Source organism: Candidatus Eisenbacteria bacterium (genome assembly GCA_035712145.1).
In the GTDB taxonomy this organism is placed as follows: domain Bacteria; phylum Eisenbacteria; class RBG-16-71-46; order RBG-16-71-46; family RBG-16-71-46; genus DASTBI01.
The window spans coordinates 1-56,645 of record DASTBI010000143.1; the positions used below are offsets into that span (position 1 = coordinate 1).

At 68.1% G+C, this 56,645-nt stretch carries 57 protein-coding genes and 1 tRNA gene (1 of these 58 running past the window's edge); 13 read left to right on the forward strand and 45 right to left on the reverse strand.

The features are described from left to right. Nucleotides 1-148: 148 nt before the first annotated feature. Entirely contained in the window at nt 149-541 is a 393-nt protein-coding gene (locus VFQ05_08840) for a hypothetical protein (protein HET9326863.1), read from the reverse strand. Between the two features lie 73 nt (nt 542-614). Between VFQ05_08840 and VFQ05_08845 the strand changes: the two genes are divergently transcribed. Beyond that, nucleotides 615-1,340, forward strand: a complete 726-nt coding sequence (locus VFQ05_08845) for an ROK family protein (GenBank protein HET9326864.1) — start codon at nt 615-617, stop codon at nt 1,338-1,340. Here the strand turns inward: VFQ05_08845 and VFQ05_08850 are convergent. Then, nucleotides 1,337-1,837, reverse strand: coding sequence for an FKBP-type peptidyl-prolyl cis-trans isomerase (locus tag VFQ05_08850; GenBank protein HET9326865.1), 501 nt, complete (start codon nt 1,835-1,837; stop codon nt 1,337-1,339). The genes VFQ05_08845 and VFQ05_08850 overlap by 4 nt on opposite strands. Nucleotides 1,838-1,975: 138 nt before the next feature. On the opposite strand from VFQ05_08850, the gene VFQ05_08855 reads away from it, so the two are divergent. The 6 genes from VFQ05_08855 (at nt 1,976) to VFQ05_08880 (ending at nt 6,614) form a co-directional block, all read left to right on the forward strand. Next, nucleotides 1,976-3,994 (forward strand): YjbH domain-containing protein, encoded by a 2,019-nt coding sequence (locus tag VFQ05_08855; GenBank protein HET9326866.1) that lies wholly within the window; start codon nt 1,976-1,978, stop codon nt 3,992-3,994. Between the two features lie 109 nt (nt 3,995-4,103). Further along, nucleotides 4,104-4,478 carry a hypothetical protein gene (locus tag VFQ05_08860; protein ID HET9326867.1) on the forward strand — a complete coding sequence of 125 codons (375 nt, stop codon included), beginning with the start codon at nt 4,104-4,106 and terminating at the stop codon, nt 4,476-4,478. Between the two features lie 145 nt (nt 4,479-4,623). Continuing rightward, nucleotides 4,624-4,980, forward strand: coding sequence for a hypothetical protein (locus tag VFQ05_08865; protein HET9326868.1), 357 nt, complete (start codon nt 4,624-4,626; stop codon nt 4,978-4,980). 129 nt (nt 4,981-5,109) lie between these two features. Beyond that, nucleotides 5,110-5,466 (forward strand): hypothetical protein, encoded by a 357-nt coding sequence (locus tag VFQ05_08870; GenBank protein HET9326869.1) that lies wholly within the window; start codon nt 5,110-5,112, stop codon nt 5,464-5,466. Between the two features lie 182 nt (nt 5,467-5,648). Beyond that, the gene (locus VFQ05_08875) at nt 5,649-6,014 is read left to right on the forward strand and encodes a hypothetical protein (protein HET9326870.1); all 366 of its coding nucleotides are present in this window, start codon (nt 5,649-5,651) and stop codon (nt 6,012-6,014) included. A gap of 150 nt (nt 6,015-6,164) precedes the next feature. Next, complete coding sequence (locus VFQ05_08880; protein HET9326871.1) at nt 6,165-6,614, forward strand: hypothetical protein; 450 nt, start codon at nt 6,165-6,167, stop codon at nt 6,612-6,614. Between the two features lie 229 nt (nt 6,615-6,843). On the opposite strand, the gene VFQ05_08885 is transcribed toward VFQ05_08880, so the two are convergent. Beyond that, the gene (locus tag VFQ05_08885; protein ID HET9326872.1) at nt 6,844-7,572 is read right to left on the reverse strand and encodes a hypothetical protein; all 729 of its coding nucleotides are present in this window, start codon (nt 7,570-7,572) and stop codon (nt 6,844-6,846) included. A 179-nt stretch (nt 7,573-7,751) separates the two neighbouring features. Here VFQ05_08885 and VFQ05_08890 point away from each other — a divergent pair, with 179 nt between their 5' ends. Then, nucleotides 7,752-8,870, forward strand: coding sequence for an aminopeptidase (locus VFQ05_08890; protein ID HET9326873.1), 1,119 nt, complete (start codon nt 7,752-7,754; stop codon nt 8,868-8,870). A gap of 9 nt (nt 8,871-8,879) precedes the next feature. Beyond that, nucleotides 8,880-10,790, forward strand: a complete 1,911-nt coding sequence (locus VFQ05_08895; GenBank protein ID HET9326874.1) for an ABC-F family ATP-binding cassette domain-containing protein — start codon at nt 8,880-8,882, stop codon at nt 10,788-10,790. Here the strand turns inward: VFQ05_08895 and VFQ05_08900 are convergent. The 3 genes from VFQ05_08900 to VFQ05_08910 form a co-directional block, all read right to left on the reverse strand. Beyond that, nucleotides 10,787-11,659 (reverse strand): alpha/beta fold hydrolase, encoded by an 873-nt coding sequence (locus VFQ05_08900; GenBank protein ID HET9326875.1) that lies wholly within the window; start codon nt 11,657-11,659, stop codon nt 10,787-10,789. The two genes, VFQ05_08895 and VFQ05_08900, sit on opposite strands and share 4 nt — an antisense overlap. A 19-nt stretch (nt 11,660-11,678) precedes the next feature. Then, nucleotides 11,679-12,821: a citrate synthase/methylcitrate synthase gene (locus VFQ05_08905; GenBank protein HET9326876.1), complete on the reverse strand. Its 1,143-nt coding sequence runs from the start codon at nt 12,819-12,821 to the stop codon at nt 11,679-11,681. Between the two features lie 83 nt (nt 12,822-12,904). Beyond that, nucleotides 12,905-13,426 (reverse strand): hypothetical protein, encoded by a 522-nt coding sequence (locus VFQ05_08910; protein ID HET9326877.1) that lies wholly within the window; start codon nt 13,424-13,426, stop codon nt 12,905-12,907. Nucleotides 13,427-13,741: 315 nt separating this feature from the next. On the opposite strand from VFQ05_08910, the gene VFQ05_08915 reads away from it, so the two are divergent. Further along, a complete protein-coding gene (locus tag VFQ05_08915) occupies nt 13,742-16,198 on the forward strand; it encodes a fused MFS/spermidine synthase (protein HET9326878.1) in 2,457 nt (818 codons plus the stop codon). On the opposite strand, the gene VFQ05_08920 is transcribed toward VFQ05_08915, so the two are convergent. The 13 genes from VFQ05_08920 to murJ all read right to left on the reverse strand — a co-directional run bounded on the left by VFQ05_08920 (nt 16,185) and on the right by murJ (nt 30,915). Further along, a complete protein-coding gene (locus VFQ05_08920; GenBank protein ID HET9326879.1) occupies nt 16,185-16,850 on the reverse strand; it encodes a hypothetical protein in 666 nt (221 codons plus the stop codon). The genes VFQ05_08915 and VFQ05_08920 overlap by 14 nt on opposite strands. A gap of 33 nt (nt 16,851-16,883) precedes the next feature. Further along, nucleotides 16,884-17,804, reverse strand: a complete 921-nt coding sequence (locus VFQ05_08925) for a TIGR01777 family oxidoreductase (GenBank protein ID HET9326880.1) — start codon at nt 17,802-17,804, stop codon at nt 16,884-16,886. Continuing rightward, nucleotides 17,801-18,574: a slipin family protein gene (locus tag VFQ05_08930; GenBank protein ID HET9326881.1), complete on the reverse strand. Its 774-nt coding sequence runs from the start codon at nt 18,572-18,574 to the stop codon at nt 17,801-17,803. The genes VFQ05_08925 and VFQ05_08930 overlap by 4 nt, the downstream gene beginning before the upstream one ends. Then, nucleotides 18,568-19,899: a nodulation protein NfeD gene (locus tag VFQ05_08935; GenBank protein ID HET9326882.1), complete on the reverse strand. Its 1,332-nt coding sequence runs from the start codon at nt 19,897-19,899 to the stop codon at nt 18,568-18,570. Before VFQ05_08935 ends, VFQ05_08930 begins: the two co-directional genes overlap by 7 nt. Beyond that, nucleotides 19,896-21,116, reverse strand: a complete 1,221-nt coding sequence (locus VFQ05_08940) for a threonine synthase (GenBank protein ID HET9326883.1) — start codon at nt 21,114-21,116, stop codon at nt 19,896-19,898. Before VFQ05_08940 ends, VFQ05_08935 begins: the two co-directional genes overlap by 4 nt. Then, nucleotides 21,113-22,090, reverse strand: coding sequence for a ribosome small subunit-dependent GTPase A (gene rsgA / locus VFQ05_08945; GenBank protein HET9326884.1), 978 nt, complete (start codon nt 22,088-22,090; stop codon nt 21,113-21,115). The genes VFQ05_08940 and rsgA overlap by 4 nt, the downstream gene beginning before the upstream one ends. Nucleotides 22,091-22,097: 7 nt before the next feature. Next, nucleotides 22,098-23,525 (reverse strand): ATP-binding protein, encoded by a 1,428-nt coding sequence (locus tag VFQ05_08950; GenBank protein HET9326885.1) that lies wholly within the window; start codon nt 23,523-23,525, stop codon nt 22,098-22,100. Further along, nucleotides 23,522-24,547 (reverse strand): dipeptide epimerase, encoded by a 1,026-nt coding sequence (locus tag VFQ05_08955; GenBank protein HET9326886.1) that lies wholly within the window; start codon nt 24,545-24,547, stop codon nt 23,522-23,524. The genes VFQ05_08950 and VFQ05_08955 overlap by 4 nt, the downstream gene beginning before the upstream one ends. Beyond that, nucleotides 24,531-25,631 carry a DUF1611 domain-containing protein gene (locus VFQ05_08960; GenBank protein HET9326887.1) on the reverse strand — a complete coding sequence of 367 codons (1,101 nt, stop codon included), beginning with the start codon at nt 25,629-25,631 and terminating at the stop codon, nt 24,531-24,533. The genes VFQ05_08955 and VFQ05_08960 overlap by 17 nt, the downstream gene beginning before the upstream one ends. A gap of 4 nt (nt 25,632-25,635) precedes the next feature. Further along, complete coding sequence (gene bshA, locus VFQ05_08965) at nt 25,636-26,820, reverse strand: N-acetyl-alpha-D-glucosaminyl L-malate synthase BshA (protein HET9326888.1); 1,185 nt, start codon at nt 26,818-26,820, stop codon at nt 25,636-25,638. Next, a complete protein-coding gene (gene bshB1 / locus VFQ05_08970; GenBank protein ID HET9326889.1) occupies nt 26,817-27,545 on the reverse strand; it encodes a bacillithiol biosynthesis deacetylase BshB1 in 729 nt (242 codons plus the stop codon). Before bshB1 ends, bshA begins: the two co-directional genes overlap by 4 nt. Beyond that, on the reverse strand, nt 27,542-29,050 hold the full coding sequence (gene bshC / locus VFQ05_08975) for a bacillithiol biosynthesis BshC (GenBank protein ID HET9326890.1): 1,509 nt from the start codon (nt 29,048-29,050) through the stop codon (nt 27,542-27,544). Before bshC ends, bshB1 begins: the two co-directional genes overlap by 4 nt. A 245-nt stretch (nt 29,051-29,295) precedes the next feature. After that, nucleotides 29,296-30,915: a murein biosynthesis integral membrane protein MurJ gene (gene murJ, locus VFQ05_08980; GenBank protein ID HET9326891.1), complete on the reverse strand. Its 1,620-nt coding sequence runs from the start codon at nt 30,913-30,915 to the stop codon at nt 29,296-29,298. Between the two features lie 54 nt (nt 30,916-30,969). Here murJ and VFQ05_08985 point away from each other — a divergent pair, with 54 nt between their 5' ends. After that, entirely contained in the window at nt 30,970-31,773 is an 804-nt protein-coding gene (locus VFQ05_08985) for an undecaprenyl-diphosphate phosphatase (GenBank protein ID HET9326892.1), read from the forward strand. On the opposite strand, the gene VFQ05_08990 is transcribed toward VFQ05_08985, so the two are convergent. Genes VFQ05_08990 through VFQ05_09000 form a run of 3 tightly spaced genes read right to left on the reverse strand, consistent with a single transcriptional unit; the run spans nt 31,757 to nt 34,796 of the window. Beyond that, complete coding sequence (locus tag VFQ05_08990; GenBank protein ID HET9326893.1) at nt 31,757-32,383, reverse strand: sigma-70 family RNA polymerase sigma factor; 627 nt, start codon at nt 32,381-32,383, stop codon at nt 31,757-31,759. The two genes, VFQ05_08985 and VFQ05_08990, sit on opposite strands and share 17 nt — an antisense overlap. Then, on the reverse strand, nt 32,380-33,999 hold the full coding sequence (locus tag VFQ05_08995) for an amidohydrolase (GenBank protein ID HET9326894.1): 1,620 nt from the start codon (nt 33,997-33,999) through the stop codon (nt 32,380-32,382). Before VFQ05_08995 ends, VFQ05_08990 begins: the two co-directional genes overlap by 4 nt. Beyond that, nucleotides 33,999-34,796: a fumarylacetoacetate hydrolase family protein gene (locus VFQ05_09000; GenBank protein HET9326895.1), complete on the reverse strand. Its 798-nt coding sequence runs from the start codon at nt 34,794-34,796 to the stop codon at nt 33,999-34,001. The genes VFQ05_08995 and VFQ05_09000 overlap by 1 nt, the downstream gene beginning before the upstream one ends. 306 nt (nt 34,797-35,102) lie before the next feature. Between VFQ05_09000 and VFQ05_09005 the strand changes: the two genes are divergently transcribed. Further along, nucleotides 35,103-36,437, forward strand: a complete 1,335-nt coding sequence (locus tag VFQ05_09005) for a nucleotide sugar dehydrogenase (GenBank protein HET9326896.1) — start codon at nt 35,103-35,105, stop codon at nt 36,435-36,437. A gap of 54 nt (nt 36,438-36,491) precedes the next feature. Here the strand turns inward: VFQ05_09005 and dnaK are convergent, their stop codons facing one another. The 17 genes from dnaK to VFQ05_09090 form a co-directional block, all read right to left on the reverse strand. Continuing rightward, a complete protein-coding gene (gene dnaK / locus VFQ05_09010; GenBank protein ID HET9326897.1) occupies nt 36,492-38,375 on the reverse strand; it encodes a molecular chaperone DnaK in 1,884 nt (627 codons plus the stop codon). 75 nt (nt 38,376-38,450) lie between these two features. Next, nucleotides 38,451-38,897, reverse strand: coding sequence for an Hsp20/alpha crystallin family protein (locus VFQ05_09015; protein HET9326898.1), 447 nt, complete (start codon nt 38,895-38,897; stop codon nt 38,451-38,453). A 223-nt stretch (nt 38,898-39,120) separates the two neighbouring features. After that, the gene (nuoI, locus tag VFQ05_09020; GenBank protein HET9326899.1) at nt 39,121-39,759 is read right to left on the reverse strand and encodes an NADH-quinone oxidoreductase subunit NuoI; all 639 of its coding nucleotides are present in this window, start codon (nt 39,757-39,759) and stop codon (nt 39,121-39,123) included. Beyond that, nucleotides 39,663-40,079, reverse strand: coding sequence for a DUF1801 domain-containing protein (locus tag VFQ05_09025; protein HET9326900.1), 417 nt, complete (start codon nt 40,077-40,079; stop codon nt 39,663-39,665). Before VFQ05_09025 ends, nuoI begins: the two co-directional genes overlap by 97 nt. 54 nt (nt 40,080-40,133) lie before the next feature. Then, nucleotides 40,134-40,688: a dCTP deaminase gene (gene dcd, locus VFQ05_09030; GenBank protein HET9326901.1), complete on the reverse strand. Its 555-nt coding sequence runs from the start codon at nt 40,686-40,688 to the stop codon at nt 40,134-40,136. Nucleotides 40,689-40,691: 3 nt separating this feature from the next. Then, entirely contained in the window at nt 40,692-41,228 is a 537-nt protein-coding gene (locus VFQ05_09035; GenBank protein ID HET9326902.1) for a MogA/MoaB family molybdenum cofactor biosynthesis protein, read from the reverse strand. Beyond that, the gene (locus tag VFQ05_09040; protein ID HET9326903.1) at nt 41,219-41,857 is read right to left on the reverse strand and encodes a hypothetical protein; all 639 of its coding nucleotides are present in this window, start codon (nt 41,855-41,857) and stop codon (nt 41,219-41,221) included. Before VFQ05_09040 ends, VFQ05_09035 begins: the two co-directional genes overlap by 10 nt. Further along, a complete protein-coding gene (locus VFQ05_09045; GenBank protein ID HET9326904.1) occupies nt 41,854-42,828 on the reverse strand; it encodes a gamma carbonic anhydrase family protein in 975 nt (324 codons plus the stop codon). Before VFQ05_09045 ends, VFQ05_09040 begins: the two co-directional genes overlap by 4 nt. Next, on the reverse strand, nt 42,825-43,469 hold the full coding sequence (locus VFQ05_09050) for an MBL fold metallo-hydrolase (protein HET9326905.1): 645 nt from the start codon (nt 43,467-43,469) through the stop codon (nt 42,825-42,827). Before VFQ05_09050 ends, VFQ05_09045 begins: the two co-directional genes overlap by 4 nt. A 1-nt stretch (nt 43,470) precedes the next feature. Then, nucleotides 43,471-44,631, reverse strand: a complete 1,161-nt coding sequence (locus VFQ05_09055) for an FAD-binding oxidoreductase (GenBank protein HET9326906.1) — start codon at nt 44,629-44,631, stop codon at nt 43,471-43,473. A 102-nt stretch (nt 44,632-44,733) separates the two neighbouring features. Next, entirely contained in the window at nt 44,734-46,374 is a 1,641-nt protein-coding gene (locus tag VFQ05_09060; protein ID HET9326907.1) for a hypothetical protein, read from the reverse strand. After that, entirely contained in the window at nt 46,343-47,107 is a 765-nt protein-coding gene (ybgF, locus tag VFQ05_09065; GenBank protein HET9326908.1) for a tol-pal system protein YbgF, read from the reverse strand. Before ybgF ends, VFQ05_09060 begins: the two co-directional genes overlap by 32 nt. Further along, nucleotides 47,107-47,628, reverse strand: coding sequence for a peptidoglycan-associated lipoprotein Pal (gene pal, locus VFQ05_09070; protein HET9326909.1), 522 nt, complete (start codon nt 47,626-47,628; stop codon nt 47,107-47,109). Before pal ends, ybgF begins: the two co-directional genes overlap by 1 nt. After that, complete coding sequence (locus VFQ05_09075) at nt 47,625-48,938, reverse strand: Tol-Pal system beta propeller repeat protein TolB (GenBank protein HET9326910.1); 1,314 nt, start codon at nt 48,936-48,938, stop codon at nt 47,625-47,627. The genes pal and VFQ05_09075 overlap by 4 nt, the downstream gene beginning before the upstream one ends. Continuing rightward, a complete protein-coding gene (locus VFQ05_09080) occupies nt 48,935-49,585 on the reverse strand; it encodes an energy transducer TonB (GenBank protein ID HET9326911.1) in 651 nt (216 codons plus the stop codon). Before VFQ05_09080 ends, VFQ05_09075 begins: the two co-directional genes overlap by 4 nt. 1 nt (nt 49,586) lies before the next feature. Beyond that, on the reverse strand, nt 49,587-49,994 hold the full coding sequence (locus VFQ05_09085; GenBank protein ID HET9326912.1) for a biopolymer transporter ExbD: 408 nt from the start codon (nt 49,992-49,994) through the stop codon (nt 49,587-49,589). Beyond that, on the reverse strand, nt 49,991-50,707 hold the full coding sequence (locus VFQ05_09090; protein HET9326913.1) for a MotA/TolQ/ExbB proton channel family protein: 717 nt from the start codon (nt 50,705-50,707) through the stop codon (nt 49,991-49,993). Before VFQ05_09090 ends, VFQ05_09085 begins: the two co-directional genes overlap by 4 nt. 300 nt (nt 50,708-51,007) lie before the next feature. Here VFQ05_09090 and VFQ05_09095 point away from each other — a divergent pair, with 300 nt between their 5' ends. Further along, nucleotides 51,008-51,496, forward strand: coding sequence for a TlpA disulfide reductase family protein (locus VFQ05_09095; GenBank protein HET9326914.1), 489 nt, complete (start codon nt 51,008-51,010; stop codon nt 51,494-51,496). 64 nt (nt 51,497-51,560) lie between these two features. Here the strand turns inward: VFQ05_09095 and VFQ05_09100 are convergent. From VFQ05_09100 to VFQ05_09125, 6 genes are all read right to left on the reverse strand, one after another. Next, a tRNA-Leu gene (locus VFQ05_09100) sits at nt 51,561-51,645 on the reverse strand. Nucleotides 51,646-51,679: 34 nt separating this feature from the next. Beyond that, on the reverse strand, nt 51,680-52,114 hold the full coding sequence (secG, locus tag VFQ05_09105; protein ID HET9326915.1) for a preprotein translocase subunit SecG: 435 nt from the start codon (nt 52,112-52,114) through the stop codon (nt 51,680-51,682). Nucleotides 52,115-52,190: 76 nt separating this feature from the next. Continuing rightward, complete coding sequence (gene tpiA, locus VFQ05_09110) at nt 52,191-52,982, reverse strand: triose-phosphate isomerase (protein ID HET9326916.1); 792 nt, start codon at nt 52,980-52,982, stop codon at nt 52,191-52,193. Then, nucleotides 52,979-54,169, reverse strand: coding sequence for a phosphoglycerate kinase (locus tag VFQ05_09115; protein ID HET9326917.1), 1,191 nt, complete (start codon nt 54,167-54,169; stop codon nt 52,979-52,981). Before VFQ05_09115 ends, tpiA begins: the two co-directional genes overlap by 4 nt. A gap of 19 nt (nt 54,170-54,188) precedes the next feature. Continuing rightward, nucleotides 54,189-55,187: a type I glyceraldehyde-3-phosphate dehydrogenase gene (gene gap / locus VFQ05_09120; protein HET9326918.1), complete on the reverse strand. Its 999-nt coding sequence runs from the start codon at nt 55,185-55,187 to the stop codon at nt 54,189-54,191. A gap of 134 nt (nt 55,188-55,321) precedes the next feature. Next, a protein-coding gene (locus VFQ05_09125; protein HET9326919.1) for a GWxTD domain-containing protein crosses the window boundary here: on the reverse strand, nt 55,322-56,645 show its 3' portion. 32 nt of this gene lie beyond the right edge of the window; the window shows 1,324 of its 1,356 coding nt (coding positions 33-1,356); the start codon falls outside the window, past its right edge — the gene reads right to left on this strand; the stop codon is at nt 55,322-55,324.

Genomic DNA, 56,645 nt, shown 5'->3' on the forward strand with positions numbered 1-56,645 from the left:
CCTGCAAGATGCCGTGGACGCGGTGGTCGCGGGGAAGGCGGTGGCCACGCAGGAGACCAAGGCCCTCGGCTGCTCGATCAAGTTCCGCTCGCGCAGCTGAGCAAGGCGACCAAGGGGTGCGCGGCCATGCCGCGCGCCCCACGGCTTCCTAGTAGGAGGGCGGGCTCCAGCGTTCGTGAGTGGTCGCGCCGGTCGGCTCGAGCGGCTCGATCAACTTAGCGGCGATCAATCGGTCCAGGACTCCGCGCGCTTCCCTGAGGCTGAGGTCACAGGCCTCGAGCGTCGGCTGGAGCTCGGCCAGGCTGAGGGCGCCCCCCGCCATGTCTTCGAGCAGGATGCCGTCGCCGGAGCGGACGTTGAGGCTCGCGGCCCACTCCTGCTTCGCTCGGTCCAAAGCCGTGCGGGCGTCCGGGGCTTGCTGCGCGGCGGCCATCATTTCGCGATAACGGCTGGCGGCCTGGACTCCAGCCTCCGTGGTGCGGAAGCGATGACGCGGCTTCCATGGCGCAACGCGCTCGGGGTTTCTCCAGTCGTGACTCACGGCCGAACCAACCTACCAGGAGTGCCGTGAGAACCCTAGCGCCAGGCGAAGCGCTTCACTAGTCTCTCGCCCCATGTCCAAGGCCGCCTCGCCCGTGACGTTGTCGATCGACATCGGCGGCACCGGCATCAAGGCCATGCTGCTCGATCGGCGCGGGCACCCAGTCAGCGAACGCGAGCGGGAGAAGACTCCGCGTCCCGCCACCCCCCATCGCGTGCTCGACGTCGTGGCGATCCTCGCGCAGCGGCTCGCGGGATTCGACCGAGTCTCCGTCGGATTCCCGGGCGTGCTGACCGAGGGCCAGGTCCGGACCGCCGCCAATCTGCATCCGTCCTGGATCGGCCGCCGACCCGCGCCGCTCCTGCGCCAGGCTCTGCGAAAGCCGGTTCGCGTGGCCAACGACGCGGACATGCAGGGTCTCGGAATCGTGGACGGCCGGGGCGTGGAGCTGCTGGTGACGATGGGCACCGGCATCGGATCGGCGCTCTTCCTCGAGGGCCGGCTGATTCCCAACCTCGAGCTCGGGCACCATCCGTTCCGCCGCGGACAGACCTACGAGCAACAGCTGGGCGACAAGACCATGTTGCGGATCGGAAGGAGACGCTGGAACCGCCGTGTGAGCAAGGCCGTGGAGCTGTGGCGTCAGACCTTCAACCCACGCCGCCTCTACCTGGGCGGCGGGAACGCGCGGCTCATCTCCATTCGGTTACCGGCGGACGTGCGCGTCACCAGCAACGTGGCGGGCCTGCTGGGCGGGATCAGGCTGTGGAACGAGCCCGACCCCGCCCTCCGCCGTTAGCGGACTCCGAGTAGCTCGACCTCGAAGATCAGCGTCGCGTTCGGCGGTATCGGACCGCCCGGCGTGCCTTGCGCGCCGTAACCGAGATCCGGGGGGATGGTGAGCTTGCGCTTGCCGCCCACCTTCATGCCCGCGACGCCTTCGTCCCAGCCTTTGATGACGCCACCTTGGCCGAGCACGAATTCGAACGGCTGCCCGCGATCGAGCGAGCTGTCGAACTTCGTGTTGTCGGTGAGCCAGCCGGTGTAGTGCACCGAGACCGTCTTGCCCTTCTCGGCCGTGGCGCCGGTGCCGATCACCATCTCCTCCATTCGCAGACCGGAGGCCGTGGTGACCGGTGCGCCACCCGCGGTGGGAGTCGACGACGTGGCCGCCGGGGGCGCGGAGCTCACCGCTTCGGTCGACGTCGTCGTTGTGGTTTCGGTGGTCGAGCTCTGCTGACAGCTGGTCGCCGCCAGCACGAGTAGGACGGCGAGAGAACGGTACGCGAACGGCATCGAAGCGCTCCTTGCGTGGGATGTCGAAGGGGGGAGTGAGGAGTGAGAACGAAGGACGCTCCCACAATCATCCCCGGCCTTCAAGCCGCTCGTTATGGTATTGTTCTGGGCCTTGTTTTCGCGCGCGCGACCCCCGACATGACCGACCCATCCCGCTTCGCTTCAGCCCGGATCCCGCCAGCGCTCATCGGTATCCTGCTGTTAGGCGCCCTGACCTCGCTTCCGCGACAAGGCCGGGCGCAGTCTGCCGACTCGATCCAGGTCTCTCCGGCCGCCACGGACTCCAGCGCGCTCTCGCCGACCGCCGCTTCCGACTCGATTTCCACCGCCACCGGCGCCGCGGCGGCCGAAGCCTTGACCGGCCTCGGCTACGAGAACGTGACCGTGGCCGCGGAGCCGGACAGTGCGGGCACGCAGCGGGTGGCGTACGAGAACCGGCGCTACCGGCACCTCGCCGCGGAGCTTGGCCATACTTCGCGCGCCATCGCCACGCCGGCGCGGGTCTTCGAGCGTCGGCTCGGCATGGCTTCGGCCGCCATCGACATCTCCGCCGACGGCAGCCTTCCCTCCCACGTGGTCTATCCGAGCGAGGGAGGATTCCCTGCCACCCCCGCGGGTCCTCTGCTGCGGCCGACGCGCAAGACCCTCGATCTCCTCGTCGGGCCGCTCTTCGCTTACGAGCTTCCGCGGTTCTTCACCGAGACCCAGGTGCGGATCGAGCTGCAGCCCGAGCTGCGCTTCAATCCCTGGCCCGGAGGCCGTGGCCGGCTGGCGATGGTGATTCCGATTCGGAACGACTTCGAGCCCGACAGCCTCCACCCCGACATCGATCGGGTTCGCCCTGGTCCCATGTTGTTCGAGCAGTACGGATGGGCTCGGGGCGCGGCGCTGGTCTCGGCGTGCGGCGGGATCTTCGGCTTCAACCGCTACGGGCTCTCGTTCGGAGTCGCGCGGCCTTTGCGCGGAGGAGAGATCCTCCTCGACAGCCAGGCCGACGTGACCGGTTTCATCGCCGCCTCGGACAGCGGCCTCACCTACTCCACGCTCGGTCGCTGGACGGGCTACCTGGGCGTGGCGTATCGGCCCCCCAGGCTCGGCCTGAACGTGCGATTGCGAGCCTCGCGGTTCCTCGAGGGAGACCAGGGATTCGAGGTCGAAGCCTCGAGACTGATGGGCGATTTCGAAGTGAGCTTCACCCTCCAGACGGTCCGCGTCGAGGGCTCCGACGGCATCCCGTCCAGCACGGTGAGGAACGGCGTGGTGAAGTTGACCGTTCCCATCCCCCCCATGGAGCGTCCCACCGGCCAGACCATCCGCATCCTGCCGGTCGATCGCTACACGTTCAGCTACCGCGAGGAGTCGCTGCCGGTAGGGATCCCGGTGGCCAACGTGGCTTCCCGCGAGGAGTTCCTCAGGCAGCTGGACCGGTCGGCGATGAACTCCGAGCCTGACCGGTGGGAGGCGGCCAGGGCGGGCCGGAAGTACTCGCGCCCTCAGAACGTGGGAAGGTCCTGGGTGTCGATGGTCGGCATGAGCGGCTTCATCAACACCCCTTGGGCGGGCGTACTCCCAGACAAGGCCGTCGAGTTCGGATACAACAAGATCCCCAAGGAGGCCGCCTACAGCTACCGGGACCAGCACACGAATGAGGTCTACTACGGGGCTCTAGGGTTCCTTCCACACTTCGAGGTGGGTCTGCGGTGGACCGTGATTCCTGGGTCGAGGCCCTTCGAGGACATCCTCCCCGAATCCGACTACACCGATCGTGACCGCATGTTCAGCGCCCGGCTCGAAATCCTCGAGGCGAAGCGAAATCGGCCGGGCCTCGCGGTCGGGGTCGAGGACTTCCACGGGACCCGGCGTTTCCACTCTTCCTACGCCGTGATTGGAATGCCTTTGGAGATTTACCGTTTGCAAAACCGTGTCACATTGGGCTATGCTCCATACGTCTTTAGGACGCAGGGCAGGACCCTCGATGGCTTGTTCGGAGCTTGTGAGGTGTCCTTCAAAGGCCGCGTCGTCGCCGCGATCGAGTACGACTCCGAGAAACCCAACGCTTCTCTGGGTATGGACCTCGGGTGGGGATTCAAGGCGCGAGCTGCACTGTTCGACCTGAAGCACGTAGGTGTAGGCGCAGGCTGGTACAGAGCGCTTTGATTCGGAGGTTGTCGGCAGGTCACGGACGTGCCTGCCACAGCGAACCAGGGATGGAGAGCGCGGCGCAGATGGACTCCCCTTCTGCACCTCGCGCGTAAGGAGGAAGCCCATGCAGCATGCTCGACCCAACCGACTTCGCCGCGCTGTTGCTTATGCTGCGCTTGCGGCGATGCTCGGCCTCGTCGCTCTCACCCTGTCCCAGTGCACGTTGGTGGGCGACAGCCTTACGGGTATGGAACTCAATGGCGTCGGTCCGACTTCGTGCGTGAAGCAGTGCAACGATTTCTATGCGATCGCTTACAAGCGTGAGCAGAAGATCCACGACACGAACAACGACATCTGCCAGGCGCTGCCGATGCCGCAGAAGGCCGAGTGTCTCGACAACGAGACGGCTCGCCACGAAGCTGCGAAGGCTGCGCTTGCTGCCGGCAAGACCGATTGTCAGAACGGCTGCCACCGTCAGGGAGCCGGTTCTGCCGGTTGAGCTTCAAGTGTCGCGCCGGTTGTGACGAACGGCCGGCGCGACAATCCAAGTCGTCCGAGTCGTTACCAACCCAGGAACTGCATCGGGCGAGCGTATTGACGTTGTAGAGCCTGCTAAACCACCCCTTCGTTTGGAGGCCATCGTCATGAAGCAAGCTCTCGCGCCCAAGGTTGCTTGGGTTCTAGGAGCGGTCGTTCTCCTTGGATTGTTTGCGCTCGCCGGCTGCACGCTGATCGGTGACAACGTCACCGGTGTCAAGGCCGGAGCTGGACCGACCACGTGCGTCAAGCAGTGCAACGACCTCTACAAGGTGCTGTACAACGAGGAGCAGAAGACGCATCAGACGAACCAGGAAGCTTGCCAGGCGCTCGCTCAGCCCGACAAGGCGACGTGCTTGGACAGCGAGACGGCTCGTCATGAAGCGGCCAAGGCTTCGCTCGCCGCGGGCAAGACCGAGTGCCAGAACAACTGCCACCGGCAGGGTTCTGGATCCGCCGGCTAGTCCTCGTGAGCCAAAGGCGTCGCGTTCGGATCTCGGCGGACGCGACGCCTTCCAGCCCGGGCAGTCGCCCGGGTGATCGAAGCAGAAATAGCAGAGCCTGCTAATCACCAACTCAGTATGGAGGTCACCATGAAGCATGCTCGACTCTCGAAGTCCCTCTGGGCTCTGGGCGCGGTCGCGATCGTGGCCATGATCGCGTTTGCCGGCTGTACCTTCGTCGGTGACAACATCACCGGTGTCAAGGCCGGCGCTGGCCCGACCAGCTGCGTGAAGCAGTGCAACGACCTGTACAAGACGCTGTACGACCAGGAGCAGAAGACGCATCAGACGAACGTCGAGACTTGCCAGGCCCAGTCACAGCCGGACAGGGGCGAGTGCTTGGCGGCTGAGGATGCTCGGCACACCTCCGCGCAGGCGTCTCTGGGCGCCGGCAAGATCGAGTGCCAGAACAACTGCCACCGCCAGGGCGCTGGCTCGGCAGGCTAGTCGACAATCCGTGACCGCTGCCTTCATGGGCAGCGGGTATCGAGCACCGCCGCGCCCCTCCCACGGGAAGGGCGCGGCGTTTGATTCCAGGCCGCAGTGGTACGCCACATGCTGGACGACCGGGTGTAGACGTGCTGCGGGTACGTGGAGCTTGCAACTGCCCCTTCGGAATGGAGGTCACCATGAAGCACGCTCGACTCTCGCGGACCAGCGCCCCTCGGGTGTTCGCTGCGGTCGCGGCCCTTGTCCTCCTGAGCGCCCTCGCCGCTTGTACGATGGTCGGGGAAAGGATGACCGGGGTTAGGCTCGATGACGGTCCGACGAGCTGTGTCAAGGACTGCAACGATTTCTACAAAGGCGAGTACGATCGGGAGCAAAAGCTTCATCTGAGCAACGTCGAGGCCTGTCAAGTCCTCGAGCAGCCCGCCAAGGTCGAGTGTCTCGAGAGCGAGGCGGCTCGCCACGAGGCTGCCATGGTCTCTCTGAGCGCCGGCAAGACCGAGTGTCAGAACACCTGCCACCGGCAAGGGGCGGGCACGGCAGGCTAGGTTCTCGACCGCCTACGCTGTGGACGAATGGGAGGACGGGTGCTTACCCCGTCCTCTCTTTCTTTGGCTCCGGATCGAGGGTGCTGCGTTGACAGCCACGGGCCATTGCTTTAGACCTCCCCGGACTCGTCCCCCAAGGAGGGATGCCGCATGGGCGAAGCCACTCGCGTCGTCGCGCGCTTCGGCGACGGCAAGGTTCTGAAGGGCACCACGCAGGACTTCTTTCCCAACCGGCCGAGCTTCCATCTCCTTCCGGCCGACGGCGGCGCGAGCATCGAGATCCGCTGCAAGCAGCTCAAGGCCCTGTTCTTCGTCAAGACCTTCGAAGGAGACCGCCAACGCAAGGACGTGCGGGGGTTCGTCACCGCCCCCGCCGAGACGGCGCAGGGCAAGAAGATCGCCGTTCGCTTCAAGGATGCCGAGGTGATCTGCGGCTATTCGCTCTCCTACACGCCGGACCGCGAGGGCTTCTTCATCTTTCCGGCCGACGGCGGCAGCAACAACCTGCGGATCTACGTGGTCACCGCCTCCACGACCGAGGTGAAGGCCGGGCCCGCGGCCGAGGCGATGGCGCAGCGGCTGCTCGGTGCGGACGCATGATTCACGGCTCGCTCGACGGGTTCGCCTTGCGGCTTTCACGCGCGCTCGTTATGTTCGCCGCCCTTCCACCTGAATGCTGACTCGTCCAATGGAACTCTCATGACCGCATACAAGCACCGCCTGCGTCGCAAGCGTGCCAAGCTGACCGCCCGCAAGAAGAAGGCGAAGGCCAAGGCCGCTCGCAAGCCGCGCCGCTGATCGGCGCGCGCTGGGGCAAGACCTCCTCGATCTAGCTGATGTCGAGGTAACGCAGATCCAGGGGCCCGAAGAGCCCACCGCCCTGGCCGCCGAACAGCTCTTTCCCGCGCCGCAGGCTGTCCGAGGAAACGTCGAGGATGGGAGACGTGACGTCTTCGACCGCCGCCAGTCGCGAGGTGGTTGGAAGCGAGTAGCGCTCGCTCGCCAGGTAGTCCTCGAACTCGTCCAGCGTCCAGGCGAACAGCGCGTCGACCTCCCACACCAGGCGCACCTCCTTGCCGCGAGTCAGATCGGGAGGATCGTCGGGCCGGGTGGGGACGAGCACCCCGACCGCGCAGCAGTCGCAGCCGAACCAGAAATCCAGCTCCTTCGCGAGTTTCAGATTGGCCGCCACGCGCGCCTCGGTGGGCGCGTCCTTCCACACGTTGGTGAGCAGCTCGCTGATCGCGAACAGGAACCTGAGGAGCGCCATCGGATCGTCGCTCGAAGCGCCGCGCAGACCGGTCCCGAGCACGCGGATGTTACGGATCGCTTCGAGCCGGACCCACGGTGAGCGCCGATTGACCAGGGCGCCGAGGTTCATGAGGCTGCCTTCCAGGCGTTCGCGCGCCACCGCCAGGACTTCGTCGAACGTACCCTGGCCTTTTTCGAGAAAGTCGACCGTCCGCCGCATGGCCTGATTGAGAGGGAGATACGAGGAGCGCAGCGTGCCCCAGTCCTCCGTCAGCCGTTGCTTGGCGATGACGTCCCAATCGGCCATCCGAGGTTCTCCTTGTCGTGAAGTCGAAGCGGCGCGACAGCCGCAGTATAGCCAGCGTCCCTGAAGGGTCCAAACGCTGGTCCATATCACGTGCCGAGGGTGGTGTCGGAATCGCGAGACTGGCCGCTGTGCTATCGTCGGCGGCCTTCTCGAGGCCCTCCCCCCGCTCAGGAGCCGTGATGCCCGACCCTCGTTCCAAGCGTCTCGCCGATCTGATCGTGACTCACTCGCTCGAGCTTCGGGCGGGCGAAGCGGTGCTGATCGAGGCGTTCGACGTCGCCGACGGATTGGTCCTCGATCTGATCGAGTCGATGCACGCCGTGGGCGCCCTGCCTCTGGTGTCGATCCGCTCCAACTCGATCATTCGCGCTCAGCTCCGTGGCGCCAGCGAAGCCTTCGTGCAGCGCATGGCGGCGGTCGAGCTGTCGCAGATGGAACAGGTCCAGGCCTACGTCGGCATCCGGGGCATGCCCAACGTCTCCGAGCTCGCGGATGTTCCCGGCGACCGCATGGACCTCTACCTCAAGAACGTGGTGAAGCCGGTGCATCTCGAGTACCGGGTCGAGAAGACGCGTTGGGTGGTCCTGCGTTATCCAAACCCGAGCATGGCGCAGCTCGCGGGCATGAGCACCCGTGCCTTCGAGGACTTCTTCTATCAGGTGTGCACGCTCGACTACGGCCGGATGGCCGAGGCCATGGAACCCCTGAAGCGGCGAATGGAGAGCACCGACCGCGTCCGCATCAAGGGGCCGGGCACCGATCTTCAGTTCAGCATCCGCGGGATGCCGGCGGTCAAGTGCGAAGGCCGCCGGAATCTCCCGGACGGCGAGTGCTATACGGCTCCGGTGAAGGACTCGGTGCACGGCACGATCGCCTACAACACGCCGTCGCTCTACATGGGAACGACGTTCGAGGGCGTGCGCTTCACCTTCGAAGGTGGCCGCATCGTCGAAGCGCACGGCACGCCGCCCCGGCGGCTCGAGGAGATCCTGGGCAGCGACGACGGGGCGCGCTACGTCGGCGAGTTCTCGCTCGGCTTCCACCCGTACATCACCCGGCCCATGAAGGACACGCTCTTCGACGAGAAGATCGCGGGCTCGCTCCACCTCACGCCGGGAAACGCCTACTCGATTGCCGACAACGGCAATCGCTCGCGCATCCACTGGGACCTGGTATTGATCCAGACGCCCGAGTTCGGCGGCGGCGAGGTGTGGTTCGACGACGAGTGCGTTCGCCGGCACGGCCGCTTCGTGGTCCCGGAGCTCGAGGAGCTCAATCCCGAGCGCCTCGGCGCCTGAACGCTCGCGGTGATCCACCTCCAGGGCTGTGCCTGCTCCTTCGGGCCGCGCGTGCTGTTCGAAGGCGTCGACTGGACCATCGGCCCAGGCGACCGCATGGCGCTCGTCGGTCCCAACGGCGCGGGCAAGACCACGCTTCTGCGCCTCACGATCGGTGAGCTGACGCCGGACCGCGGCACCCGCGTGATGGCCAAAGGGTCGCGCATCGGCTACCTGCCCCAGGAAGCGGCCGAGCGTTTCGAAGGCACGGTGCTCGAGCGCGCGCTCGAGGCTCGCCGCGACGTCCAGCGGCTGCGCGAAGAGCTGGATGCTCTGCATCAGAAGCTGTCCGAATCGGGTCCGGATGACCCCGATCTGGCGCGCACGCTCGATCGCGCCGGCGAGCTGCAGCATCGACTGGAGCATCTGGCCGAGCACGCCATCGAGCCCGAAGCGCGCGCGATCCTCTCCGGGTTGGGGTTTGCCACCGCCGACCAGGAGCGTGCGCTATCAGAGTTCTCGGGAGGCTGGCGCATGCGCGCCGCGCTCGCGGCGCTGCTTCTCTCCGATCCCACCGTGCTGCTGCTCGACGAGCCCACCAATCACCTGGACCTGCCGGCCATGGAATGGCTCGAGGACTACCTCGAAGACTTCCTCGGTGGCCTCGTGGTGGTCTCCCATGACCGCGTCTTCCTGGACCGGGTGGCGACGGAGATCTGCGAGCTCGAGGGCGGGCGCTGGACGATCTACCCTTCCTCGAGCTTCACCCGGTACCTGGAGGAGAAGGAACGGCGCGAGGAGCAGCTCGAATCGCACAATCAACAGCTCGACCGCAAGATCGCCCAGCTCAACCGTTTCGTCGAGCGCTTCGGCGCCAAGAACACGAAGGCGACGCAGGCGCAGAGCAAGCGCAAGATGATCTCGCGCCTCGAGGCCGAGCGCGTCGTCATTCCGCGTCGCGCCAAGACCGTGCGGTTCCACTTCCCGGCGCCGCCTCACGCCGGAAGGAGCCTGCTCGAGCTGAAGGGCGCGGCGTTCAGCTACGGCCTGGGGGATGTCTTCCGCGACGCCGACGTGCGGATCGAGCGCGGCGAAAAGGTGGCCATCGTGGGCGCCAACGGCGCGGGAAAGACCACGCTGCTGCGCGTCCTGGCCGGGCAGCTCGATCCGAGGCTCGGCACGCGTGACGTCCCGCCGCTCACCCGCGCCGCGTACTTCGCGCAGCATGCCGCCGAGACGCTCGATCCGGACGCCACGGTGCTCGAGTCCCTGGAGCGCCAGGCTACCGCCGAGTGGCGTCCGCGGCTGCGTTCCCACCTCGGGCAGTTCCTGATGTCGGGAGACGATGTGTTCAAGCGCTGCCGCGTGCTGTCGGGCGGCGAGCGTCAGCGAGTCGCGCTGGCTCTCATTCTCCTGTCCCCGGCCAACCTGCTGCTCCTGGACGAGCCCACGCACCACCTCGACCTGGCCAGCAAGGAGGTGCTCGAAGAGGCGCTGGTCCAGTACCCGGGAGGCGTGGTGGTGGTCACCCACGATCGCTCGCTGATGGTTCGGGTGGCCACGCGGGTGATCGAGATCCGGGACGGCCGCGTGATCCCCTATCCCGGTGGCTATGCCGACTACGAGGCCGCGCGGCTCATGCGGGGGGCGGAAGCGAGCGCCAAGACCGAGGTCGCGGCGCCAAAATCGCCCGCCCGTCGTCCGCAGCCGGCTCCACGCAAGCCATCACCCGGAAAACGTGACGCCGGCCGCCGCGAGCGCGACGTGAAGCGCCTGGAGGCCGAGATCATGCAGCGCGAGTCGCGCATTCACGAGCTCGAGGCATCCCTGGCCGATCCCGAGATCTATCGGGACGGCGCCAGGGCTCGCGAGCTGCTGGCCGAGTACGAGCGACTGCGCAGCGAGAACGAGTCGCTGTGGCAGCGGCTCGAAGACCTCTAGGCCGCGGGATCTCCCGCCAGGAAGTCCAGGACCCGACGCTCGTACTCCTCGCGCTGCGCGATCCACGCACGGTTGTGCCGCGCATTGGGCACGCGCCACAGCGGATGACGACCGCCCGCCGCCTCCCACAGACGCTCCGAATGCCGCGGCGCGACCCGCTCGTCCTCCTCCGAATGAATGAAGAGCACGCGGCGCTCGCGCAACCGCGACGCGCACTCCACGACGTCGGTGGCGCACGGATCATGGCCGCTGGCGAGAATGCCCAGGCGGCGGACCATGGGAACGAAGGGCCAGCGAGGAAGGCGAAGGAAGCGGACGAGCATGTCGTCGACCGCCCCGCTGCCGGTGGCGAATGGGCAGTCGACGACGACCATCTCGGCATCCGGATGGTCGGCGGCGAGCATGAGCGCCACCGAGCCTCCGAGGGACTCCCCCATCACGCCCAGCCGGTCATTCGGCACGCGCCGCTTGAGCCAGCGCCACGCGGCCTCGACGTCCTCCCGCTCGTGGTGGCCGAGCGTCGTGGGCAGCCGCCGTCCGCGCCGCGACGAGCGGAAGTCGATGGCCAGCGCGCCGTACCCTGCCGCGCGCAGAAAACCGGCGTAGCGCCACATCCGGTGATGGGTGCGCCCGTAGCCGTGGAGCAGAAGCAGCGTGACGCCACGATTCCCGGGCAGATACCAGCCGGACAGTGCGTCATCGTCGGCGAGCGGGATGGTGACTTTTTCCGCCTCGTCGTCGAGATCGCGCGCGCCGCCGAGATCGCGCGGCACGGGGGGGTAGAGCGCCAGCCATGCCGCCGCGGCCGCCGCTCCGCCCACGAGCGTCGGAGCTCCGACCATGGTCATGGAGATCAGCAGCGGTTCCACGTCGCCTCCTCGCGCCGCCTCAGCGCTCGACCGAAAGCCCGCGCCGTCCGACGTACTCCGACTGCGGGCGGATCAGATGGTCCTCGGCGTGCTGCTCGATGACGTGAGCGCACCATCCCGCGACCCGTCCGCACGCGAACAGCGCGACGAAGGACTTGGGCGAGAGCCCCAGGGACTGCAGGACCAGCGCGGTATAGAACTCGACGTTGGTGCGGAGATTCCGGCCGGGCTTCTTTTCGTCCAGCAGCCGCAGGGCGACCTGCTCGACGCCGCGCGCGAGATCGAAGAGCCGCCGGTCCTCGAGCTGCGCGCCGGCCATCTGCTCGGCGACCCGGCTCAGCACCTCGGCGCGAGGGTCGCGCACCTTGTAGACCCGGTGGCCGAATCCCATGATGCGGCGCCCGGCCTCCAGCTCCTGGCGCAGCCAGCGCTCGGCGTTCTCGAGCGTCCCGATCTCTACCAGCATGTCGAGCACCGGTCCGGGAGCGCCGCCGTGGAGCGGTCCCTTGAGCGCACCGATCGCGCCGGTCACGGCGCTCACCATGTCGGAGCGCGTGCTGGCGATCACACGGCCGGCGAAGGTCGAGGCGTTCATGCCGTGATCGATCACGGTCACCCAGTAGGTGTCCAGCGCCTTGGCCGCCACCGAGTCGGGCTCCTTGCCCAGCACCATGTGGAGGAAGTTGGCGGCGTGCGACAGATCTTCGCGCGGTGGAATGGGCTCGAGACCCGCGGAGAGCCTGAGGTGGGCCGCGACCATGGTGGGGAATCGAGCGGTCACCATCTTGGCGGCGGCCAGATCCCCGGGCGGGGTGATGTCATCGGGATCGGCGAGATCCAGAGAGAGCGTGGCGCACGCCATGCGGAGCGCGTCGATCGGGGCGGCCGCGACCGCGGCCCTGAGCACCGACATGGTCTGCGGTGGCAGCTTCCGCGAGATCGCCATCTCGCGCTCGAGCATCCCCAGCTCGTCGCGGCTCGGCAGCGAGCCGCGCCAGAGGAGATACGCGGCTTCCTCGAAGCTGACGCGGCCGGCCAGCTCCTTGAGCTCGTAGCCGCCGATCACCAGCTGGCCCGCGCTGCCGTCGACGTGGGAAAGCCGCGTCCGGGCCGCGACCACCCCGTCCAGACCGCGAGGCACGGGGGTGCTGATGCTCGACATCCAGGCTCCTTTCACCGGGGAGGACGAACGACTATGGCATCGAGATCGGTCCGGTGGCAAACGGCGAAGGGAAGGCGTGCGGCTCAGGCGGCCGCGGCGAACCCATCGGAAGCGGCGCGACCGAGCGCGGCCCCCACCGCCTCGGAGACTTGCACGCTGGCGATCGCACTGGCGTTGACCAGGTGCACCGCGACCGGCGTGAGCAGTGCGAAGAACGCTCCACCTCCATTCATGAAGTCGGAGATGCGCTGGGACTCGCGCTCGAGCGGCATCCAGATGCGGCCGGCGAGCATGGTGCCGTCGCTCAGGAGCAGCTCCGCCGGCTCCTCTCGCCATGGCTTGAAGCCGCGAGCGAAGACGTCGCTCTGAACCACCTGTCGTCCGGCCGTCACCCGTGTGACGCGCTGCTTGTTGACGAGGTGGATGCGCCCTTCGGGCCCGACCGCGACCGGAAGGAAGCGCGCCGACTCGTTGAGCTTCTCGAGCAGCGTCTGGTGCTGGTTCCCGGCCGCGTCGAGATCGAGAAAGATCGACCCCAAAAGGCCAGCCAGGTCGCTCGACCAGAGCGTGACCGGAATGCGACGTTTGGGAATGTAGTGGTCCATGGCCTCCTCGCGAGGCGCGGCATCGTGCAAGCCGCGTGCCCTGGAGGACGCGGGCCTGGGCGTGCCGCCGGACTGGGACACCGTCGCGCTTCGTTGCGAACTGCATGATCGCCTCGGCCGCCGAAGCGCGTTTCGCGCTGGCCTGCGCGGAGATGCCCGTCCGGCTATACTCCGCCGCTCCTCGGCCTCCGCGGCCGATCCCTTCCACCCTCGCGCCGAATCGTGCACGACGACCCGTCCACAGACCCGGACACGACCGCAGTGCCCGCTCCCCTTCCTTCGTCGCAACCCGGCCTGGTGAGGGGAGCCTTCTTCGTGTCCGGCGCCGTCAGTCTCGTCTATCAGGTGTTGTGGATGCGCGAGCTCGGCCTGCTCTTCGGCAACACGGCTCAAGCCGGCGCGACCACCTTGACCGCGTTCTTCCTGGGCTTGGCACTGGGAGGCTTCGCCGCGGGCAAGATCGCGCCTCGACTCGGGAACCCGCTGCGCGCCTACGGCTGGATCGAGATCGGCGTCGCCGTCACCGCGGTTGCGTACTTCGGACTCATGAGCCTCTACGGCGCCATCGTGCCGGCCCTGTTCCGAAGTCTAGGCAGCAGGCCGGAGCTGTTCCTGCTCGCCAAGTTCGGACTCGGCATACTGGTGCTCCTTCCGCCCTCGTGCCTGATCGGTGCCACGCTCCCGCTCGTCGGCGAGCACATCGTGCGCGGGCGAGATACGCTGGGACGCGGTGGCACGATCCTCTATGCCCTCAATACGCTGGGCGCGGCCCTCGGGGCACTCGCCGCGGGGTTCTTCCTGCCGCTCGCGCTCGGCTTCCGCGGCGCGTATGCCGTCGCGATCGCTTCGAACCTGGTTCTCGGCATCGTGCTCATCGTGGCGGCCCGGACCTCGGGCCCGCCGGCCGACGCCTCGGCCGCGGCTCACACGCCCCACTCACAGCTCACGTCGATCTCCTGGACGCGGGTGCGCGTGCTCGCCTTTCTCAGCGGGCTCGTGACGCTGGCGCTCGAGGTCCTCTGGACGCGGATGTTCTCCCAGGTGCTGCACAACTCGGTCTACACCTTCTCCATCATCCTCGTCATCTTCCTGGTCGCGCTCGCCCTCGGCTCGCTCCTCGCTCATCGCCTGATCGGGTCCTCGCGCGAGCCTTCCAACGTCCTCGCGCTGCTGCTCGGCGCCGGCGCCGTGCTCACCAGCGTCTCGCCCTGGCTCTTCTTCGCGCTGACGGGCGGACTGCGCTACATCGCCGAGCAATCCGGATGGATCGCGTACCAGCTCACCGTGTTCACGCTGAGCGGCCTGGTGATGATGCCGGCGACCATCGCGCTCGGCACCGTGTTCCCCTATCTCCTCCGCCTCGGCGAGACGCCGGCGCGCAGCGCCGGTCGTACCGTGGGGGAGCTGGTCGCCATCAATACGCTCGGCGGCATCGCGGGCTCCTTGCTCGCGGGCTTCGCCTTCCTGTCATGGTTCGGCCTGTGGTCGAGCATTCGCCTGGTGGCGCTCGTGGCCATCGCCGGGCTACCGCTGATCGCGGTGCGGGGAAGCGCCGCCGGCCTGCGCTGGACCATGGCGGCCGCCTCGCTGGCGACCATCCTGATCACCGGGCTCGTTCGTCCGCCGGCGGTGCGTCTCGATCCCGCCGAGGAGGAGCGCCTGGTCGACCTGCGCGAGGGACCGGCCGGCACCGTGGCCGTGATCCAGAACGCCAACGGCCGGGTCATCAAGGTGAACAACCACTACACGCTCGGGGGCACCGCGGCGCTGCGCGACGAGCGCCGGCAAGGCATGCTGCCCCTCCTCCTCCATCCTCACCCGCGCGACGTCTACTACCTCGGCATGGGAACCGGGATCACCGCCAGCGCCGCCCTGGTCCCGGGTGTTTCGCGGATCACGGTGTGCGAGCTGGTCCCCGACGTGATCACCATGGCGCGCCGCCACTTCGGCCCCTACGTCGGCGAGCTGTTCACCGACCGCCGGGTGCGGCTCGTGGCGGAAGACGGACGCACGTTCCTGCGCGCGACCGACGAGCGATTCGACGTGATCATCTCGGATCTGTTCGTGCCGTGGGAGGCGCGTACGGGCAGTCTCTATAGCCTCGAGCACTTCCGTTCCGCCCGCGACCATCTCCTGCCAGGAGGCGTGTTCGCGCAATGGCTGCCGCTCTATCAGCTTTCGCGCCGGGAATTCCAGATCATCGCGCGCACCATGCTGGAGGTCTTTCCACACGTGACCGTGTGGCGCGGCGATCTGGCCGTCACCACGCCCACCATGGCGCTGGTCGGACGGCTGGACGGCGCCCCGCTCGATCCCGAGATGGTCGTGCGCCGCCTCCGCGAAGTGCCGGACCCTTACCTGCTCGTCGGACACGGCCCGCGCGCCGCGCCGATCATGTGGTCCTACGTCGGCAATCTCGAAGCGGCCCAGTCACTGGTGAGATCGGCGCCGCTCAACACCGACGACCGTCCGCTCATCGAGTACCTGGCGCCTGTGACGCACCGCCGCGCCTCCGGCAAGCGGGCGTCGTTCCTCATTCGCGACCAGCTCGTCGATCTGTGCGGCGACTTCCTGCGCCGCGTGCCGCCCAACCAGGATCCCTATCTCGGCCGGCTCATGGATTCGGAGCGCGGCTTCGCCGTGGCGGGCTTCTATACGCTCGAAGCGGCCGTCGCGCGCCGCATGAATCGTACCGCGGATGCCGACAGCGCCGACCTCAGGCTGCAGAGCCTGCTCAAGGAACTGTTCCGAACGCGCGTCAGCGAGGAGTGACGCTGGCGACCCGGAAGCGGAACGAGTAGGTGCGTGGCCGGTCCTCCACGATGAACACCAGATCCACGCCGAACGCGCGATCGGTGTACTGCGGGGCGGTGGCATCCTCGGGCAGCAGAGGACGATGCAGCTGGGTGCTTCGCCCGGCCGGATCGTAGAGGTAGTTCATGGGGAACATCGAGTCCCCGAAGCGCTGCAGGCCGGCGATCTGGGTGCTGGGCTGGGACTGGAAACGGTCCTCCCAGCGGGTCGTGTTGTGCGCCACCTTGTCGGAACCGCCGGTCGGGGCGTAGAAGACCGATCGGTCCCAGTCGAGCGTCACGACACGGTTCTGCCGGTTCTCGACCTGGAAGTAGAGCGCGTCAGGACCGGGCTTGAAGTAGAAGGAGAGGTCCCGGTCCTGGTAGTTGAATCCGCTGCCGCCGGGTTCGGTCATTCGGAAGCGGTAGACGTAAGGCGAGGTCGACGAGCCGGGAATCGACTCCACCGAGTCCTTGGCGCCCCCGGTGACCTCGGTGTTCAGGCGCCCCTCGGGAGCGACACTCATTCCTCCCGAGGCGGGAACCTCGGGGGCCGGGCCGGTTCCCGCGGCACAGCCGGTCACCGCGGCGGCGGCGAGGACCGCGGCGAGTCGCGCACGTAGGCTGTTCACGGCGGAGAGCCTAGGGGGCTCTGGCGATTCCCGTCAAACCGGACCCTGGAGGACCGCTCGCAGGGCGCCCTCCAGGTCGGGATGGGTGAATCGAAAGCCGTCCTCCTCGAGCCGGCGGGGCAGGACGCGAGCGCTCGCGAGGATGGCCGCGTCCGCCATCTCCCCGAGCACCATCCGCAGGACGAACGCGGGCGCGGGCACGATGGCCGGCCTTCTCGAGACCCGGCCCAGGACAAGAGCGAAGTCCTTCTGGCGCAGGGGCTGCGGGGCGACGACATTGACGGGGCCTGCGAGCGAGGGACGCTCGAGCGCCCTCTCGAGCACGGCCACGACGTCGTCGATGGTCACCCAGCTCCAGAACTGCCGTCCGCTCCCGAGCGGCCCACCGAGACCGAGCCGGGCCGGAATCAAGAGGCGAGGAAGGGCGCCTCCCTCCCGCGCCAGCACCAGGCCGAGCCTCAGGCTCACGGTCCGGCAGCCGGCGGCCTTCAACGGATCGCTCGCCGCCTCCCAAGCCTGCGCCAGATCGGGAAAGAAGCCTTCACCCGGCGGGCTCGATTCATCGAGCACCTCGTCCCCGCGATCACCATAGATGCCGATGCCCGAAGTGCCGACCATGGCGCGAGGCGGGGCAGCGGACTCGGCGAGTCGTTGGCTGAGTGCACGCGACGCGTCGACACGGCTCGACCAGATCCGTCGCTTGTTCTCTTTCGTCCAGCGCGGACCGTCAATCGACTGTCCGGCGAGATACACGACGCCATCCAGCGGCGGCGACGGATCCAGGCGGCCGGTCTCGGGCGTCCAGCGGACCTCGTCGCTCGAGACCACGGCGCGCCGCACGGCGCGCACCACCGTGTGTCCAGCCCGCCGGAGCCGCGGCACGAGCCGCGAGCCGATCAGCCCGCCGGCGCCCGTGACCAGGATCCGCCCAGTCCGGGGCGGGCTAGAGATCAGGCCGGCGCCTTCCGCGTGAGGTGGTCGCTGAAGGCTTTCAGGAAGTCCACGGGCACCGGGAAGATGGTCGTGGAGTTGTTCTCGGTGGCGATCTCCGCGAGCGTCTGCAAATAGCGCAACTGGAGTGCTACGGGCTCGCGGCCGATGACGGCGGCCGCTTCGGCCAGGCGCGCCGCGGCCTGATACTCACCCTCGGCGTTGATGACCTTGGCGCGGCGCTCGCGCTCCGCTTCGGCCTGGCGCGCGATCGCGCGCTGCATCTCCTGCGGAAGGTCGACGTTCTTCACCTCGACGGTCGAGACCTTGACGCCCCACGGCTCCGTCTGGCGATCGATCACCTGCTGCAGGGCCTGGTTGAGCTTCTCGCGCTCCGACAGGAGCTCGTCGAGCTCGGCTTGCCCGAGGATCGAGCGCAGCGTGGTCTGGGCGATCTGCGACGTGGCGTAGAGGTAGTTCTCGACCTGCACCACCGCCTCCTGCGACGACACGACCCGAAAGTAGATCACCGCGTTCACCTTCACCGTCACGTTGTCGCGCGTGATGATGTCCTGCGGCGGCACGTCCATCGTCACGGTACGGAGTCCCACCTTCACCGCCCGATCCACCAGAGGAATCAGCAGGACCAGGCCTGGGCCCCGCTCTCCCACCAGTCTTCCCAGCCGAAACACCACCAGCCGCTCGTACTCGCGCACGACGCGGATCGCGTTGGCGAGGATGACCAGTCCGAGAAAGAGGAGGAAGAACAACAACGAGCCGGCGAAGGTCAACATGGGTGCGCCTCCTTGGCCAAGGGGCGAACGGTGAGCCGCAGTCCGCTCATCCCCGTGATCTCCACGTACGCGCCGGGTTCGACCGGCGTCTCCGAAACCGCGCTCCACAGCTCGTCGCCAACTCTCACCTGACCATCGGGCCTCAGGCCGTCCAGCGCGACCGCGCGCATGCCGACGAGTCCCTGGCGGCCGGTGGTCACCTTCCGGCGCTGTGCTTTGATCCCCGCGCCGATCAGGAAGGCGAAGAACCCGGTGGTCGCGATCGTGGCCGCCGCGATCGTCGCCCACGAGAGCCGCGGTCCGGGGCCGCTGGGCTCGAACAGGATCACCGAGCCGAGCACGAGCGCAAGCACACCTCCCGCCGTCAGCAGGCCATTCGTGGCCACCTTGATCTCGGCCACGAAGAACACGATCGCCAGGGCGATCAGAGCCAGGCCCGCGTAGTTCACCGGAAGCACCGAGAACGCCAGGAAGGCGAGGATGAGACAGATCGCGCCCACCACGCCCGGCAGGATCGCGCCGGGATTCTGGAGCTCGAACAGCATGCCGTAGAACCCCAGCATCATCAGGATGTACGCGACGTTGGGATCGGCGATGAGCGCCAGCAGACGCTGGCGGAAGCCGGGCTCGATGCGATCGCTGGGCAGGCCTTTCACCCGCAGGCGCCGCACCTCGGCGCCGCGGCGCCACTCGCGACCGTCCGCCTTGGCCAGGAATTCGTCCAACGAGTCGGTCACGAAGTCCACGATGCGCAGCTCGACCGCCTCCGTCTCGCTGGCGGCGACGGCATCGCGCACCGCACTCTCCGCCCAGCTCGCGTTGCGGCCGCGCTGCGCCGCCACGGTGCGGGCGAAGGCCGCGGCGTCGTTGGTAGCCTTGCGCGACAAGGTCGAGTCCATCCCGCCCTGCATGTTCACCGGTGTGGCGGCGCCGATGTTGGTGCCGGGCGACATGGCGGCGACGTCTCCGGCCATGACCACGAACACTCCGGCGGAGGCCGCGCGGGCGCCTCCCGGCGTCACCCACATCAGCACGGGGACGGGTGAGGCCAGCAGGCTCTTGACCATGTCCCGCATGCTGGTCTCCAAGCCGCCCGGAGTGTCGACCTCGACGACCAGGGCCTCGTAACGCTGTGCGTGCGCGCGAGCCAAAGCGCTCTTCAGCGCCTCCGCGGTCACCGGCGAGACCGGACCTTCGAGCCGCATGACCAGCACGCGGCCTGCCCCCTTCGCACGCGGCGCCGTCTTGCTCGGCGCCGTCTGGCTCGGCGCCGTCATCGCGAGCAGCGCGAGCACGCCGATCGCGCCGCAGGCGAGCGCCCTCACGAGGAGGCTCCCGAGCGCCGCCGAAGCGCCGCTCGCCAGGCTTCGGGATATTGGACCCCGCTTCCCGTGTTGTAGATGACGATGCGCTCGTCGCGATGGACCTCGCCGCTCGCGAGCAGCTGACGCAACGCCGCCAGCGTGGCACCGCCTTCGGGACATGCCACGCAGCCTTCCAGCTCCGCCAGCTCCAGCATGCCGTCCAGTAGCGCCTCCTCGGCCACCGCGACCGCCGTGCCACGGCTCTCGCGGATGGCCTTCAGGATCAGGCTGTCGGCGAACGGAGAGGGAACGCGCAGTCCTGCGGCCAGCGTCTCCGCATCCTCCCACGGACGCGCGCGAGGCTGATTCTCCTCGAGCGCCCGCACGATCGGCGCGCACCCTCGCGCCTGCACCGAGATCAACCGCGGCATCGGATCCTGGATCCAGCCCAGCGCGGCCATCTCGAGGAAGGCGCGCCACATGCCCACCAGCCCCGTTCCGCCGCCGGTAGGATAGAAGATGACTTCCGGGAGCCGCCAGCCCGATTGCTCGGCGATCTCATAGCCCAGCGTCTTCTTGCCCTCGACGCGAAAAGGCTCGCGGAACGTGGCGACGTTCCACCACTCCGGCGCGGGCGCCCAGCTCAGGAGCTCGCGTCCCGCATCCGCGATCGTGCCGGGCACGAGCTTCACTTCGGCACCCAGTCCGAGCGTCTCGAGCACGAATGCCTCGGGCGTGCTCTCCGGCATGGTCACCCGGCAGCGCAGGCCCGCGGCCGCGGCATAGGCCGCGGCCGCCGCACCGGCATTGCCGGCGCTGGGCAGCGCGATCTGGTCCCGGCCGTATGCGATCGCGCCGTTGATCGCGAGCGCCAGCCCGCGAGCCTTGAAGGAGTGCGTGGGGTTGGAAGCCTCCTCCTTGAGCCACAGCGTGCGCATCCCGAGCGTCTCACCCAGGCGTTGGAGCGGACGGAGCGGCGTGCCACCTTCGCCCAGCCGCACCAGGGGGGCGTCCGCCGCGAAAGGCAGCACGGCCCGGTAACGCCAGAGATCCACGCCGAATCGTGCGAGATCGTCGCGTTTCACCTCGCGGGCGATGGCTTCGAGGTCGTAACGGGGCAGCAGCGGCCGCCCGCAGCTCGGACACACCGACGGCATCGAGATCGGATCGGTGGCGGCGCCGCAGTCGAGACACTCGAGCGTCCGCAGCCGCGATTGGAACGGCGTGGTGATTTTCACGCGCCTGGTCCGTCGCTTCGCGTCTCGCGCGCCGCTTCGGCGGCCAGCTCCGCCCTGAGCTTGAGGAAGGACGCGTAACGACGCTCGGCGATGCTTCCCCTCGCCACCGCCTCGCGGACCGCGCATCCGGGCTCGGACGCGTGAGCGCAATCGGCGAACCGGCAGCGTCCGAGCGCCGGGCGGAACTCCGGGTACGCGTGGTCCAGATCCGCCGGACCGATCCCCCACAGCCCGAATACGCGCACGCCGGGAGTGTCGACGAGCTCGATGTCGCTCTCGGGCTTGAGCAACCACGCCGCGGTCGTGGTGTGTCGTCCCTTGCCGGTCTTCGGATTCACGAGTCCTTCCTGCAGGTCCAGTCCGGGGACCATGGCATTGAGCAGCGTACTCTTGCCGACGCCCGAATGTCCCACGAACAGGCTGCGCCGTCCTCGGCACGCCGCGAGGAGCTCCGCCACCCCTTGCCCCGTTTTTCCGCTCACCGCGTGCCCTGCGTAGCCCGCCCTTGCGTAATCCGCGAGGATCGATGCCGACTCGCGCTCCGCAAGGCGCAGATCGACCTTGTTGAGCACCACTCGCGCGGGAATGCCGTCGTGCTCGGCCTGGCACAGAACGCGGTCCGCGAGGCCGGGACTGAACGGAGGGTCCGCGCAGGCGGCGACGTGCACCACCTGATCCAGGTTCGAGGCCACCACCTGACCGGCGCTCGCGCGCCCCGCGGCCCGGCGATGAAAGGCGTTGCGCCGCGGCGCGACCTCGGCGATCAGCACGTCCTTCTGATCGGCGCCGGCTCGTTCGCCGGGCTCGACCCTCGCCCGGTCTCCCACCACCACCGTGTTCCCGAGCGCCTTGCGGTGTCCCATCAGACGACCCCGCGCTCGAGCGCGTGTGATGGTTCCGTCTTCGAGGCGGACGAGGCAGCCGCCGAAGTCCACGCGCACGACATCGGCGTGAGCGCCCATCGTCGCCGTCACGCGCTCTCTAGCTCCAGCCTCCCGGCCCATGGAGCGGCAGGGTGATGGTGAAGCGAGCGCCCTGGCTCGGCTCGCTCTCGACGACGATCTGGCCCCCGTGGTTGGTGACGATGCGGTACGACGCGTAGAGCCCGAAGCCGTGGCCTTCGGCCTTGGTGGTGAAGTGAGGCTCGAACACCTTGCCCAGGAGCGCTGGAGGGATGCCCGGCCCCGAGTCCGAGACGGTCAATCGCACCAGGCGCTTGCGGTCGTCGTACTCCGTGCGGGTGGCAATGACGCGCCGCGGGGTCTGGTGCTCGCACATCGCGTCGGCGGCATTGATGTAGAGGTTCAGCAGCACCTGCTGGAGCTGCCCGGGATCGGCGCGCAGCGCGGGAATGTGGTTGGCCAGTCGAAGGTCCCACTCCACCGCGTCGAAGCGGTTCTGCGGCCGCACGAACTCGACCGAGCGCTGCACCAGCGCGTTCAGATCGACCTTCTCCACCTTGAGCTCCGCGCGCGAGAAATCCATCAGCCCTTTCGACATGGCTTCCACCCGCCGTGCCTGTTCGAGAATGATCTGCGAGTGGCGCCGGACGTTGCCGTACTGCTCCCGATCGGCCTCGCGGAGCAGCATCTGCGCCCGTCCGCTGACCGCCACCAGCTGGTTGCGCAGCTCGTGGCCGATCTCCGCGGCCATCTCGCCCTTGGCCGCCATGCGCTCGGAGTGGATCAGCATCTTCTGCGCGTTGCGCAGCTCCACGTAGCGGAGTGCGGATTCGTAGATGATGCGGAGCGGCACATAGAACATCAGGAGCCCCAGATACTGGACCGCGTGGAAGCAGACGACGACGGGCGGAATCAGCAGGAACGGCGCAAAGTTGTCGAACATCCGCTCGCGAACGAAGAACTCGTTCGCCATCACCTGCCAGAAGCCCCGCTGAGAAGACCACGCGATGGCCGCCGACACCAGGGCGCTGTTCACGAGGAAGTAGGCCGCCACGGTCGCGAAGAAGGCGGGCAGCACGCTGATCCAGTCTCCCGTTCCCTGTGGCGCGGGACCGCCCTGGAAGCCGTTCGCCGGAACGCCGAGCTTGACCGCCAGCAGCCCGGCCACCCACATCGTGATGGTCATCTGAGCCGCGTTGAACGTGCCGCGCTCGAGTGGCTTCTTCTGGATGAAGATGTTGGCGAACAGCGTGCTCACCGCGGCCATCCACATCGCCGCGTGCGGGCCCCAAAGCAGCAGGGCGGCGAGATTGGCCGTGGAAGCCACGCTGATCGTTCCGCCGCCGGCGCCCGTGGGGAACCACATGGTCTCGGCCGCGTAGCAGACCAAGGTCCAGGCGACGTAGTGCACCCAGAGCCTGGAGAGATCGGGCGGCAGATAGACCGCCATGAGGATCACGGCCGCGATCCACACGGCCGCGAGGTAGACCTTGAGACGCGGGCTCACCGCGCGCCCACCACCGCCGGCCGTACCCCGAGGCCGGGCTCCTGGCTGAGGCGGATCTCTCCTCGCGGCCCCGGCGCACCCGCGAACGGGTCATGGGCCAGCAGCCAGTGGCCGTCGAGGTCGAGGTGATCGGCCAGCGGCGCGAGCTGCGCCGCCGCCGACAGCGCGAGGCTCGACTCCACCATCGAGCCCAGCATGGTCTTCATGCCGTGCGCGCGGGCGACCACCAGCGTGCGGTGCATGCGGCGGATGCCGCCGGCCTTCATGAGCTTCACGTTCACGCCGTCGACCCGGCCGGCGAGCTTGGCCACGTCCGCTTCGTCGTGCACGCTTTCGTCGGCGAACACCGGGATGCCCACGCGATCGCGCACCCATCGCAGTCCATCGAGGTCGTGGCGCGCCACCGGCTGCTCGACGAGCTCGATGTCGAGCGGCTCGATGGCTCGCAGCACGCGCACCGCGTCGGCCGGCGACCATGCGGTGTTGGCGTCCACCCGCAGCTTCCCGCGGAAGCTCTTGCGGATCAGGCGCAGGTTCTCGACATCCTCCGGCCGCCCGAGCTTGACCTTGATGATCGGGAAGTCCTTGACCGTGTCGAGCTTCTTCTCCATCTCCTCGCGAGACGCCATTCCCAGCGTGACCGACGAGAGCGGGACCGTCGTCGGATCCAGACCGAGGAGCTTCCAGACCGGCACGCCGAGACGCCGCCCCACCCAGTCGTGCAGCGCGGTCTCGAGCGCGGCTCGTGCGGCGCGCTGGCCATCGAGCGCCTGGTCGAGCCGTCGCTCGATCGCTTCCAGCGCGAATGGATCGTCGCCGAGGTGCGGCGCCCAAAGCTCGAGCGCCGCTTCCACCAGCGAGCGCTGCTCTCCGTAGTAATGCGCGGGCGAGGCTTCGCCCAGCCCGCTGATGCCTTCGTGATCGATCCGCACCACCGTGTTCTCGTGTCCGCGCCCGCCGCCATGGGTGATGCGGAACTCGAACGCGGTCGAGAGATCGAGGCGTTCAATGGACAGACGCACGATGCCCTCCGCGCGGCGCGCGCCAGGATTCGACCGCATCGACCAGCACGCCGGGCCCCATGCGGACCGGATCCGTGGCCGGCAGACCGGTCTCGCGCGCCGCCGTCTCGATCGCCAGGCGCGCCTCTTGGTCGCTGAGCCCGTGCGTGTTGAGCGCCACCGCGGCGACCTTCGCCGGCGAGACCCACGAGGCGGCGGACTCGTAGACGAGGACCAGGTCGGCCAGAGGACGGATCTCCGGCTGCGAGTCGCTCTCCTCGGGCGATGCTCCCGGAACTCGCACGCGCTCTCGTCCAGCCTGGTGACACAGCACCATGATGCTCGGGCAAGCGCCGTGGAGCAGCGCGAGCGTCACTCCAGAGTAGCCGGGATGGTGGAGCGCTCCCTGACCTTCCACGACCACGACCTCGGCATCCCGCGCGGCTTCCAGCACTTGCTGCTCGACCACGCCGGCGGCGAAATCGCCGGGCACGGCGTCCACCGCCACGCCGTGATCGGCGATGAAGATCCCGGTCTGGCCGGTCGCCACGAAGGCGGTTTTCGTGCGGCGCGCCTCGAGGCCGCGCACCAGCTCGAGCGCCGCCGTCATCTTGCCGACGTTGCAGTCGGTGCCGACGGTGAGCACCACGAGTCTGTCGAGCGCGGCGGCGCGGCGGGCGGCCACGGGACGGACCGCCGGTGGGCGGCGCGCATCGAACAGCCGGACGTGATGGCGCTCGGCCAGCGCCGCGAGCTCGGGATCGTCGGCGAGGAAGACATGAAGGCCCGAGAGCACGTCCCAGCCTCGTTGGATCGCGTCCCGAACCATCCCGCGCCAATCCTCCTTGAGTCCACCGCCTTGAGGAGCGACGCCGATCAAGAGGCTGTCCGCGCCCTGAGCGGCGGCGGCCTCCAGATTCGCCACCACCGGGATCGATCCGCCCACACCCACGCACGCCTCGGCGGTCCGGCCGGCGGACGTCGAGTCCACGACCGCCGCCACCCGTTGCGGGCGATATCGCAGCATGCCGACCGCGGTCTTGGCGTCGAGCGGCGTGAAGCATCCCTCCGCCAGGAGCGCGAGCCGTCGAGCCGGTCCCTTCATGGGTTCATCGCAGCGACTCGTATACCTTGATGTAGCGGTCCACCATGTCGTTCACATCGAACTTCTGGCGCGCCACCTGACGTCCCCGCCGTCCCATCGTGCGGCGCAGCCGCTCGCTCTTCAGGAGACGCAGCACGGACGACACGAAGCCGTCGATCGAACGCGGATCGTGCAGAAAACCCGTCACGCCATGCTCCACCACTTCCGGCAGCCCGCCCAGATTCGAGGCCACGACCGGGACCTCGGCGCTCATCGCCTCCAGGGCCACGAGACCGAAGCTTTCGGAAGAGCTCGGCAATAGGAAAACATCGGCAAGTGGCAGCAATTCCTCCATACAGTCCTGGTTGCCGAGGAACAGGACGTCCCTCTGGATCTCCAGCTCGCGCGCGAGCTGCTCGGCGCCCGCTTTCTCCGGCCCGTCCCCGACCATGACCAGCTTGGCCGGCAGCTGCTTGCGCACTTCAGAAAAGATCTTGATCACCGCGCTGATGTTCTTGACTGGACGGAAGTTAGAGGCGTGCATGATGACGCTGGTGTGGGGCGGGGCGAGCCGCATGGCGGTGCGGCGGCGAGGGGTGAAGATCGAGGCGTCCACGAAGTTGTAGATCACCTCGATCGGCCGGGTGATCCCGAAGCTCTCCTCGGTGCGCTCCTTGAGAAAGCGGCTGACCGCCGTCACGCGGTCGCTCGACTGGATGGTGAACTGGGTGACCCGGAAGAAGGCCGGCTCCACTCCCACCACGGTGATGTCGGTTCCATGCAGCGTGGTCACCACGCCGAGCGAGCGCGGCTTGATCAGCTCCCGGGCCAGATACGCGCTGGCGGCGAAGGGCATCGCGTAGTGCACGTGCAGCAGGTCCAGATCGTAGTTCTCCGCCACCTCCACCATCTTGGTGGTGAGCGCCAGGTTGTACGGCGCCTGATCGAACACCGGATACGACGCAGGCAGCGCCTCGTGGAAGTAGATGTTGGACTCGAACGTGCGCAGACGGAACGGCAGACTGTGTGCGATGAAATGGACCTGGTAGCCGCGTCGCGCCAGCGCGAGCCCGAGCTCGGTGGCCACCACCCCGCTGCCGCCGAAGTGCGAATAGCAGGTGATGCCGACGCGCCGCGCGCGGCGCGCACGCTTCGCCCGCGGCGCCGAGGGACGCGCGCCATCGCCCGCTTTCGAGCGAGGCCGGCTCATCCGGGGGCCTCCTGGCCGCCGTCCGGCAGCAGCGCTCGCGCGTCACGCACGCCGAGCGGTCCTCGATGCCGGAACCCCTCTCCATAGCGAGCGCCGATCTGCGCTCCCAGCACGCGCGCGCGCGCTTCGACCTCGGCGAGGAAGTCGGGCGACGTCAGGTACGTCGACAGGCCGGGCCCTCCACCCACCTGGGTCTCGTGGGCGCGCAATGCCTCGATCCTTCGCTCCCACACCGGCGTGATGTCCACGACGATCGTGGGCGCGGGCGCGAGCGTCCGATAGGTGGCGAAGAGCAGGCGGCCCACGGAATGCCGGTCCGTGTCGGGATCCACCTTGGTGAGCCCGGCGAGCACACACGCCCGCGCCACCAGGCGCGAGGCCTCGACATGATCGGGATGAGGATCGTGCCGGTCGGGCGCCACCACCAGTCGGGGCCGATGCTGGCGCAGCCACGCGACCACCGCGGAGAGCTGCGCGCGGTCGTGTGCATGGAGTCCGGTGTCCGGGAGCCGAAGGCAGGTCCGGGATTCCACGCCCAGCATCCGAGCCGCGGCCTGCGCCTCGCTCGCGCGCGCGTCGGGAGTTCCCCGGGTTCCGGCTTCGCCGGCGGTCAGGTCCACCACGCCCACGCGGTGGCCGTGGCTCGCCAGCAGCGCGGCCAGCCCGCCCGACGTGAGCTCCACGTCGTCCGGATGCGCGCCGAAGAAGGCCGCGTCGAGGCTCATTCGAGCTCCAGCAGTGCGTGCCACCACTCGCCGTGCTCCAGCGATTCGGCATGTTGCTCGGCGAGATCGCAGATCTCCAGCGCCACGCGCGGCCCGCGGCGAGCGATCGGCTCGAGCGAGGCCAGCCGCCGCTCCTGGAGCTTGTCGCCGGGCAGCAGGTAGTAGCGGAGCCGGAGCCAGGCAGGGTGCTCGCGCTCGAGACGGTGGCGGGCCTTGCCGATCAAACCTTCCTGCAGCCGGGCGATCTGATAGTCGACTTTCGAGCGCGCCGACTCGACCATCTGCGGGAAGCTCGGATCGAGCGCACGCGCCTCGTTGGCGAAAGCTCCGAGCCGTTGCTCCACGTCCGAGCGGAGCTCGTGGAGCGAGCGAGTGAGCTGCTCGGGAACCCGCTTCACCGCGTGCTGGCGCAGGACCTGGTCGGTGGCGGCCACGACCAGCCAGGGATCGGCGCCGGTCGTGGCGAGCAGATCGATGGCCGCGGGGGGCAGCCAGGTGGCGCCGAAGCGCGGAACCGGAATCGCGGCGAGCACGCCGAGCCCATCGAACACGCCCTGGATCTGGGTGAGGTACGCGAGCTCGCCCGGCCCGCACGCCATCGCAGCCGTGGGGAGCACCCCATCCTGGATCACCGGCCGCAGCGCCACGCTCGGGCTCAGCGAAACCGATGCCGGCAGACTCCGGGCTTCCTGCGGCGAGACCTTGCGCCGTCTTCCTTCCTCGATGGCGAACACGAAGGAATCGAGCGCCGCATCGTTGAGCGGCCGCCGTCCGATCTCCTTCTCCAGCTCGGCGCCGGCCGAGCGCACCGCACCCGCGATCGCCTCGTGATGGTCCAGGTAGCGATCGATCAGTGGCCGGGCCGCGGCGCGGAACTCGGGAATCCGGGGGTCGACGACGACCAGACCGCACTCGCCGAACAACTGGAGCAGCAGTGCGGTGTGCGCCTCACCCAGGTCACGCCCCCGCGCAAGCGTCTCCTGCAGGAGGAGAGCGGTTTGATCGCGGCCCGGCAACCCCGTCCATCGCGTCAGAGCCTGCTCGACGAGCGGCTTCAGAGGATCGAGCGCGATCGCTCCCACCAGGCCCGAATCGACGTGGGCCTCGGCCGGCAGCGAGAGATCGTGGAGCACCAGGTCGGAATCGGAAACCGTGGCGCCACGAATCTCGTCGAAGTCGGAGTCCTCGACGTGATTCCAGTAGACCGGCACGCAGGGCGTGCCGGTGCGCTCGGCCACGCGGCGCGCAAGGCCGACCGCCGCCGCGGCCTTGTGCAGTCCGTAGAGAGGGCCACCGAGGAGACCCGGCTGCTGTCCGGCGATGGCGCACGTCGCCTCGCCGCGAGCCAGACGCTCGAGACCGGCCATCGAGGCCGGTGACGCACCGAGCCGGACGTGCTGCTCGCGCAAAGCGCGCGCGAGCGGAGCCGGCAGCGGTCCCCGCTTCTCGAGTCGCGAAAGCAACGCCGCGCGATCCGCCCAGGAACCGGCGAGACGGCGGCTCATCGGCCCTCCGGAGGCCGCATCGGTGACGAGGGGGTCGTACAGACGATCGAAAGGCGGTTCCGGACGTGCAGCAACGCGAGCGCGGACCGCCAGCGGACGCGTCACCGCCAACATCGATCCTGTGCCGCCGCCGCGAGGGGGCGAATGGAGAGAGGCGTGATTCCACCGATCTTCACGTGATGCCGCATGAGCGGGACGCATCTTAGGAAGCGCGGCCACCAGGGTCAACGCGGCGGGCCTGACGGTCAGGCCGGTGGCCGGTCCCGGGCGCCCGTGAGCCGCCGGAGCAAGGCGCGGATCAGGTCCTCGAGCGCCGCGAGCTCCTGGACGCGGAGCAGCTTCATCACGAAGTAGGCGACGCCCGCGGCCACCAGCATTCCCCCCGCCACCACCGCGAGCTCGAGGGTCCAGACGCGCGGCAGGCCCTGCAACGCGCGCGACAGCAATAGGCAGAGGGCGCCGGCCAGGACGGCCGCGATCGTGACGCGGGTGAAGGTGGCGAGCATGCGCCGGCCATCCAGTCGACCGAGCCGGCGGTGCAGCGCGACCGCCAATTGGGCCGCGTTGACGATCGAGGTCAGCGACGTCGACAGCGCGAGCCCCGCGTGCTCGAGCCCCAGAACCCGCCACGGACCGATGAAGAGCAGATTGAGAGCGATGGCGAGCGCCACGGACACGAAGCTCGCGCGCACCGGCGTGCGAGTGTCCCCGAGCGCGTAGAAGGCGCGCGTGAGCACGCCCACCGCGGCAAACGCAGGGAGCCCCAGGCAATAGGCCTGGAGCGCGAACGCCGTCTGGGCGGTGTCGCGGACGCTGAAGCGGCCGTGCTCGTACAGCAGGGCGATGACGGGAGCGGCCATCGCCGCGAGCCACACGGCCGCCGGCACGGTCAGCAGGAGGACGAGCCTCAGCGTGGCCGAGAGCGTCGTGCGCAACGCGGTGTGGTCGCGCTCCACCGCGGCGCGTGACAGAGCGGGAAGACTCACGGTGGCGAGCGCCACGCCGAACACGCCGATCGGAAGCTGCATCAGCCGAAACGCGTACCACAGCCATGACACGCTCCCCTGTTGCAGCAGGCTCGCGATCCAGGTGCTCACGAAAAGATTGAGCTGGGTGGCGGCGAGGCCGACCGTCGCCGGCCCCATGAGCGCCGCCACGCGCGCGACGCCGGGATGCCGGCGCGGCACTTCCCACGCAAAACGGAAGCCTTCCGCGGCGAGCGAGGGGATCTGGCACGCGAACTGAGCGAACGCTCCGATCAGCACACCGACCGCCATGGCCAGGATCGGCGGCTGGCCCATCGCCCGGAACACCGGGATCAGGGCCAGTCCTCCGACGATCATGCCGACGTTGAGCCACGCCGGCGCCAGCGCAGGCACCGCGAACCGGCCGCGCGCGTTGAGCATGCCCATGGCCGCCGCCGCCAGCGCGACCGCCGGCAGGAAAGGCAGCATCACGCGCGTGAGCAGAACCGTCAGGTCGGTCTTTCCGGGCACGGCGTCGAAACCCGGCGCGTAGAGACGCACCAGGAGCGGGGCCGCTACCCAGCCGACGACCACCAGCGCCCCGAGCACCAGCAAGAGCGTCATCATCAGCTGGCGTGCGAGCGCCCACGCCGAGGCGTCGCCCTCGCGCTTCCTGGCTTCGGTGAAGGTGGGCACGAAGGCCGATGACATCGCGCCTTCCGCGAACAGGTCGCGCAGCAGGTTGGGAATTCGGAACGCGACGTTGAAGGCGTCGCTGGCGAAGCCCGCGCCGAACAACGTCGCCATCACCTGCTCGCGGATGAGACCGAGCACCCGCGAGAGCAGTGTGGCCGCGCCGACGACGCCGGCGTGTCGCGCGACGCGGCCTTCTTCGCTCACCGCGCAGGCTCGTCGTGTTGCCCGTGCGTCATCGCGATGCTAGCGTCGCGCGTGATGCCTCCCTTCCAGGCGGTCGCCCTCGGGATCATCCAGGGCCTCACGGAATTCCTGCCGGTCTCGAGCAGCGCCCATCTATACCTGGTTCCGACGTTGCTGGGCTGGAGATACGGCGGTCTCGCCTTCGATGTCGCGCTCCACTGGGGAACCTTGCTCGCGCTGTTGCTCGCGTTCTGGCGCGACTGGTGGGAGCTCTTGCGCGCGCCGTTCATGGGCACGCCGCAGGATAAGCGCGACGCTCGCGCCACTTGGCTCAAGCTCGCCGCGGCTTCGGTCCCGGCGGCGGTGGCCGGCGTGCTGCTCGAGCCGTACGCGGAGCGCTGGCTCCGCTCGCTGCCGGTCCAGGCCACGACGCTGGTCGTGTTCGGCTTTCTCCTTTGGTGGGTGGATCGCGTGCGGCCGCAGGGAGAGCCACTGCGCTCGCGGCTCGCTCTGCCTTCGTTCTGGACCTGCCTCGGGGTGGGCGCCGCGCAGGCACTCGCGCTGGTCCCGGGCGTATCGCGATCGGGAGTGACGATCACCGCCGGCCGCGCGGCGGGCGTGGGTCGAGTGGAGGCCGCGCGCCTCTCGTTCCTGCTCGCCACGCCGATCACCTTCGGCGCGGGCCTCCTGGAGTGGCGCCATCTCTCCGCGGACCTTCCGGTGCTCACGCTGGGACTCGGAGTCGCGACCTCCGCGATCACCGGGTTCCTTGCCATCCGTGGCCTCCTTCGCTGGCTCGCCCGCGCGGGCTTCGGCGCCTTTTTCGCGTATCGCGCGGCGCTGGCGCTGATCCTCCTGATCGTCACCCGCCTTCGTTAGCCGGCTTCGCGCGGCGCCGGAGCTTGCCCTTGAAGTAGCGGTCGAGATCCTCGCGCAGGCCGACGCGAGCGCGGTGCAGCCGCGACTTGACGGCCGCCACCGTGATCCCCAGCGCCTCGGCGACTTCCGCGTTGGACAGCCCGTCGATGTCGCGCTTGACGAACACGTCCGCCAGGTCTTCGGGCAGCTTGACCAGGCTCTCGTACAGGACCTCGCGCGTTTCCGCATCGAGCAGCTGGTCGAGAGGCTGGGACGACCAGTCCGGGACCGCCATCGGCTCGGCGTCATCCAGCGTGCTCTGCGACTGGTCGAGCGAGATGTTGGGCTGGCGGCGCCGGCGATAGCGCATCAGCGCGGCGTTGGTCGCCACGCGATAGAGCCAGGTCGAGAAGGTGGACTCGGCCTTGAAGTTCTTGAGTCCCCTGAAGGCGGAGAGGAAGGCGTCCTGCAGCGCTTCGGCGGCGTCCTCCTCATGGCGCAGGATCTTGAATGCCTGGCGGTACACCTTTTCACGATAGCGGCGCACGAGCTCGTCGAATGCCCTCGTGTCCCCTCCCTGGGACAGGCGAACGAGAGCTTCGTCTCCCTGCTCTGCGTAAGCGACCTTCACGCCCCCTCCCGACGGCCCCCGGCGGCCACGCCTTCGCCGCTGCCGGCACGCTCAAACCGTACCACGCCGTCGAGGAGAGTGAATGCAGGGACGATCCGATGGAGATCGGAAGGGGGTGTCCGATGAAGATCGGCGCTCCAGATCACGAGGTCGGCGATGGACCCGATCGCCAGGCTGCCGCGGTTCGGGGCGCTCGCCAGCCTCGCGGGCGCGCTCGTGTAAGCGGTCAGGGCGTCGTCCAGCGAGATCTTCTGCATGGGAACGAACGGGTCGCCGGGCGTGTCGGCCGCCTCGCGGGTCACCGCGGCGTGGATGCCCAGGATCGGGGACGGCCACTCCACGGGCGCGTCGGATCCGAACGCCAGCGTGACTCCGTCGTCGAGCAATGTGCGCCACGGGTAAGCGCGGCGCACGCGAGTGCTCCAGAAGCGCTCCACCAGCGGACGATCGGCGGTGCAGTGCACCGGCTGCATGCTGGCCACCACGCCCAGCCGCGCGAGCCGCGCGCGGTCCTCGTCCAGCACGAGCTGGGCGTGCTCGATCCTCGGCGGCAGCCTCAGCCGGCTCAGCGCCGCCCCGCAATCCTCGAAGGCATCGAGTGTGAAGTGCACCGCGCGGTCCCCGATGGCGTGCACCGCGACCGAGAGCCCGTTGCGCACCGCGCGCCCGATGGTGCCCTTGAGCTCGTCTACGGGCATGAGCGCCAGTCCAAGATCCTCGCTGCCATCGTAGGGCTCGAAGACATGCGCGGTGCGGGAGCCCAGCGTGCCGTCGGCGAAGAGCTTGAGCGCCCCCCACGCGAAGTCCTCGTCTCCCGGTCGTGAGGCGAGCCGCTCCGACAACGCGCGGTCCAGCGCCGAGCGATGAAGATGCATGAGCACGCGCACTCGCGGGCCGTCGCTCTTGGCCATGGCCCTCAGCACGTCGGCCTCGGCGTCACCCTCGAAGTCGTGCACCGCCGTCACGCCCATCTCCAGCAGCCGGGTCACGGCGTCCTGCACGGCTTCCAGGTCCTGCCCCACCGACGGCATCGGCACGAGACCGTCGAAGAGACGGACCGCGTGCTCGCGAAACACACCCGTCGGCTCGCCCGATGGCCGGCGCTCGATCTTGCCTCCGGGTGGATCGGGGGTGGACCGGTGGACACCCGCGGCCACCATTGCGGCGCGGTTGACCCACAGCGCGTGGAAATCCTTGCTGTGGAGCAACACGGGACGGTCGGGCGCCACGGCATCGAGCGCCGAGTGGTCGGGCGCCGCGTCCCAGCCGGTTTCCGCCCAACCGCGCCCGATCAAGGTCCCGGAATTCGCCGAAGTCTGAACGCGGGCGGCGACCGCGCCAACCACGCCGCTTCGATCGAGTCCCTCGAGGCGAATCTCGCGCAGCGCGCGAGCCCATGCCACGAGGTGAAGGTGAGCATCGGTCATCCCCGGCGTCACGGTCGCGCCTCGGGCGTCGATCCGGCGAGTCGAGGGTCCGGCGAGCGCTTCGATCTCGGCCCGCGGCCCGACCGCCAGCACCTTCCCTCCGCCCAATGCGACCGCATCCGCGCTCGCGATGCGCGCGCCGTGACTCCACGGCCGGGCGTTCACGATCACGATGTCGGCGCGGCTCATCAAGCCTCTCCCTCCGCCACGGGGTTTCGAAGCACGCCCACTCCCTCCACTTCCACTTCGACCACGTCGCCGATCGTGACTGGAGCGATTCCTGCCGGCGTGCCGGTCGCGATGACGTCTCCGGGCTCGAGAGTCATCACATGCGAGATGAAGCTCACCAACAGATCCACCGGGAACGAAAGGTCAGCCGTGTTGCCGTGCTGACGCGTCTCTCCGTTCACCCGACAGACGACGTCCAGCCGCTCCGAGGAGAGTCCCACGGTAATCCAGGGACCGAGGGGAGCGAACGTATCGAAGCCCTTGGCTCTTGTCCACTGGCCGTCCTGCTTCTGAAGATTCCGCGCGCTCACGTCGTTGAATGCGGTGAGCCCCGCGACGTATGCGATCGCGTCTTCGCGACGCACACGCCGCGCGCGACGTCCGATCACCACGGCGAGCTCGGCCTCGGGATCGAGACGCGTGACGCCCGCTGGATAGCGAATCGATTCCTCAGGATCCAGCACCGCGCTCGGCGGCTTGAGGAACAGCAGCGGCTCGCTCGGCGGAGCGGCGCCTGGCGAGACGCTCAGGCTCTCGGCGATGTGCGCCCGGTAGTTGAGCCCCACGCATACGATCTTGCTCGGACGCACGGGCGCCAACAGACGGACTTCGTCGAGACGATCACGATCTCCGGTTTCGGCGCCGTCTTCCCACGGCGGGGCGTCGAGCCGCACCAGGTGCTCGTCGTCCACCCGACCGACGTGGCACTGGCCATCTCTGAGGTAACGGGCGACGTGGAATGTCGAAACTGGGTGCATCGATCGCGGCCAGGAGGAAAAAAAGAGGAGGCTCTCCGTCTCACACCGTGGACCGGCCACGACACCCGGAAACGATGGCACGTCCGCTTCGCATCAATGGTGTCGGAGGTCGTTCAAACACGCGTCGGACAGGGAACCTCGCTCCGTGAAGAGGAAGTTTCGTCGCGCCCCTTTCACCGGGTCAAGCAAAAAAAGTCAATTCGAAGTATCCAAAGGTGCCCCTCGTGACGCGCGCATCCATGTTCGTTGCGTTGTGAGTGCCGTCCTTTGGCGGTTCGGAAGGTCTTTTGCTATGGTCCCCGCCCCATGTCTCCAAGGCAAAGCGTCTCCCCCCGCTCCGCCGCGAATCGACTTCTCGACCGCATCGAGCGCCGTAAAGCCAGACTAGGCGTCATCGGCCTGGGCTATGTCGGGTTGCCACTGGCCGTCGAATTCGGACACGCGGGGTTCCGTGTCCACGGCTTCGACATCGACGCCAAGCGTGTTTCGGAACTGACCAAGGGAAAGTCCTACATCCAGGACGTCCCCAGCTCCGACATCCGCTCGCTGGTGAAGGCGGACCGCTTCATCCCCACCACGAACTTCCAAGTTCTACGTGAGCTGGATGCGGTCAACGTCTGTGTTCCCACGCCTCTATCGAAGCAGAAGGATCCCGATGTCTCGTACATCGTGGCCGCTTCGCGGGAAGTGGCGCGCTATCTGCATAAGGGCATGTTGATCATCCTCGAGAGCACGACCTACCCCGGCACGACCGAAGAGCTGATCCTGCCGATGCTCGAGAGAGACGGCATGAAGGTGGGGCGCGACTTCTTTCTCGCCTTCTCTCCCGAGCGTGTCGATCCCGGCAACAGCCACTTCAACACGCGCAACATTCCCAAGGTCGTGGGTGGCGTGACGCCGGCTTGCACCGAGGTTGCCGTTGCCCTCTATCGCCAGCGCCTGGATCACGTGGTTCCGGTCTCTTCCACCCAGGTCGCCGAAATGGTCAAGCTGCTGGAGAACACCTTCCGCAGCGTGAACATCGGCATGGTCAACGAGATGGCGCTCCTCTGCGGCCGTCTCGGGATCGATGTGTGGGAGGTCATCGAAGCGGCCGCCACCAAGCCGTTCGGCTTCATGCCGTTCTATCCGGGACCCGGGCTCGGCGGGCACTGCATTCCGATCGATCCGTTCTATCTCTCGTGGAAGGCGCGAGCGTCCGGCTTCGAAGCGCGTTTCATCGAGCTCGCCGGCCACATCAATGGCCATATGCCCGAGCACGTCGTCGACCTGGTGGCCAAGAGCCTCAACACCCACGGGCGTGCGGTGCGCGGCTCCCGCATCCTGGTGCTCGGCGTGGCGTACAAGGCGGACATCGACGACACCCGCGAGAGTCCTTCGCTGGATATCATGCAGACGCTCAAGGAGCGCGGCGCCCACATCGACTACAGCGACCCCTTCGTGCCGCACCTGAACTTCTCCGGCTCACGGCTGAAGAGCGTGACGCTCACGCCGGCCGCGCTGAAGCGCTACGACTGCGTGGTCATCGCCACCGCGCACGCCCAGTTCCCCTACTCCGACATCGTCCGCCATTCGAGGGGCATCGTCGATACGCGCAACGCCCTGCGCGGGAGCCGCTCGAACAAGATCGTCCGCCTCTAACAGGGAAAGGCGGCGACCAGGAGGCCGCCGCCCTTCGCCCGGTGCGTCGACGATTCAGTTCACGACTTCGAAGTCCGCATCCACGGCCCCCGAGTCGCCCGGCTTCTTGTCCTGGGGCTTCTCCTGCGTCGGTCCGCCGGCTGTGTTCTTGTAGAGCGCCTCGGCGGCCTTGTGCCAGGAGCCCTCGAGCGTCTTGACCGCGCTCTCGATGGCGCTCTGATCATCGGCCTTCAGAGCCTCGCGAACGCGCTGCACGTCGGACTCGATCTGGCTCTTCAGAGCGCCGTCGATCTTGTCGCCGTGCTCTTTGAGGTTCTTCTCCACCTCGTGGGCCAGATGGTCGGCCTGGTTGCGCGTCTCCACCGTCTCCTTGCGGACCTTGTCTTCGGCCGCGTGCTTCTCCGCGTCGCGCACCATGCCCTGGATGTCGCTCTCGGAGAGCCCGCTCGAGGCTTCGATGCGGATGCTCTGCTCCTTGCCCGTCGCCCGGTCCTTCGCCGAGACGTGGAGGATGCCGTTGGCATCGATGTCGAACGCGACGTCGATCTGCGGCATGCCGCGCGGCGCCGGCGGGATTCCGTCGAGGTGGAAACGACCGATGGTCTTGTTGTCCGACGCCATCGGCCGCTCGCCCTGGAGGACATGGATCTCCACCGAAGGCTGGCTGTCCGACGCCGTCGAGAACACCTGCGACTTCTTCGTGGGAATCGTGGTGTTGCGCTCGATGAGCGTGGTCATGACGCCACCCAGCGTCTCGAGACCGAGCGAGAGCGGCGTCACGTCCAGCAGCACCACGTCTCGCACGTCCCCGGCGAGCACCGCGCCCTGGATGGCCGCGCCGATCGCAACGACTTCGTCCGGGTTCACGCCCTTGTGAGGCTCCTTGCCGAAGACCTCTTTGACCAGGTCCTGGACCTTGGGCATGCGCGTCGCGCCACCGACCAGCACCACCTCGTCGATCTGCGACGGCTTGAGGCCCGCGTCGTCCAGCGCCTTCATGACCGGCCCGCGACAGCGCTCGATGAGGTCGGCGCAGAGCTGCTCCAGCTTGGCGCGGCTCAGGCGGATGACCAGGTGCTTCGGACCATTCTGATCCGCAGTGATGAACGGCAGGTTGACCTCGGTCTCGAGCGTCGTTGAAAGCTCGCACTTGGCCTTCTCGGCGGCTTCCTTGAGCCGCTGCAGCGCCATGGGATCGTTGCGCAGATCGATCCCTTCCTGCTGCTTGAACTCGGAGGCCAGGTAGTCGATCACCTTCTGGTCGAAGTCGTCTCCGCCCAGGTGCGTGTCGCCGTTGGTCGACTTCACCTCGAAGACGCCGTCCCCGATCTCGAGGATCGAGATGTCGAAGGTGCCGCCTCCCAGATCGAAGACCGCGATCTTCTCGTCCTTTTTCTTGTCGAGCCCGTAGGCCAGCGCGGCCGCGGTCGGCTCGTTGACGATGCGCTTGACGTCCAGGCCCGCGATCCGGCCTGCGTCCTTGGTGGCCTGCCGCTGGCTGTCGTTGAAATATGCCGGCACGGTGACGACCGCCTCGGTGACCTTCTCCCCGAGATAGTCTTCCGCCGTCTGCCGCATCTTCTGCAGAATCATGGCCGAGATCTCGGGCGGCGAGAGCTTCTGATCGCCGATCTTCACCTTCGCTTCGCCTTGATCGCCCGACACCACCTCGTAGGGGACGAGCTGGATCTCACGGCCGACTTCGTCGAAGCGCCGGCCCATGAACCGCTTGATCGAATAGACCGTCTGCTTGGGGTTGGTGATCGCCTGGCGGCGCGCGACCTGCCCCACCAGGCGCTCACCCGTCTTCGAAAATGCGACCACCGACGGGGTGGTGCGGAATCCCTCGGCGTTGGGGATCACCTTGGGCTCTCCACCCTCCATGACCGCCACGCACGAGTTGGTGGTTCCCAGGTCGATGCCGATGACTTTTCCCATGCGATCTCCTCGTGACTGCTGCCAAGGACGCCGCCGTCCCGGCCGAAGCCGGGACGGCGAGCCTGGTTCGTCAGGTTAAGACGCGGTCTGGATCTCGATCTCGCGGACCTTGGCCTCCTCGGCCTTGGGGACCACGATCTCGAGGACTCCATCACGGAACCGCGCGTGAATGCCTTCGCTCTTCACCGGAGTGCCGAAGGTGAAGCTGCGCTCGAACATGCCGTACGTGCGCTCGACCCGGTGGAGATTGCGGTCCTTGTGACTCACTTCCCGCTTGCGCTCGCCCCGGACCGTCAGCGTATCGCCCATCAGGCTGACCTTCACGTCCTTCTGCGAAACGCCGGGGAGGTCCACCAGCACCGTGAACTCGTCCGCGCCCTCTTCGATGTCGATGGCCGGAGTGAAAGCGGCCTCCGCAAGACCGCGGGTCATGAACCCGTCGAACAGGCGGTCGAACTCATCGAGGACCGGGAGCTCCCTCCGGGTGCCAGGGAACGTGGGATTCCAGCGAATCAGCTTCATGACAGAAGACCTCCTCTTGAGTCTCTTGTTCTTTCCTGTTGCTTCGCCCCGATGTGGGGCGGACGTGACTCCTCTAACGCACCCATCGTGCCGGACCTGAGCCGGGTGCCGGAAGACGCGGTACATCAGCGACTTGCAGTGTTGGCTGGGGTCGCCGGATCAGCGGGCGAGAAGAGCGCGCGTCCGTGATTGAAACGCAGATCGTTTCGGTGAGGAACGTCGTTCAGCGCTGCGGCAGGTAGCCGCTCTTGTCTTCGGAGACGAGGAGCTCGTCCTTGGTGTAGATGAAGGCCTGACGACGGTAGTCGGAGAGCTCGTACTTCTTTTCGAGGTAGATGGCGTCCTCGGGGCAGGCTTCCTCGCACATGCCGCAGAAGATGCAACGCAGCATGTTGATCTCGTAGCGGAGCGCGTAGCGCTCGCCATGAGACTGGGGGTCTTCGGGAGGGTTCTCCGCCGCTTCCACGAAGATCGCATCCGCCGGACAGGCCACCGCGCACAGCTCGCACCCGACGCAGCGCTCGAGTCCGTCGGCATGGCGGGTGAGGATGTGGAGACCCCTGAAGCGCGGAAACATCTCGAGCTTCTCGTCCGGGTATTGAACGGTGAAGGGCTTCTTGAAGAGGTTCTGGAGCGTGACTCCCAGACCTTGTCCGAGCTCTTTCAACATTCTCTGGGTCTCCTCCTGGCCCGTGGTCGAGCCGCTGAACGTTATCCGGGAACACGGGCCACTTGCAAGTGCGCCCGGGGCCCCCTCGGCGCCGCCTAGCGATTCTTCTCGCGCGTGTACCGCATCGAGGCCACGACCAGCTCTTTCAGAACCTTCATGTCCACGTCCGCGAGACGCCTGATGTAGAGGCACACCTTGCCGGTGCGATGCTTGCCGAGCTTCTTCATGAGCTCGGGGCGGCGTTCGAATACGCCCATGAGATAGATGGTGAGGTCCTTCTTGCGCGGCGAGAACGCGGCGATCGGCCAGTCCGCCTCGGTGCCGTCCGCGTACACGAGCGGGTTGGCGCCGAAGCCGATGATGCTCGGTCCCCACATCACCGCCTTCTCGCCGGTCACCTTCTCCATCAGCGCCACGAGGGTCAGGCAGTCGGCGCGGGTCTGCTCGTCGGGCTGGCGCTTGATGAAACCGGCGACGCTCGCGGTGGTGGGTCGGGTCTTGAGCTCGGCCATCGCGTGGATCCCCTCCTCGAAATCCTGTCGCGGGTACGGACTCCGGGCGGCGGGCTAGAGCCTCGGAAGCGTGATCCCGCGCTGAGCCTGGTACTTCCCCTTGCGGTCCTTGTACGAGGTCTCGCACACCTCGTCGCTCTCGAAGAACAGCACCTGCGCGATGCCCTCGTTGGCGTACACCCGCGCCGGGAGCGGCGTGGTGTTGCTGATCTCGAGCGTCACGTGTCCTTCCCATTCCGGCTCGAAGGGCGTGACGTTGGTGATGATCCCGCAGCGCGCGTAGGTGGACTTACCCAGGCAGATGGTCAGCACGTTACGCGGCACGCGGAAGTATTCGATCGTCCTACCGAGGGCGAAGGAGTTGGGCGGGATGATCGCCACCGGCCCTTTGAAGTCCACCATCGAACCGGGGTCCATCTTCTTGGGGTCGACGATCGTGGAATTGACGTTCGTGAAGATCTTGAACTCGTCGGCGATGCGGATGTCGTAGCCGTAGGACGAAACGCCGTAGGAGATGACGCCTTCCCGGACCTGCGCTTCTTCGAATGGCTCGATCATCTGGTGCTTCCGGCACATCTCGCGGATCCAGCGATCCGGGCGGATGGACATGCTTCAGGCTCCTCGTTCGGGTCGATTCAGAAGCCGGATCGCGTGCTGGAGCTCCGGCCCCACCAGTTTCGAGATGGCGAGCTCGACCGCCCGGGTCGAGCCGGGCAGCCAGACCACCAGTCTACCTTTCATGACGCCCGCGCCGGCGCGCGACAGCCATGCCGCGCTTCCCACCTGCTGCGTGCTGAGGTCGCGAAACCGCTCGCCGAAGCCGGGCAGCTCGAGCTCCAGCAGCGGCTGAACCGCTTCAGGCGTCCGGTCGCGCGGGGCGATGCCGGTGCCGCCGGTGAGGAACACCGCATCCACGCCGCGCCGCGCCAGCGCCTTGCGCACCGATTTGCGGATCGCCGGCACCTGATCCTTCACCCAGTCACGCGACACCACCCGATGTCCCGCACGCTCGAGATGCCGTGTCATCGCGTCACCGCTGCCGTCGTCGTCCGGACCGCGCGTGTCGCTCACCGTGATCACGGCGCAACGCGCGCCCGCGCCGCCTTCAGCATGACCGGCAGGCCTTCGACGCTCGCGCTTCACGACCATGTGGCCGCCTGGCTCGTGACCTCGCTCGGCGCGATGCCGAAGTGAGCCGTCCAAGGTCCGGGCTCCGCCAGCCGGTGCTCGCGCAGCTCCCCGTGCGGCGGCTCCCATGCGCCGGAATCGGCGGGAAGCCGCGGACTGCGAGCGGCCAGCGAAGCCAGCTCCCCCAGCGTGATCGCCTCGGCGCCGGCCACCTCGTACCATCCCTCCCACGCCGCCTGATCGGCGAGCGCGCGCTCGAGCGTCTGGATGACGTCGCTCTCGACCACCGGGTTGAGCAACGTGTGGTCTGGCTCGGGCAGGCGAGGCCGCGAGCGCAGGCGCAGCCAGAACGGGCTCTGCGGTCCCACGATGGGTCCGAGCCGCAGCGTGAGCACGGGCCGGCCGGTGCCGCGCGCCTGCTCCTCGAGATCCCACAGCGCCTTGAGCCGGGGGGCGCGCGCATCCGGATGGGCGCCGAGAGCGCTGAGCACCAGCAGCCGGGCAGCCGGCGCTTCGCCGAGCGTCTGGTCCAGCGCCCGAGGCGCGCACCCCGCACCCACGACGAGGGTGGCGGCGCCGCCCTCTCGCGGCCGCACCGCGGACAGCAGGCGGGGCGCGGGCGGATCGAGGGGTGCCGCGGCGCAGATCATGAGCGAGAGCCCTCTGCGACCTCGAGCGCGGCTCGCCGCTCGAGATCTTGGTCCACCCATTCCCGCACCCAGTCGCCGAGCGTGCGCGCCCCGCGCGTCGGATGCCCGATCGCCCGGATCCACTCGCTCCGACCGAGCGGCTGGAGCCGCGCCACCAGCGAGCGCCGGGCGGCCCGCCAAACCTCGTTGGCCTGCTCCGCCGACGAGGTCGAATCGGTCGTTCGCGGTTCCGTGGCGTCGATGACCGGGGGATTCGTCCCACGGACCAGCACTTCGATCAGCGCCAGACGGGCCGTGTCGCGAGCGGCCATCGAACGCGATGACTCGCGGAGTCGTGACGCATCGCTGGATGCCCCCGCCCATGCGGAAGGCTCCTGCTCCATTCGCTCGATCAGGTTGCGCCACTCGCACGCGCTCATCGGCAGAGCGCCCGCCGTCACCTCGCCCCGTGCGTCGGCGCCACGCGCCAGGCCGCGCATCATGTAGAAGCGCGCCAGGTCGGCGTAGTGAGAAGACCCGTTGCGGATGGCGGCCCGGTGCTGGTCGGTGGTCGGGCCGAGGACGCGCGCCGGTGAACCGACCACCAGGCTGCCGGGTGGAATGACCTGATGCTCCCGCACCAGCGACGACGCCCCGACCAGAGACCCCTTTCCGATGCGCGCCCCGGAGAGCACCACCGAGCCCATGCCGATCAGGCAGTCGTCCTCGATCACGCAGCCGTGAATGATCGCGCGGTGCCCCACCGTGACCCGGTCGCCAATGAGCGTGGGAAAGCCTTCGTCCTCGTGGACCACGGAGTTGTCCTGGAGATTGGTGTCCTCTCCCACGATCACCGCGTCGGAATCCCCGCGGATCACGGTGTTGAACCAGACACTCGAGCGCGCCTTGAGGGTCACGTCCCCGAGCACGACCGCGCCGGGAGCGATGAACACGGTGGGATGGATCGTCGCGGTGCGGGCCGGCTCGTTCATGCCAGGCCCACGCCGTCGCCGACGAAAGGATTCATGCGTCGCTCGATGCCGAGGGTGGTCTCGGGCCCGTGGCCGGGCAACACGCGCAGATCGTCGCCGAGCGGGAACAGGCGATGGCGTATCGACGTCGTCAGCTGGTCCAGCGACCCGCCCGGCAGATCGGTGCGACCGATCGAGCCGGCGAAGAGCACGTCGCCCACCCACAGCCACTGATTCCAGCGAAACGTCACGCTGCCCGGAGAATGCCCCGGCGTGTGGATGACGCCGATCTTCTGCTTTCCGAGCTCCATCTCCTGGCCGTCGAGCAGGTCGTGGATGTCCTCGGGCGGGCGTTGCGGGGGAAGACCGAAGGCGGCGCCTTGCTGGGCGAGACCCTTCAGCAAGAAGCGGTCGTCGGGATGGAGCCAGTACGTGCCCCCGACCTGCCGCTGCACCTCGGCCATCATCGCCACGTGGTCGTAATGGGCGTGGGTATTGAGCAGGTAGCGCACCTTCAGCCCCTCGCGGCGCACCACGTCCAGCACCACCTCGGGCTCGAAGCCCACATCGATCACCGCGGTCTCTCGCGTGTCCTCGCACGTCACCAGGTACGCGTTGGTCCCGAAGGGACCGAGGACGAAGCTCCGGGATTCGAGGCCCATGTCAGATCACGTTGGCTTCGACCATCGCCTCGCGCTCGGCGAAGCGCTCGAGCCGCAACGGATGGAGATCCAGGCTGGGACGGCCGTCCACCACCCATTCGGCGATGAGCTGGCCGACCGCGGGCGCCTGCATGAAGCCGTGGCCGCTGAATCCATTGGCCAGCATCAGCCCGCGCACGCCCGCCGGAGGTCCGAGCACGGCATTGTGGTCGGGCGTGGTCTCGTACAGGCCCGCCCAGCCGTTCGCGATCTCCGCCTCCCCGAGCGCGGGAAGCCGGCGCATCGCCGGCTCCACCACGCGCTCCACGAAATCCCATTCGACGCTGGTATCGAACCCGGGAGGCTCGTCCACCTTCGCGAGGCCGAGCAGCATGCCGCCGCTCTCCCGGTGCATGTACACGCCCGAAGACATGTCGACGATCATCGGCATCCGATCATGGACGAACGGAAGCGGCTTGGTGGTGAAGCAATGACGGCGGAACGGCTGCACGGGCAGGTCGACGCCCGCCCATGCCGCGACCTCCGCCGCGTGAGGACCGGCCGCGTTGATGACGAGCGGGGCATCGATGGGCCCACGGCTGGTCTCGACACCGACCACGGCGTCGCCTTCCATGCGCAGGCCGGTGGCGGCGCGCTCGAAGTCGAAGCGCGCCCCGCGCTCGCGCGCGCGCGCGACATACGACTGCGTCACCTCGTGAGGGTTGCCGAGCCCGTCCTTGGCGCAGAATGTCGCGCCGAGAAGGTCCTCCACCACGATCTCGGGCACGAGCTTCCTGGCTTCCTCGGGCGTGAGCGTCTCGACGGGAAGGCCGAGCCCGCGCTGCATCTCCGCCTGGGCTTTGAACGCCTGCCAGCGCGTGGGATCGGCGAGCAGGAAGAGATATCCGACCTGAAAGAAGACGGGATCGGTGCCGAGCTCGTCGGCGAATCGCTCGTAATGGGCGATGGCGAGCTGGGAGACCTGAACGCTGATCTTCGTGGAGAACTGGGCGCGAATGCCGCCAGCGGCCTTGCCGGTGGAGCCGGCGCCGGCGAAGGGCTCGCGCTCGAGCACGACCACACCCTTCACGCCACGCCCGCCGAGGTGATACGCGATCGAGGCGCCGATGCACCCGGCTCCCACGATCACCACCGGCGCGCGCTCGCGATGCCCGTCCGTCATGTATGCCCTCGGCGTCTCCGTGGAGGCCGCGCTCACCGGGCGCAGGCCGGGGCGGAGTCTACGTCAGTCGCCGCGCGCGGGCGAAATGTGCGGGCCGCCGCCTCAGAATGCCTGCCCGGATCCGAACGACAACACCGGGCCCCGATCGTCTCCGGGGAAGCGCGCGATCGGCCAGGCGATGTCGACGCGGGCGACGCGGTCCTGTCCGGAGCGCGGGAGGGCCAGGCGAATCCCGAAGCCGGCGTCCTGGCGCCAGCCTCCTGGCGAAGCGCCGGGTCCCCAGGTCCGTCCGATGTCGTAGAACGCGGCGGTGCCGAGCGACAGGATCTGGAAGAAGTCGCGGCCCACCCACCACCGGTGCTCGGCGTTGAAGCGCCATGCCTGGTGACCCGTCATTCCGCGAACCGGGAGCGCGCGCATTCCGCTCAGGCCGCCGAGGATCTCCTGGTAGTCCCGCTCCGGGCGATACGCGGCCGCGCCATATCCCGCGAGCAGAAAGGTATGAGTCCGGCGCATCTGCGTCACCCAGCGCACCTGGCCGCGGGTGACGGTCTCGAGCGGTTCGTGACGGATTCGGGTCCTGAAGTCGAGCGCGGCGAGACCGAAGGCATGCTGTCCGAGTCCGAAGCCTCCGTCGAGCCGCGTGCCCAGGTACCCTTCGTCCGCCGTCGCACCGAGCCACTGGGGTGAATAGCCTGCGGTGATGCGCACCGAAGGGCCGAGATCGACATCCTCGATCCCGCCCAGCCGCTCCATGCCCTCGATCTCGAGGAAGGCCGGTCTCCACCACTGCGCCTCCCCGCCCCAACGGCGCTCGTGCACGTTCTCTTCTCCCCCCGCGAACTCTTCCGGCGCTCCCGGCTGGAGCTCGCTCTCCCCATAACGCCGGTCACGCAGGATGAACATCCCGGTGATTCGCACCACCTCGCGCGACGAACGGAATCCCTGTCCCCAGTACGCCTGCGTCTCCTCCACGCGGCGATCGAACTTCGCGGCCTCGTCGCCGGACTGGTAGAGCCGCGCCACCGACGTCACCAGGTTCCATCGGAATCCGTACGAATACGGCGCCGATTCGGAGTAGAAAGGGACGCCGATGTCGATGCCCTGGCTCGCGCCTTCGTTGCTCCTGGCGGCGCGAGCGGCGAGCCGCAAGCGGGACCCGAGCACGTTGGGATCGAGATACTCGGCGCCGCGGGTGATGCCTTCCGGCGCCTCGCGATAGGAAAGGCCGATACCCTTGCCGAGCCCGAGAAAGTTGCGCTCGGCCAGAGACACGGTGAGGAACAGATCGTCCTCCGCGCTCTGGATGGCGAACTCGGGCTGCGTGGTCCAGTCGTCGCGCGTCTCGACCAGGACGTCGACCGAATCCCCCCGGGCCCCCGATCGCCGGGCTTCGACGCGCAGCGGCTCGAGAATGCCGAGAGCGCGCAGGATGCGCTCGTTCTCCTTCCCACGCGCGGCGCTCCACGGCTCACCCCGGTCCAGCAGCACGGCGTGCCGAATCGTGGAAGGCCGGGTACGGACGTGAAGGGCGTCCGCCAGACGGTAGAAGGGCCGTAGCGGACCGCCGGGAAGCGGCTCGTAGAGGTTGCGAGCGACGATCTCGACGTGGCGGATCGGCAGGCCGTCGAGCGAGTCTGCGGGGGTCTGTCCTCGAACCGCGGACGGGCTGATGGGGACGAGCGCGATCGCCCCCACCAGCCCCGCGGCGCTAACGGCGTTGCGCGCCGCCCAGACGCTCACGGGCCAGCTGCGCTTCCCCGGAATTGGGATAGCGCTTGACGAGATCCTCGAGCGTCTTCTTGGCAGCCGACGTCTTCTTGAGTCTCTCTTGGCTCAGCGCCAGCTTGTACAGAGCCGCCGGCACCTTGTCGCCCTTGGGGAAAGCCGCCTCCACCCTGGCATATTCCACCTCGGCGCTGTCGAACACCGATTGCGCGAAGAAACATTCCCCGATGCCATACTGCGCGTTGTCCGCCAGCTCGTTGGATGGATAGCGCTTGAGGAAGTCGCGAAATTCCTGGAGCGCCAGCCGGTACCGGCCCTGCGTGAGGTCCAGCGACGCCTGGTCGTACATCTGGTTCATCTCGCCGCCCACCGGCGTCGCCGGCGACGAGGACCGCTGCGAAGCCCGGTCGAAGCGACCCATGGCTTCGTCGAGCTTCCCCTCGAGGCGGGTCATCTGCTCGAACAGCTCCTGCGTGGTCGTGCCGCTGGACGCGCGGGTGCTCAGCACGATGTCCTTCTGCTCCGCGATGTCACGCCGCGTTGCCTGCAGCACCGCGAGCGTGACCGAATCCCGAACCGTCATGGTGTCGACCACCGCCCGCAGGCTGTCGAGCCCCGAGCGCAGCAGACTGATCTGCGGCGCGTAGCATCCCGGGACCAGCAACCCCGAGCCCAGCCAGCCCATGACCGCGAGCGCCAGCACCCGGCGCCGAGAGCCTCCCTGGACTTCGGTGCGAGCGCCAGCCATCAGCGGACGGTGAAGTGAGCCCGGCGGTTCTGCTGCCAGCTCGCCTCGTCGTGCCCGGTGGCGAACGGACGGTCCTTGCCGTACGACACGACCTGCAGCCGCGAATCGGCGATCCCGGCCGCGACCAGGTAATCGCGCGCCGCTTGGGCTCGCCTCTCACCCAGCGACTGGTTGTACTCGACCGTGCCGCGCTCGTCGCAGTGACCCTCGATCGTGACGTTGACCGTGGGGTTGTCCCGCAGCAGCTTGGCGTTGCGGTCCAGCGCGGCGCGCGCGTCCTCGCGCAACGTATACGAGTCGAGGTCGAAGAATGCCGGCTGGAAGTCGCCGGAGCCGATCAGGGTCTGAGTCGGCGCGGTCTCCGTCGGCGCGGGCGCCGGCGGCGGCGGCGTCGGCTCGGGCGCCTGCGTCACGGGTGGAGCCGGCGAAGGGGCCGGCGTCTTCTTCGCACAGCCGACCGACGCCAGAATGAGCATCAGCGGCACGATCCACGCACGCGTCCACAGGTTCTTCGACGTCATGGTCTACCTCCGAGGGCTGAGTTGGTCGGGTTCGAATTGAGAAGACGGCCGGACTCCCCGGGTCGAGGAGACCAGGCGGGAGAACTGGCGGAGAATCCACCGGTCTCGAGGCGCCGCGGCGGCCGGCCATCGAGATCGGTGACGTAGAGGCCCACACCGCTGCCGCGGTCGGACGAGAACACGAGGTGCCGGCCGTCCGGAGACCAGCGCGGGTTCTCGTTGCTGCCTCCGCTCACGACCAGACGAGTGTCGGAGCCGTCGGCGCGGCACACATAGATGTCGAACCCGTTTCCGGTCCGAGCGACGAAGGCGATGCGATCTCCCTTCGGGGACCATGCCGGGGAATCGGTGTAGCCCACTTCGTAGGTGAGGCGCCGGGCGTTCCCTCCTTCGCGGTCCATCACGTAGACCTGAGGGGCTCCGGCTCGATCGGAGGTGAAGGCGACCTCGCGGCCGGTCGGCGACCACGTCGGCGAGGTGTCGATGGAGCGCTGTCGGGTGAGCCGGCGCGGGTTCCCCCCCTTGGCGTCCAGCATGTACACCTCGGAGTTGCCGTCCATGCTGAGCGTGCAGACGATCTCGCGACCATCGGGTCCGTAGGAAGCGCTGGTGTTGATGCCCGGGCGCCCGGAGACCAGGAACGGCTTTCCGCCCTCGTGCTTCACGACGAACACGCGCGGGCCCGACCCGCCCCGGTACGACGTGAACAGGATCAGCGAACCGTCCGGAGAGAACGCGGGCGACATCGCGATGCTTCCGTCCTGAGTGAGCGCCCGGCGATTCGCGCCGTCCCAGTCCATGATGTACAGCTCCTTCGTGCGCCCGTTGTGGGCGCTGAAGGCGATCTTGGTGCGCGCCACGCCGGGCTCGCCGGAGAACTGGAGGACGATGTCGTCCGAGAAACGATGCACGACGTCGCGCCAGTCTTTGAGTTTGCCTCGGTACTCCCGCGCCATGATGGGTCTTCCGCCGGGCACGTCCCGCACCTGGCCCTCGAGCCGCAGGTCGTCTCCCTGAACCGTGAGCTTGCCGCCCACGATCGCCTGAGCGCCGTCGACGCTCTGCCCAGCCACCCAGGAACGGCTGACGTCGAAGACGGCGGACCAGTCGAGGTCGTTCGAGAGCACCTCGTCGGCTTGCAGACCCCAGGATCGCGCGTTGCTTCCGCCCGAAGCGGCCAGGGGCTCGCAATGAATGCGGATGCGGGAGCCGGACTTGCTGAGATCGATGTGAACATCGGTCGGCGCCTGAGCGCGGGCCGCAGGCACGAGGCTGATGAGCGCGGCCAGAGTGATGACGATGCGCTTCATGGCGCCTCCCATTCGAATCCGAAATGCACGCCCAGCTGTCCGCCCGCGAATCCCAGCGGCAGCGGCGGCATGGGGTCGCTGATGGTGACCGCTCGCAGCGCGGAGTGATCGAAGAACTCCACGCCGCTCGCGCTCTCGATGCGGATGTCCGAGAGGTCACCTCCGCGGCCAATACGGAAATACACCACCGTCCGCACCTCATTCCCTCCGGTGGAGATGCCGGCCGGCGGCGTCCAGTTGCTGGCGATCCGGTTCCGGATCAGGACCAGGTAGTAGGTGAACTCGAAGTCGCCGGTGTCGACGTTGACGTCTCCCTTGAGACCCGCCGCACCGACCTGCGCCGATGGCAGCGTGGCTGCCGCGTTCTGCTTCGTGCGTGGCGGCGGGGACGGCTGAGGCTTGGGCGGCTTCGAAGGCTTGGGAGTCTCGATCTTGACTCCTTCGTCCTCCACCGGAGCGACGGGCTCGGGCTCGGGAGCGAGCGGCTCGGGAGGCGGCGGCGGCGTGATGGGGGCGGACGGATCGACCAGGGCGACCTGGATCACGTCGGGACCGGGCACCACGAGGCTCACCGGACGCCGCACCAGGAACAGGGCAGCAACGATGAGGACGTGCACCAAGCCGGAGCCGAAGACCGAGCCGCGCAACTCATCGCCTCCTCGGCGGCGGCGGCGCCTCGGTGACCAGCCCGAGCGACGCCACTCCCGTGCGCCGGAGACGGGCGATCAGGTCCACGACCACGCCGTAGGGCACGCCCTGGTCGGCTTTGAGGAATACCGGGCGGTCGGACGCCCCGGCGCGCTCCAGCGCGCGCTCGAAATCCGCGTTCGCGATCACCTGGTTGCCGACGGCGATCCGCCGATCCGCCCGCACGCTGACGATCAGGCCTTCGCGCACATCGAGACCTCGGGACGCCACCTTCGGGAGGTTGACCTCGAGACCTCCCTGGAGGAAGGGCGCCGTCACCATGAAGATGATGAGCAGCACGAGCACCACGTCCACGAGTGGCGTGACGTTGATCTCCGCCATGGGTCTGCGGTCGCCCCCGATGATCATCGGACGCTCACCCTCACGTCCTGTACGCCGGAGCGCATGTCGAGGAACTCGTTGGCGAACTGACCGGTCGAGTTCGCGAAGTCCCGCAGTCGTCCGAGCAGGTGGTTGTAGCCGACCACGGCCGGGATGGCCGCCGCCAGTCCGGCGACGGTCGCGATCAGGGCCTCGGCAATGCCGGGGGCGACGACCACGAGCGACGCGGAGCCCTGCGCGCCGATGTTGAGAAAGGCCGTCATGACTCCCCACACGGTTCCCATCAGCCCGATGAAGGGAGACACGCTGCCGGTGGTGGCGAGGAATCCGACGTGCCGCTCGAGACGGGCGGTCTCCTCCGCCGCCGCGCGGTCCATGGCCCGCTGGGCGATCTCGAAGCGTGACCCCTCCGACCCGAGGTCGAGCTGTTCCAGGGTGCGCTGGCCAGTGATCGCGACTTTGGCCAGCAGGCTGTGAGGATGCTGGTCACAGACCAGCCGCAGGTCGGCGTTCTTCGGCAACCTGCGAAACGCGCCCAGAAACGCGCGATCGGCTCGCTCGACTCGAGCGTAGAGCCGGATTCGATTCCAGATCACGGCCCAGGAGTACACGGACATGATCAAAAGGATGGCCAGGACCACCTTGGCGAAAGGTCCCGACGCGGCGATCAGTGCCGGCACCGTCGCCCGGGCTCCGCCACTCCACTGCAACACCCACAGGATCTGCATCGAGGGCTTCACCTTCCTTGTGAAGTCGGACCCAGCCGGAGTCTTTCCGGGAGCGGCCAGTCCCAACGCGGGTCATGCCTAGGGGAGAGGTTTGCGAAGCACGCTAGCACAGCATTTGCGAGCGTCTCAAGCAAAAGCGCGGTCAGGGCTTGGGCAAGGCTCGGACCGTCAATGGAGTGCAAAAAGCGCGATCTGCCCTTCCCACGTTTGGACGGAACTCGCTAGACTCTCCCGGCGCGGAAAACTTCGGGCCGCGACTCTCTGACCGGAGGTACCCTTCCTTTGACCTGGCGCGCGACACTCACCACAGCTTTGTTTTTCGCAGTCACGCCCGTCGTCTCGCAAGCCCAGAACCTTCCCGCCGCGCCTCCCTTCACCGTGAAGACGTTCGAAGGAAAGACGGTGAGGCTGGCTGACCTTCGCGGCAAGCCTGTCGTCCTCGACTTCTGGGCGACCTGGTGCCGGCCGTGCCGCGCCGCGATGCCTCACCTCGACGCGGTCCAGAAGCGCTTTGGAGAAGGCCGCCTCGTGGTCATCGGACTGTCGGTCGACGAGGAGGACGTGGACCACGACGTGAAGCGGTTCGCCCGGGATCTCGGGGTGAGCTTCCGTCTCGGGATGGCGAACGAGAAGACACTTGATGGCTACGGGCCGATCCGCTCGCTTCCGACCACCTTCTTCATCAACCGTCAGGGCGAGGTCGTGCGGCGGGTGAAAGGCTACATCGACTCCGAGACCCTCGACTCCTACGTCCTCGAGATCGTCAATCCCAACCCGTTGACGACGGGCCGCCAGCCCTAACGGCCCACTACCCTAACGGATCCAACGAAAGAGCCACGCCCAAGGGCGTGGCTCTCGTGCTTCGTGGTGCCCGGGGCGAGACTTGAACTCGCACGGGTTTCCCCATACGCCCCTCAAACGTACGTGTCTACCAATTCCACCACCCGGGCAAACCGCCGCGCGGCTCTCCGCCGCATTCCGATGTCAGCGACCGCCGGGAGGCGCGCCTGTCGGCGCCGGCTGGCCGCCACCGCCTGCGGGAGGCTGCGCTCCAGCGGGCGGAGCTCCCTGCGTGGGAGCCTGCTGCTGACCCGCCGGCGGCGCCTGCTGAGGCGCTCCACCCTGCTGCGGTGCGGTCGGGATCGCGCGCCGAGCTTCCTCCTGGATGAGGCTTCGCGAGGGTATCCGCGTACCGGTTGACATCAGCGCCAGGACCAGCGACGTCACGAAGAAGGCTCCGCCAAGAACCATCGTCGCCTTGGTGAGCACGTCGGTGGCGCCACGACCGCCGAACACGGTCTGGGCGGTTCCGCCGAAAGCCCCTCCCGCCAGTCCGCCGCCTTTCCCCGACTGAAGCAGGATCACGAGGATCAGCGAGAGACAGATGATGATGTGGAGGGCGAGCAGCAAGCCGTACATGGGAAACCTCGAAACCTAAGGAGTGAAGAGGGTCCTGCGATGCGGCCGGCTAACCTACCAGCGGAGCAACCCTCCGTCAACGCGCTCCTGACACCGGGCGCGCGGCCGCTTCGGCGATCGCCCGGAATCCCTGGGGATCCAGGGAGGCGCCGCCGACCAGCGCTCCATCGACGTCGTCCTCGGAGAACAGCCCCGCCGCGTTGGCGGCATTCACGCTTCCGCCATAGAGGATCGCCAGCTCGGACCCCAGACGACCTTCGCCGTGGGCGTCCAGGGCGCTTCGGATGACTCGATGCGCATCGCGCGCCTGCTCGGTGGTCGCCACGCGTCCGGTGCCGATCGCCCACACCGGCTCGTAGGCGATCACGGTGCCCCGCGCGTCACTGGCCGGCAGCCCGCGATAGGCCGCTTCGATCTGGCGCGTCAGCACGGCTTCGGTCTGGCCGGCCTCGCGCTGCGCGAGCGTCTCCCCCACGCACACGATGGGGATCAGTCCGTCTCGCAGGGCGGCGCGCAGCTTGCGCGCGACCGTCGCGTCGTCTTCTCCCATGCCGTGGCGGCGCTCGGAGTGCCCCACGATCACCATCCGGCATCCCGCCGCGGAAAGCATGCTGCCCGAGACCTCGCCGGTAAAAGCGCCGTGCGGCTCCGCGTGGAGGTTCTGCGCGCCAAGCAGGATGCCGCTCCCCTCGAGGATGTCGCGCACCGGCGCGAGCGCTGTGAACGGCGGACAGACGAGCAGCGCGGCGCCGTTGGGAATCCCGCCGTCCTTCAATGCGCGGGCGGTGGCCACGGCCTCGGGAGCGGTCTTGTTCATCTTCCAGTTCCCCGCCACCAGGCGGGGTCGCCTAGGCCAGCTCGTGCTCACGCCCGGCGATCGTCGAGGGCGGCGACACCCGGGAGCACCTTGCCCTCGAGGAACTCGAGCGAAGCGCCGCCTCCCGTGGAGAGATGCGTCAGGCGCTCCGCCACGCCCGCCTGCTGCACGGCGGCCGCGGAGTCGCCGCCTCCCACGATCGTCACCGCGCCACGGCCCGTGGCGTCGGCGAGCGCGCGCGCGACCGCGAGCGTGCCTTCGGCGAAGGCCGGAACTTCGAAGACGCCCATCGGCCCGTTCCACAGCACCGTCTTCGCGTTCTGGATCTTCTCGGCGAAGCGTTTCACCGTCTCGGGTCCGATATCGACGCCCATCTCCTCGGCCCCCAATCGATCGACCGCCGTCACCTTGCCCGGTGCCGTGCCGTCGGACGCGGTCGATGCCACGCAGTCGACCGGCAGCACGAGATCCACGCCGCGCGAAGCCGCGTCGGCCGTGACCCGGCGCGCCATCTCGACGCGATCCTCCTCCACCAGCGAGCGCCCCGTCGCGACGCCTCGCGCGCGCAGGAAGGTGAACATCATCGCCCCGCCGATGAGCAGCGCGTCCACCTTGGACAGCAGTGACGTGATCACGTCGATCTTGCCGGAGATCTTGGCGCCGCCCAGGATGGCGATGAACGGCCGTCCCGGATTCTCGAGCGCCGCGCCGAGATGGTTGAGCTCCTGCTCCATCAGGAAACCGGCCGCGGCCGGCTTGAGCAGCCGCGCCACGCCTTCGGTGGATGCGTGCGCGCGATGGGCGGCGCCGAAGGCGTCGTTGACGTACACATCGCCCAGCGTGGCCAGCGAGCGTGCGAACCCGGGATCGTTCTTCTCCTCTTCGGGATGGAAGCGGAGGTTCTCGAGCAGCAGGACCTCGCCGTCCTTCAGCTGCTTCGAGCGCTGCTCCGCCAAAGTACCGATGCAGTCGTCCGCGAAGCCGATCGGCATCCTCAGCAGCCGCTCCAGCCGCCGAGCGACCGGCTTCAGGCTGTAGCGCGGGTCGGGCCCGCCCTTGGGCCGCCCGAGGTGCGACATGAGCACCAGCCGCGCCTGCTTGTGGAGCAGATAACGGATCGTGGGAAGCGTGGCGACGAGCCGCGTATCGTCGCTCACTTCGCCGTCCTGCAGAGGGACGTTGAAGTCCACGCGCGTGAGCACGCGCTTCGCGGTCGGATCGATGTCCCGCAGCGTCAGCTTGGCGAGCGGCACGGGCCTAGGCCATCAGTGTCAACGCGTCCACCACGCGGTTCGAGAAGCCCCATTCGTTGTCGTACCACGACAGGGTCTTCACGAGGCTGCCGTCCATCACCGTGGTGGAGAGCGAGTCGAACACGCTGCTGGAGGGATTTCCGATGACGTCCGAGGAGACGATCGGATCGGTGCAGTATTCGAGAATGCCCTTCATCGGTCCCTGAGCCGCGGCTTTCATGGCCGCGTTGACCGCGGCGGCGTCGGCAGGCTTCCGGACCCGGCACACCAGGTCGGTCAGCGATCCGTTCATCACCGGCACCCGCACCGCCAGGCCGTCGAGCTTGCCCTTGAGCTCGGGCATCACGAGCCCGATCGCCTTGGCCGCGCCGGTGGAGGTCGGGATCATGTTCTGGGCCGCGGCCCGCGCGCGCCTCAGATCCTTGTGGGGCAGGTCGAGGATGCGCTGATCGTTGGTGTAGGCATGGATGGTGGTCATCAGCCCATGCTCGATCTCGAAGTGGTCGTGGATCACCTTCGCCATCGGGGCCAGGCAATTGGTCGTGCACGAGCCGATGCTGACCACCACGTGCTTGGAGCGGTCGAACGCCTGGTGGTTCACGCCCATGACGAAGGTGATATCCACGTCCTTCGCCGGCGCCGAGATCAGCACCCCGCGCGCTCCGGCGCTCAAGTGGGCGGAAGCGGAGGCCTTGTCGGTGAACTTCCCGGTCGCCTCGAGCACGACCTCCACGCCCAGCGACTTCCACGGCAGCTTGGACGGCTCTTTTTCGCTCAGCACCTGGATCTTCTTGCCCGCCACCTGGAGCGCGCCGTCGACGGCCGGCCCGGCGTCAGGAAAGGTCCGGTGGATGGTGTCGTAGCGGAGCAGGTGCGCCAGTGTGGGCGCGTCGGTGACGTCGTTCACGGCCACGATCTCGAGCGGAGCGCGACGCTCGTGCGCCGCGCGCAAGACCAGGCGCCCGATCCGGCCGAAGCCGTTGATGCCGATCCGAATGGCCATCGGATTCTCCTGTCGGTCCGACTGCAGGGCCGGCCCGGCAAGTTGTTGGGATAGATGAACTTAGGGGACGAGCAAGCGGTGGACTATGACGCAACCCACGCGGCGAGGTCAAGTGCGGCGGGAAGCGGTGACCGCTATTCGGTGCTGTAGCGCAGCCGGTAGTCGCCGTAGCCCTGGTCGTCCACGAACAGGAAGGTGAGGCGCTTGCGCGTGTTTCCGCCGGCGCGCGGATCGGGCTTGGTGGTGATCGTGGCGCCGCGCTCGACCTCGTAGATCCAGACCTCGAAAGGACGAATGTCTCCTCCGAGCCCCTTGGTCTCGACGTCGCCAGTCGGACGATCCTCGCTGGCGTCGATCTGCTGCAGCACCTGTTGGAGCGTCTGATCGCCGGTGGGAATGACCTGCTTGAGGACCTCGTCCGGCTCGCCGTGACGGATGTAGACGCGCCCCATGTCGGAGAACATTCCCTTCCCCAGCGCGGCGGAGCGGGTCCACGACGAGTTCGCGTGATGCACGCGCCGGTAGAACTCCGTGCGCGCCTCGTTCTCGGCGGTGGAGGGCGTGGGATCACGCTCGCGCCAGAAGTCCTCGAGGTAGGCCTCCTGCTCGCCCGGGCTCATGCGCACAAAGGCTTCCTCGTCTTCGTCGTTGTCGAGCAGCAGGTGCACCTCGTCCTCGATGTCGCGCGGGTTGCGCCACCACGACGTCCGGTTCCACGCCACGCTGAAGCGTCCGCGGCGGACGGCGGGAGTCGACTCGCCTTCACGCCACACCTGGACCTCGAAGTCGTAGCCGCCGGCCGGGAAGGTGGAGACGTCCATGGACACCACGGGTGCGACCGATACGGCGACGGCCGTGCTCTCGTACCGCGCCATCTCGCGTCCCGTCGTCGCATCGAGGAGCCGCGCCCGCCAGTGCCACGATGCCTGCGCGTTCGAGCGCGCGACGAAGTGGGCCCGCAGATCGTTCGCCAGAAGGCCGTAGAGACGATCGGGGTTCGGGAGGAAACCCGTGTCGAGGTCGGCATGGCGGAACGCGGCGCCGGCGCCTGCCGCCTTCCCCCACACGAATTCGACGTTCGACAGGCGGCGGCCGCTCGACGGCTCGGGAACGACGATCTCGCCTTTCACCGAGGCGGATTGCGCGACCGAGCGACCGATGTAGGCGAGGCCGCGCTTGCGCGAGAGCGGATCCTCGAGCTTCACCTCCATCGTGTACGGACCCGCCTTGACCGGGAGCCTCAGCAGCACCACCTTGCCGAAGCCGCCGGTGTCGCTCGGCAACACCGTGAACTCCTGCACGGCCTGGTGATGCTTGGCGCCGAAGCGATTGTGAAGTGTTACCCCGAGCTTGAGGCGGGCGTCACCGCGATCGGAGCGACCGAGCGAAACGATCGTTGACGGCGGTAGCCGGCAGTAGATCTCGAGCAGGTCGCTTGCCGAATCGGGGAAGGCCGCG

Bases quoted from the DNA above. Each gene is read 5' to 3' on its own strand.
- VFQ05_08845 (HET9326864.1), top strand. From the start codon at position 615: ATGTCCAAGGCCGCCTCGCCCGTGACGTTGTCGATCGACATCGGCGGC.
- VFQ05_08850 (HET9326865.1), bottom strand. From the start codon at position 1,837: ATGCCGTTCGCGTACCGTTCTCTCGCCGTCCTACTCGTGCTGGCGGCG.
- VFQ05_08855 (HET9326866.1), top strand. From the start codon at position 1,976: ATGACCGACCCATCCCGCTTCGCTTCAGCCCGGATCCCGCCAGCGCTC.
- VFQ05_08860 (HET9326867.1), top strand. From the start codon at position 4,104: ATGCAGCATGCTCGACCCAACCGACTTCGCCGCGCTGTTGCTTATGCT.
- VFQ05_08865 (HET9326868.1), top strand. From the start codon at position 4,624: ATGAAGCAAGCTCTCGCGCCCAAGGTTGCTTGGGTTCTAGGAGCGGTC.
- VFQ05_08870 (HET9326869.1), top strand. From the start codon at position 5,110: ATGAAGCATGCTCGACTCTCGAAGTCCCTCTGGGCTCTGGGCGCGGTC.
- VFQ05_08875 (HET9326870.1), top strand. From the start codon at position 5,649: ATGAAGCACGCTCGACTCTCGCGGACCAGCGCCCCTCGGGTGTTCGCT.
- VFQ05_08880 (HET9326871.1), top strand. From the start codon at position 6,165: ATGGGCGAAGCCACTCGCGTCGTCGCGCGCTTCGGCGACGGCAAGGTT.
- VFQ05_08885 (HET9326872.1), bottom strand. From the start codon at position 7,572: ATGGCCGATTGGGACGTCATCGCCAAGCAACGGCTGACGGAGGACTGG.
- VFQ05_08890 (HET9326873.1), top strand. From the start codon at position 7,752: ATGCCCGACCCTCGTTCCAAGCGTCTCGCCGATCTGATCGTGACTCAC.
- VFQ05_08905 (HET9326876.1), bottom strand. From the start codon at position 12,821: ATGTCGAGCATCAGCACCCCCGTGCCTCGCGGTCTGGACGGGGTGGTC.
- VFQ05_08910 (HET9326877.1), bottom strand. From the start codon at position 13,426: ATGGACCACTACATTCCCAAACGTCGCATTCCGGTCACGCTCTGGTCG.
- VFQ05_08930 (HET9326881.1), bottom strand. From the start codon at position 18,574: ATGTTGACCTTCGCCGGCTCGTTGTTGTTCTTCCTCCTCTTTCTCGGA.
- VFQ05_08960 (HET9326887.1), bottom strand. From the start codon at position 25,631: ATGAAGGGACCGGCTCGACGGCTCGCGCTCCTGGCGGAGGGATGCTTC.
- bshA (HET9326888.1), bottom strand. From the start codon at position 26,820: ATGAGCCGGCCTCGCTCGAAAGCGGGCGATGGCGCGCGTCCCTCGGCG.
- bshB1 (HET9326889.1), bottom strand. From the start codon at position 27,545: ATGAGCCTCGACGCGGCCTTCTTCGGCGCGCATCCGGACGACGTGGAG.
- bshC (HET9326890.1), bottom strand. From the start codon at position 29,050: ATGAGCCGCCGTCTCGCCGGTTCCTGGGCGGATCGCGCGGCGTTGCTT.
- VFQ05_08985 (HET9326892.1), top strand. From the start codon at position 30,970: ATGCCTCCCTTCCAGGCGGTCGCCCTCGGGATCATCCAGGGCCTCACG.
- VFQ05_08995 (HET9326894.1), bottom strand. From the start codon at position 33,999: ATGAGCCGCGCCGACATCGTGATCGTGAACGCCCGGCCGTGGAGTCAC.
- VFQ05_09000 (HET9326895.1), bottom strand. From the start codon at position 34,796: ATGCACCCAGTTTCGACATTCCACGTCGCCCGTTACCTCAGAGATGGC.
- VFQ05_09005 (HET9326896.1), top strand. From the start codon at position 35,103: ATGTCTCCAAGGCAAAGCGTCTCCCCCCGCTCCGCCGCGAATCGACTT.
- dnaK (HET9326897.1), bottom strand. From the start codon at position 38,375: ATGGGAAAAGTCATCGGCATCGACCTGGGAACCACCAACTCGTGCGTG.
- VFQ05_09015 (HET9326898.1), bottom strand. From the start codon at position 38,897: ATGAAGCTGATTCGCTGGAATCCCACGTTCCCTGGCACCCGGAGGGAG.
- VFQ05_09025 (HET9326900.1), bottom strand. From the start codon at position 40,079: ATGGCCGAGCTCAAGACCCGACCCACCACCGCGAGCGTCGCCGGTTTC.
- dcd (HET9326901.1), bottom strand. From the start codon at position 40,688: ATGTCCATCCGCCCGGATCGCTGGATCCGCGAGATGTGCCGGAAGCAC.
- VFQ05_09035 (HET9326902.1), bottom strand. From the start codon at position 41,228: ATGGTCGTGAAGCGCGAGCGTCGAAGGCCTGCCGGTCATGCTGAAGGC.
- VFQ05_09040 (HET9326903.1), bottom strand. From the start codon at position 41,857: ATGATCTGCGCCGCGGCACCCCTCGATCCGCCCGCGCCCCGCCTGCTG.
- VFQ05_09045 (HET9326904.1), bottom strand. From the start codon at position 42,828: ATGAACGAGCCGGCCCGCACCGCGACGATCCATCCCACCGTGTTCATC.
- VFQ05_09050 (HET9326905.1), bottom strand. From the start codon at position 43,469: ATGGGCCTCGAATCCCGGAGCTTCGTCCTCGGTCCCTTCGGGACCAAC.
- VFQ05_09055 (HET9326906.1), bottom strand. From the start codon at position 44,631: ATGACGGACGGGCATCGCGAGCGCGCGCCGGTGGTGATCGTGGGAGCC.
- ybgF (HET9326908.1), bottom strand. From the start codon at position 47,107: ATGGCTGGCGCTCGCACCGAAGTCCAGGGAGGCTCTCGGCGCCGGGTG.
- pal (HET9326909.1), bottom strand. From the start codon at position 47,628: ATGACGTCGAAGAACCTGTGGACGCGTGCGTGGATCGTGCCGCTGATG.
- VFQ05_09075 (HET9326910.1), bottom strand. From the start codon at position 48,938: ATGAAGCGCATCGTCATCACTCTGGCCGCGCTCATCAGCCTCGTGCCT.
- VFQ05_09085 (HET9326912.1), bottom strand. From the start codon at position 49,994: ATGATCATCGGGGGCGACCGCAGACCCATGGCGGAGATCAACGTCACG.
- secG (HET9326915.1), bottom strand. From the start codon at position 52,114: ATGTACGGCTTGCTGCTCGCCCTCCACATCATCATCTGTCTCTCGCTG.
- gap (HET9326918.1), bottom strand. From the start codon at position 55,187: ATGGCCATTCGGATCGGCATCAACGGCTTCGGCCGGATCGGGCGCCTG.